Origin of the sequence: Leminorella grimontii (assembly GCF_039789245.1) — a bacterium.
Lineage (GTDB): Bacteria > Pseudomonadota > Gammaproteobacteria > Enterobacterales > Enterobacteriaceae > Leminorella > Leminorella grimontii.
On the sequence record NZ_CP146357.1, the window covers coordinates 830864 to 888534 of the forward strand.

Genomic DNA, 57671 nt, shown 5'->3' on the forward strand with positions numbered 1-57671 from the left:
AACAGCTCTTGGGCCGTGAGCGCCTTAGGCTCATTGGCCAACGCGCCGCCAGCCCATGTGCAAAACAGCAGGCTCAGTAGTAGAAGGGTTTTATTTCCCATCACGCCAATCTCCCTCTCAGCAAAAAAAACGGCCCCATCAAGGGGCCGCTCGGTTACAGGCTAGTCGTTAATCCCCTGACTGCGCAGGTAGTCTTCATAGTTGCCGGTAAAGTCGATGACCTTCTGTGGCGTGATTTCAATGATGCGGGTCGCCAGCGAACTCACGAACTCCCGGTCGTGGGAGACGAAAATCAGCGTGCCTTTATACAGGTCCAGCGCCATGTTCAGCGACTCGATGGACTCCATGTCCAGGTGGTTGGTCGGTTCGTCCATCACCAGAATGTTGGGCTTGGTCATCATCAGCTTGCCGAACAGCATGCGGCCCTTTTCGCCGCCGGAGAGCACGGTCACCGACTTCTTGATGTCGTCCTGCGAGAACAGCAGGCGGCCAAGGATGCTGCGCACCGACTGCTCGTCGTCGCTCGGCTGCATCCACAGGCTCATCCAGTCAAACACCGTCATGTCGATTTCAAAGTCGGTGGCGTGGTCCTGCGCGTAGTAGCCGAGGCTGGCGTTTTCGGACCACTTAAGCCGACCGGTGTCTGGCGCAAGCTCGCCCATCAGGGTTTTCAGCAGCGTGGTTTTACCCACGCCGTTGGTGCCCAGCACCGCGACCTTTTCGCCGACTTCCAGCATCAGGTTCAGGTTTTTAAACAGCGGCGGATTGCCGTCGTAGCCCTTGGACAGGTTCTCCACTTCCAAGGCGTTACGGAACAGCTTCTTGTCCTGCTCAAAGCGGATAAACGGGTTCTGGCGGCTGGAGGCCTTGACCTCCGCCAGCTCGATTTTCTCTATCTGACGGGCGCGGGACGTAGCCTGGCGCGACTTGGAGGCGTTGGCGCTAAAGCGGCTGACGAACGACTGCAGCTCGCTTATCTGCGCCTTCTTCTTGGCGTTGTCCGCCAGCAGGCGCTCGCGGGCCTGGGTCGATGCCGTCATGTAGTCGTCGTAGTTGCCCGGATAAACGCGCAGCTCGCCGTAGTCCAGATCCGCCATGTGGGTACACACCATGTTCAGGAAGTGGCGGTCGTGCGAGATGATGATCATGGTGCTGTTGCGATCGTTTAGCGTCTGCTCCAGCCAGCGGATGGTGTCGATATCCAGGTTGTTGGTCGGTTCGTCGAGCAGCAGGATGTCCGGATCGGCGAACAGCGCCTGCGCCAGCAGCACCCGCAGCTTCCAGCCGGGAGCGACTTCGCTCATCGGGCCGTAGTGCTGCTCAACGGGAATGCCGACGCCCAACAGCAGCTCACCGGCGCGGGATTCGGCGCTGTAGCCGTCCATCTCGCCGTACTGAACCTCAAGGTCGGCCACCTTCATGCCGTCTTCTTCGCTCATGTCCGGCAGCGCGTAGATGCGGTCGCGCTCGGCCTTCACCGCCCACAGCTCCTCGTGGCCCATGATCACCGTGTCGAGAACGCTGTACTGTTCAAAGGCGAACTGGTCCTGCTTCAGCTTGCCCAGGCGCTCGTTCGGGTCGAGGAACACGTTGCCAGCGGTAGGCGCAAGGTCGCCGCCGAGGATCTTCATAAAGGTGGACTTGCCGCTGCCGTTTGCGCCGATAAGGCCGTAGCGGTTGCCGCCGCCAAATTTGACGGAAATGTTTTCAAACAGCGGCTTGGAGCCGAACTGCATCGTGACGTTATTACTGATTAACAAGGCGAATACTCATTTGGTTAAAAAAAACGTGAAGTTGCGCATATTATGCCACAGTTTAGCGCAGTTTAGGTATTGCCGCGTTGGGGGATGCCCGCGTGAGGCGAGGGGAAGATAAGGGGATAAAACGTCAACGCGGCGGGCTTTCTCGCTTCCCGCCGCGCCGAACGCGTAGGCTATTGAACTTCTCGGGCTATGATTCATTTAGCGATGGAGATTAGCGTGCGCCTTCAACGGCCTCTTTAGCCATCTTGGTGATGGCGTCAAAGTCGCCCTTGGCAATGACGTCCGTCGGCACGAACCAGGAGCCGCCGACGCAGAGCACGTTTTTAAGGCTCAGGTAGTCGCGATAGTTTTTAAGGCTGATGCCGCCGGTCGGGCAGAACTTGGCGTCCGGCATCGGGCCTGCAAAGGCTTTAAGCGCCGCCACGCCGCCGTTGATTTCCGCCGGGAAGAACTTAAAGCACTTAAGCCCGGCTTCGGCGCCGGTCATCAGCTCGCCGATGGTCGCGACGCCGGGGATCACCGGAACCGTACCCTCAACCGCCGCTTTTAGCAGCCCGGGCGTCAGCCCCGGCGTAATGATAAATTCCACGCCCAGTTCGGCCACCTTTTTATACTGCTCGACGGTCGTTACCGTGCCTGCTCCCACGACGGCCTCAGGCACTTCCGCCATGATTTTCCTGATGGCGTCGATAGCGCAGGCGGTGCGCAGCGTGACTTCCAGCGTCTTAACTCCGCCGGCCACCAGCGCCTTGGCGAGCGGCACGGCGTCCTTGATGTCGTTAATAACGATAACCGGCACGACCGGGCCGAGCGTCAGGATCTGTTCTGCGGTTTTTTTCCAGCTTTTCATAGTTCCACCTCTTTGATGCTAATGAATAATTCGGTTTTTATCCGGGCCGCAGAAGCGGCGGCCCGGAGATGCCCGTATTAAAGACGCGTTAAAGAAACGCGTTGATGGCCAGGCAGCCGATCAGGCCGCACACGGAGATAATGGTTTCCAGCACCGACCAGGACTTCAGCGTTTCGACCACCGTCAGGTTGAAGTACTCCTTGATCATCCAGAAGCCGGGGTCGTTAACGTGCGAGAAGAACACGCTGCCGGAGCCCACCGCCAGCACCATCAGTTCGGGGCTGACGCCGGTCGCCTGAATCAGTGGGTAGACGATGCCGCCGGTGGTCAGCGCCGTTACCGTCGCGGAGCCCAGCGCCAGACGGAGGATCACCGCGATGATCCACGCCAGCAGGATCGGCGAGAAGGAGAATGCGTGCATTTGGCTTGCGATGTAGTCCTTCACGCCGCTGTCGATAAGCACCTGCTTGAACGCGCCGCCCGCGCCGATAATCAGCAGCATCATGGCGATAAGCTTGGCGGAAGACTCAATGCTGGAGGTGATTTCGGCCACGGTCTTGCCGCGCTTGTAGCCAAAGGTGTAAAGCGCGACGATGGCGGCAATCAGCGTGGCGATAACCGGGTCGCCGAAGAACTCGGCGTAGGGCAGCACGGCGTGGCCCTTGACCAGCGACATCTCCAGAACGGCACGCAGCGCCATCAGGATAACCGGTATCAGCGCGGTAAAGACGCTGACGCCAAAGCCCGGCATTTCGTCTTCGCTGAACTCGCGGTTGGCGAAGCCCATGTGGATTTCCGGGTTCATTCTGCGAATGTAGGGCATGCGCGCAAACAGAATGCCCGAGATGATAATGGCCGGAACGGCGATGATCACGCCGTAAATCAGCGTCCTGCCCATGTCGGCGTTAAAGATATTGGCGATCGCCGTCGGGCCAGGGTGGGGCGGCAGGAAGCAGTGGGTGACGGAGATGGCGGCCGCCATCGGGATGCCGACGTACAGCAGCGAAATCCGCAGCCTCAAGGCCAGCGTGATCACCAGCGGCATCAGCAGAATAATGCCGACTTCAAAGAACAGGGCAAAGCCGACGATAAAGCCGGTCGCCGCGACCGCTATCTGAATGTTCTTCTCGCCGAATTTATCGACCAGCGTCATGGCGATGCGCTGCGCGCCGCCGCTGTCGCCCAGAAGCTTGCCCAGCATGGCGCCGAAGCCCATGATAAGCGCCAGATTGCTTAACGTACCGCCTACGCCGTGCTTGATGGAGTCCAACACGCCAAGAACGGACATGCCCTGAATCAGGCCGACGAACAGAGCGACTAAAATCAGCGCGACGAAGCAGTGAACCTTCAGCCGCAGCATTAAAAACAGTAGTAGAGCGACGCCTAAGGCAACGTATAAGAGGGGCATAAACCTTCTCCCTGAGTAATATTTTAATTAGTGAATGTCTGCATATTGGCTAATGCGTTGCATTCTTTTTATTTCCGCGGTTTTCGAGCCGCCGGCGGGCGGCGGCCGAAACCTGTCGGGTAGAGTACGTAGGACAAAGATGGATTAGCGGCCCATCCAACCGCCGTCCACGACGATAGCGTGGCCGCTGATATAGTCGGAGGCCTTCGAGGCCAGGAACACCGCGGCGCCGCCGAGATCTTCCGGATCCCCCCAGCGGCCGGCCGGAATGCGCTCCATAATCTGACGATTGCGGACTTCGTCGTTCATCAGCGCGGTGTTCATTTCTGTCGCGATATAGCCCGGCGCGATGCAGTTAACGTTCACGCCCTTGGACGCCCATTCGTTGGACAGCGACTTGGAGAAGCCCATCACGGCCGACTTGGCCGCCGTATAGGCCGGAATAGTGAACCCGCCCTGGAAGGCGAGCAGCGAGGCGATGTTGATGATTTTACCGTAGCCGTTTTCGATCATGTGGCGACCGAAGGCCTGGCACATAAAGAAGACTGCGTTCAGGTTGATGTCCAGCACCAGATCCCAATCCGCCTTCGGGAAATCGGCGGAAGGATGGCGGCGCTGGATGCCGGCGTTGTTGACCAGAATATCGATCTTTTTGTATTTCCCCAGAATGGCGCTAACCAGCTGGTCGTATTTATCGAATTCGGCCAGGTTGAAAATAAAGGTTTCACAGCCAACGCCGTAGGCCATAATGTCTTTTTCCGTCTGCTCGTTGCGATCGACGTCGACAATAATAATGTTAGCGCCGGCGTTTGCCAGGCTTTCGGCAAAGGATTTTCCCAATCCGCGCGATCCGCCCGTCACGATGGCGTTTTTCCCCGACAGGTCGAAAACGTTGTTTTTCATCTAAAGGTCCTCTTGTTTGATTCTTTGTTATTAACGCTGGTTGTTAGCGCCTGTTATTAACGGCAATCGTTAACGCTCTTGATTAACAGAACTGGTACATCACCTTGATGACGTTGCCGCCGTTCAGGCAGATGTCGAATCCTTCCTTGGCCTTTTCCGGCGGATAGACGGTGATTAAGCGCTCGTAGGGGAAGCCCGCCTGGATCAGCTTGATGGCGGTTTCAAAGTCGCGCTTGACGTAGACGCGGGTGCCGACGATGGTCAGCTCTTTGAACTCGATGTCCAGCAGCGCCACTTCCGCCGGCTTTTTGTAGGAGCCGACAATTTCGATGGTGCCCTGAACCCTGACCAGCTTGGTCAGCACCGCAGCGACGGTCGGATGGGCGGCGCAGTCGAACACCACGTCGGCGCCGGTGCCGCCGGTGAGCTCAAGCACTTTGTCCACCACGCCGGTCTCCGCCGGGTTGATGGCGATAAAGCCGGCCTCTTTGGCAAGGCCCAGGCGGAACGGATTGGTTTCGACCACGATCACCTGCTTGGCGCCGCAGGTGGCGGCGACGCTGGCGACGCAAAAACCGATGGTGCCCGCGCCAAAGACCACGACGCTGTCGCCCGCCTGCATCTTGGCGCGGCTGACGGCGTGAACGCCCACCGCCAGCGGCTCAACGAAGGCGCCGATGGTCATCGGCATGTTGTCGGGCAGGACGTGAACCACGTCGGCGGGCACCTTGACGTACTCGGCCATGCCGCCGTCGGTATCGATGCCGTAAAGCTTAAGGGTGGCGCAAACGTGGCTGTTGCCGCTTTCGCAGGCGTAGCAGCGGCCGCAGGAGATCAGCGGGCGAACGGTGACCTTCGTGCCCTTGGGGAAGTGGCCGTTGCCTTCCTCAATCACGCCGGAAAACTCGTGGCCGGGCACCAAAGGCGCCTTGGCGCGGGGGTGAGCGCCGACGTAGATATTCAGGTCAGAGCCGCAGATGCCCGCGTAGTGAACCTTGATTAATACTTCGTGCGCTTTTATTTCCGGCACCGGGACGTTGTCCAGCGATACGTTATTGCTGCCGTGGTAGACAATGGCTTTCATAGGATCTCCTTGTTATTTTTCAGTCTGCTAGTGCCGCCTTTAGGGTGTAGAAAGCCCGACTGCGCATTAATTGGCAGCCCGTATTTATTTAAAAGACGACGTATTTTTACTTAATTAACCTGATATAAATTCTCTTTTCCCGACAGCGCGCGAACGATTTCTTCCGCCGCCATTATTAACGTTTTATCGGCGGCTTCTTTGGTAAACGCGCCGGTGTGGGGTGTCATGATGACGTTGTCGAGCTTGAAAAAGCGCTCGTCTAAAAAGGGCTCTGAGATAAAGGCGTCCAGACCGGCTCCGCCGAGATAGCCGTTTTTTAATGCGTCGTAAAGCGCGTCGTCATGAATAAGTTCGCCGCGTGCGGTATTAATAATAAACGCGCCCTGTTTCATTTTGGCGATGCTGTCGCGGTTAATCATGCGATAGGTGTCTTTATTTGCCGGCAGGTGTAGCGAAATAAAGTCGGCCTCGCGGTAAATGTCGTCCAGCGACATCGTGTATTCCACGCCGTGGTTTTCAATCAGCTCGGTAGACGGATACAGGTCGTAGGCCAGAACGCGCATGCCGAAGGAGCGGCAGCGCACCGCCAGGCTGCGGCCGATAGCGCCAGTGCCCAGGATGCCGATGGTTTTGCCATAAAGCTCAATGCCGGAAACGCGCTGCCAGGATTTTTCTCTGACGCTTTTGTCCATCAGGTGAATGCGTCTCGACAGGCCGGTAATAAAAGAGAACGCCAGCTCGCAGACCGACAGGCTGTTGGCGCCAGGGGTAATGGTGACCCGGACGTTGTTTTCTTTCGCCGTGCTTAAGTCGACCTTGTCATAGCCGACGCCGTTTCTGGCGATAATCTTTAGCGTGGGCGACGCCGCGGCGATAACGTCGGCGTTGATCTCATCAAGCCCTGCCAGCATGGCGCTGACGCCCTTTACCATCGGCACCAGCTCGGCGGCCTTCATCGGTTTTTGCGGCGTCACCATCTTGAGCTCGTGCCCGGCGTCGGTCAGTATTTTCTGCGCCTGATGACAGGTAGAAAACGCGCGTGAAGTAGTCAGTACAACGGCCATAGTTGAAAAAGCTCCTTTAAATAGAATGGTATTTCTCGCGCTGGAAGTCGGCGATGTCTTTAAATTGTTCTTGCAGATTCCAGTAGGTCTTTAGGTAGATGCCGTAAAGCCGGTCGTAGGCGTGCTTGTGGCTTCCGTTCGGCGTATAGGTTTTCCTGATGCCTATTAGATCGCTGGCCTTGTCGATGCTCGAAAGCTCGCCCAGCGCGTAAAGCCCCATGATGGCCGCGCCGTAGGCGGCCCCTTCGTCGACGTCCGGCACGTGGATTTCGCGCCCGATGACGTCGGCCAGGATTTGTAGCCAGACCGGCGAATGGGTAAAGCTGCCGCTGACGCGGATCTCTTCCACCTTGCCGGTTAGCTCCTCGAGCGACTCCAGCACGCTGCGCATGCGGTAGCAGATGCCCTCCAGCGTGGCGCGGATAATGTGGCGCTTGTCGTGGTTGAGCGTCAGGCCGAGCATGGTGCCGCGCGCGTTGGCATTCCAGTAGGGCGCGCGCTCGCCGGTGAAAAAGGGCAGCACGATAAGGCCGTCCGACCCGGCGGACACCTTTTCCGCGTAGGACGTCAGCAGGGCGTAGGGGTTAAGCCCCAGCTTGTCGGCCACGCGCTGCTCGGTTTCGGCGAACTTGTCTCTGGCCCAGCGGAAGGAGACGCCGCCGTTGTTGATGGCGCCGCCCAGCATCCAGCGGTCGTCGGTGACGTTATAGCACCAGGTGCGGCGCTTGGCGTCGGTGCGCGGCTCCTTGGACGCCATGCGGATAGCGCCGCTGGTGCCGATGGTGATGTTGATCTGGCCGGGGCGGATAGCGCCGACGCCGATGTTGGCCATCATGCCGTCACCCGCGCCGATCACTACCGGCACCGGGTGGGGCAGCCCGAGGCGGGCGGCGGCGGCGTCCGTCAGGTTCTCATAGTGGGTGGTGGAAACCACCTTCACCATCCGCTCTTCGCCGATGCCGAGCAGCGCTAAGATCTCTTTGTCCCACTCCAGGGTTTGAATGTTGTAGCAGCCGCTGCCGCTCGCAATAGAGCGGTCAACGACGCGAACGCCGGTCAGGTGGTGGAACACGAAGTCCTTGATGGTGCCGAATCGGGCGGATCTGGCGAACGTGTCGGGGTGGGTTTTCTTCAGCCAGTAAATCTTCAGCAGAGAGTACATCGGGTGAATGGGGCAGCCGGTCCGGTGGTAGAGGCGCTCGACGTCGATCTGCGATTTAACCTCGTCCAGATAAATCTGGCTGCGGGAGTCGCCCCAGGTCATCAGCCTGGTCAGCGGCGTTCCCTCTTCCGCCAGAGCGAGAAAGCTGTGAAGCACCGAGCTGATGGCCAGCCCGCGAACGTTTTTGGCGTCATCGCCAAGCTGGGCGACGGTTCTTTTAATCACGGCGACGGTGGACAGCAGGATGGAGTTTGCGTCCTGCTCGGCGACCCCGGTCTGATCGGTGAACAGCGGATATTCTTCGGTCGCGATGGCGTGAGCGGTTGACTGTCCGGATTGGTAGGCCACTGAACGCACTCCGGTAGTGCCAATGTCGATGCCTATAATAATATTTCTACCCATATTGTATGGACTCTTTATGTTATAAACGTAAATTGACTTACCAAAAATTTGAATTGATACTACCAAATAAACATTCCAAAACTGTGTTTTGAGTCACATAATGAATCTTGTAAAATTATATCGTTATATATCAATTGATTGAAAACTGGATTTATGGTTTCAGCGGGTTTGACTAAGTTGAGAGAAGTTAACGGGAGAAGTTAATTTTTGAGTTAATTGGTAGGGACAATGTTGGTAATTGCTCGTGGAGAGACAAAGCCGAGGGAGAGCAGAAGAGGATTCAGACGGAGGAGGATAGCGGATGAACGCCCCGCCATAGGCCTGCGGCGGGGCGACGTTTGATAAAAGCCTAAGCCTTGCGCCCGACGAACATGGCGATGTCGGTAGTAAACGTGCCGTCGTCGGCAATGGCGAAGTGGCGCTTTACGTCGGCGGAGGCCTCCTGCTGGTAGGCGCGGATGGCCTCGACGTAGACCTGCGGCGTTCTCATCCGCTCGGTCCAGCTCTTGAACTCCAGCGTCAGGCGGTCGGTGGTTATCTCTTCCAGCACCAGGCCCGCGTCGTTGATAAAGCGGCTCCATTCGCCGAGGCCGTAGTCCCTGACGTGGGAGCGATCGCGCAGCGCTTCGACGGTTTGCAGGTAGATGTCCAGCACCGGGTGGCCGGGGGAGACGACGTCCATGAACACCACGCGGCCGCCGGGTTTGAGCACGCGGTGAATGTCGCACAGCGCCAGCCCGACGTTCTGCCAGTGGTGGGCGGAGTAGCGGCTGATGACTGCGTCAAAGCTTGCCGCCTCAAACGGCAGCGACTCGGCGATGCCGCTCTGGGTTTGCACGTTTGACAGGCCCCTGTCCGCCGCGCCCTTTTGCACTGCGTTGAGCATGTCCTGACTGAGATCGTAGGCGGTGACGCTCTGAGCGAAGGGCGCCGCGGCAAAGCTGGCGTGGCCCGCGCCGCAGCCGACGTCGAGCACGCGTCCGTACTGCCCCTGCTGCATAAGGCGAGAAAGCTTCTGTAAGTCGGCTCCTTGAGCGTGAACGGCGCTGGTCAAATAGGCGCCGGCCTGTTCGCCGAACTGGCGTTCGACCAGCCGGTGATGATCGCGTTTGTCGGACATGGGAAAAGCTCCATTGGGTTGAGTGGTGATAAAGGCGTGAAAAATCAGTATGGGATAAATCGAACGGGTCAGGTAGGACTTTTTGTTACGGGAAGAAAAAACGGCGCGCAGGTTGCCCCACGCGCCGCCGTTATCTTCTTGGCAAAATCAGCAGTCTTCCAGCACCACGTAAGCCGCGTGGACCGGGCCGTGAACGCCGAACACCTTGATAAGCTCAATGTCGGCGGTGGAGCTGGGGCCGCCGATCAGATTGATGCAGGAGGGCATGCGTTCGCCCGCCAGCGCCATTTTGTGCAGCCGCTGGGCCATCTGCGCCACGCGGGGCAGGATGCTGCTCTTGCGCAGCACGAAAACCGAGGTTTCCGGCAGCAGGCTGACGGAGCGGCCGCGCTCGGGCGCGGAGAACAGCACCACGCCGCCGGACTCGGTCAGCCCTGCTTCGGCGTAGACGATGCCGATCTTAGCCTTTTCCGCCATGTGAATATTCTCAGCGCCGTTGGCCGGATCCCACTCGTAGGCCTGATAGCTCTCTTTGAGCGCGTCGGTAATGCCGAGCTCTTTTAAGCGCGCGTCGCCGCTAACGACCACCGGCGCGCCGCCGTACTCGTCGCACAGGGCTACCAGGTCGCCGATGAGCCCGTCGGGGCGGCTCAGTACGCACTTCACCTTCTGCGTGCTGGCGAACTCCATAAAGGCCTGGCACAGTTCGTCCTGACTTTTGTCCGTCAGGCGGGTTTGCGCGTAGTCGTTGACCGGCGCGGCGTCTGCCAGAGGTTCCCGGCGCACGTCGCGGCCAAGCTGGCGGGCGATTTCACTAAGAAACGATGAGCGGTTTTGTTCATTCATGAGCATGATTATTTATTCCCCGTTACCTGTTCTTCTGGGCCTGATGACGTTTGAACCAGCTGCGGAAGCCTTCGCCGTCCGGCGCCGGCAGGTCGCGAGCCTCAGTCCAGTCGTTGAGGACGTTGACGCTAAACGGTATTTTACCGTCCTTGATCATCCAGTTCGCCATTTTGGCGCCCATCGTCATGCCGACCTTCCACAGGGCGGGGTGGGCGTTGGCGTAGTTGAACAGGCGCGTGAAGCGCTGTTCGCCCTTCGGCGTCAGGCCGGTTTCGGCCATCACGCGGCGGTGCTTGACGATAAGCTGCGCCAGCGGGATTTTCACCGGGCAAACCTGGTTACAGGCGTTGCACAGCGAGCAGGCATAGGGCAGATCGTGGAAGTCTTCATAGCCGCCCAGCAGCGGGGAAATCACCGCGCCGATAGGGCCAGGATAGATGGAGCCGTAGCCGTGGCCGCCGATTTGACGATAGGCCGGGCAGGTGTTCAGGCAGGCGCCGCAGCGGATGCAGCGCAGCACGTCTTTGAACTCAGAGCCTAAGATCTTGGAGCGGCCGTTGTCGACAATCACCAGATGGAACTCTTCCGGGCCGTCGACGTGGTTTTCTTCCCGTGGGCCGGTCAGCCAGGTGTTGTAGCTGGTCAGGCGGGTGCCCACCGCGCTGCGGCACAGCAGGGTAATCAGCACGTCCACTTCTTCGAAGGTCGGCGCGATGCGCTCCATGCCCATCACCGCGATGTGGGTCTTCGGCAGGGTGGTCGCCATGCGCAGGTTGCCCTCGTTGGTGACCAGACACAGGCTGCCGGTTTCCGCGACGGCGAAGTTACAGCCGCTGATGCCGATGTCGGCTTCGAGGAAGTCTTTGCGGATGCGTTCGCGGATGAACAGGGTCATCGCTTCCGGCGTTTCCGGGCCGTCGTAACCCAGCTTTTCGTTCAGCACCTTGCGGATTTGATAGCGATCCTTGTGAATGGCCGGCACCACGATGTGCGACGGCGGATCGTTATCGACCTGAAGGATGTATTCGCCGAGGTCGGTTTCGACCACTTCGATGCCTTCGGCCTGCAGGACGTGGTTGAGGCCGATTTCTTCGGTCACCATCGACTTGGACTTCACCACTTTTTTGGCCTGCTTTTCGCGCGCTACGTTGCGGATGTAGTCGGTGGCTTCTTCTTTGGTGCGGGCAAAGTAAACGTGGCCGCCGTTCTGGGTAACCTTCTCGGACAGCTGATACAGGTAGGCGTCCAGGTTTTCGAGCACGTGGTTGCGAATTTGCTCGGCGCGGTCGCGCCATTCGTCCCAGTGGCCCAGTTCGTTCACCATGATCTGACGGTTAGCGCCGATGCGCTCTTGAGCCATCGCGACCGCGTTACGCATGATGGAGTCTTCCATCTCTGCCTTGATGCGAGGCTTGAATTCGACGTTGCTGGTTTTCATCGACATTGTCTCGGTCCCCTTAGCGGCTCATTAATACTTCAGCGATGTGCATGACTTTTACCGGACGCTTCTCTCGCGTCAGGCGGCCGCTGATGTTGATTAGGCAGCTGGTGTCGGCGCCGATAACGAAGTCGGGCTCAACGTCCATGATGTGCTCAACCTTTTCTTTTACCATCTCGCCGGAGATTTCCGACATCTTGACGGAGAAGGTGCCGCCGAAGCCGCAGCAGGTTTCCTGATTGACGATGGGCAGAAGCTCCAGGCCTTCAACGTTGTTCAAAAGCGTAATCGGTTCGTCTTTGACGCCGAGCTTGCGAAACAGGCTGCAGGAAGGGTGATATACCGCACGGCCCTGCAGGCGAGCGCCGACGTTGACCACGCCCAGCTTGTGGACGATAAAGCTGGTCAAGTCCTGCATGCGGTCCGCTACCGCCTGCGCTCTGGCGGCCCACTCCGGCTCGTCGGCCAGATAGGTCGGGTAGCTTTTAATCGCGTAGGTGCAGGAGCCTGCCGGTGAAACGATCGGATAGTCGTTGATTTCCATCGCGGCGATAAGCGACTTCATGGCCGGCTTGGCGTCGTTGACGTAGCCGCTGTTGAGCGCCGGTTGGCCGCAGCAGCCCTGGCGTTCAGGGAAAAAGACCTCACAGCCCAGCTGTTCGAGCAGCAAAACGCTGTCGCGGGCCATATTGGCCTTAATGGTGTCACCTATACAGGTCACGTAGAAATTGACTTTCATAAAGCATTGCTCCACAGGCAAAGAATAATCAGCGATTAACGATTGTATTTAATAGAAAATAAACAAAGGGCTGGTTATCCGCGTTCTTTTCGTTGGTCTGAACCGGCCCCGGAAGGGGGCCGGCTAGTTATCAGGCGCTAAATACTACCATTGGTCTAACGTGTTGTATGTGATTTGTATTACAAATGGAATAAATAAAATATCGCGCCAATCTTGATGCCAAGAATAATAATATAAATTGCGCAATACTTGAGCGCGCCGGACATAATAGCGCTGCCCTGACCGTCCATCTTGGTGGCCGAAACGGCGATGGCGATACTCTGTGGAGAGATCATCTTGCCGCCGGTCGCACCGGAGGTGTTGGCCGCGGCCAGCATCACAGGATCGACGTTCAGCTGCGCAGCGGCGCTGGTTTGCAGCTTGCCGAACAGGATGTTGGAGTTGGTGTCGCTGCCGGTGACGAAGGTGCCCAGCGCGCCGATAACCGGAGCAATGAACAGATAGCCGTTGCCGGTGACGCTGACCAGCGTGTTGGCGATGGCGCCAATCATGCCGCTGGTGTCCATCACGGTCGCCATCGCGACGATGGCGGCGATAGCGATAACCGAGTTTTTAAGCTGAATCACGGTCGCGCGCAGAATCGACAGCATGGTGCCAATGCCGGCGCCCTGAATTGCGCCGCCGATAAAGGTGGCGATAATGATCAATACGCCCGGCGTGCTTAACCATTCAATCTTAAGCTTCAGCACGTTGGTGTCGCTGAGCGCAAAGGGGAACACGCTGGAAATCTGCCCAACGGCGTTTTTCACCGCAGGGAACAGCGGCGAGCACAGCAGGATGAAGATAAAGATCAGCAGATAGATGGCGCTGGCGCGAAACAGCTGAACGCCGGTGTATTTGACGGCTTCCCGTTGCTCGCCTTGAGTTTGCTCGCTCTTCGGCGTTTTATGGCGCTTGGCGAGGAAAACGGTCACCAGCAGGCTCACCAGGCTACCGGCGAAGGCGGGCAGCTCTGCGCCCAGATAGGTGGCGACGATGTACTGAGGAATAAGGGTGCTGACGCCGCACATCAAGGTGATGAAGAACACCCCTTTAATAGAGCGGATGCCGCCGCCGCCGATGGCGACAATCACGAACGGCAGCAGGATGTTGAACAGCGCCAGCTGCATAACGATGGTGCTGCCCAGCTCAAGCACCGGCAGGCCGGTCTGCTCGGCCAGGATGGACACCGGAATGCCCACTGCGCCGAACGCCGTCGGCACGGAGTTGGCGACCAGCGAGGCGACGGCGGCCTTTAGCGGGTTGAAGCCCAGCGCCGCCAGAATGCCGATAGGGATAGCAACGGCGGTGCCGTAGCCCGCGGCGGCCTCAAGAAACCCGCCGAAGCACCAGGTGATAAGCAGGATCTGAATGCGCTTGTCGTCGCTGATGTTGGCCAGCACGTTTTTAATGACTTCCATGCTGCCGGTTTTCAGCATCAGGTTATAGCTGTAAATGGCGGCCAGGATCACAATGACAATCGGCCACAGCCCTTTGGATGCGCCGTAAAGGGTCGCCATGGATAGGCTTTGCACCGGCGTACTCCAGAATATGCCGGCGATGGCGAGCGTGATGGCAAGAGAAATGAGAACCGCATAGTGAATGGGGGTTTTTAATTTTAATATCATCACAATCATTGCGATGAGTGGAATGATTCCCAGAAAAAAGGAAAGATACTCGGACATATTTCAACCTTTATAGTATTGGTATTAACGTATTCTGGCGCCGGATTCTAGTTGTTATTATTTTGTAATTCAGTGAGCTGAATCGTGTTACCAGCAAAAATACCGATAAATGATTATTGTGTGATGATTTTCAATATATTGATTTCAAAGGTAATAAATTTTCTTGTTCGGGGTTTTTGATGATAAAAGTGGAAAAAATGCACCATATAGCAGTGATTTGTCGGGACTACGAGCAAAGCAAACGATTTTATTGTCATACATTAGGCTTTGAGCTGCTGTTTGAGTGCTATCGACAGGAGAGGGACTCGTGGAAGGCCGACCTTGCCCTGGGCGGCGTTTACACTATTGAACTGTTTTCTTTTCCCTCGCCGCCGCCGCGCGTAACTTCGCCAGAAGCCTGCGGATTAAGGCATTTAGCGTTTAGCGTCAAGGACCTCGACGAGGCGATAGCAACGCTTGTGGAAGAGGGCGTTGAGTGCGAAGCGGTGCGAATCGATCCTTATACCGGTCGGCGTTTTACCTTTTTTCGCGATCCGGACCAATTGCCGATAGAACTTTATGAAAGCGACAGTTAGCCGGATGCGGGTATAATCCCTTCAGAGAAATAGGGTAAATGTCAGGTAAAAATTTTGTGTGAGTCCTGTGATGGCGCGTAACGATACTGCAAACACTGAGAACGTATTAAAACAATTGGCGCACGCATTAGCGAGTGACGTCAGGCTGCTGGTGGCCTTTAGCGGCGGCGTTGACTCCACGGTGCTGCTGCACGGGCTGGCGGCGCTTAAGGCTTCGCTACGCCCGGACTTTAGCCTTAGAGCAGTGTACGTTCACCACGGCCTGAGCCAAAACGCCGACGCGTGGGCCGATCACTGCCGGACTCAGTGCGAGCGCTGGAACGTGCCGCTGGAGGTGGTGCGCGTCAGCGTAGATGGCGCAGGCGCCGGCATTGAGGCGGCGGCGCGCGATGCCCGCTACCGTGCGTTTGCCGAGCGCCTTGCAGAAGGGGAAACGCTGGTCACCGCGCAGCATCTGGACGACCAGTGCGAAACCTTTCTGTTAGCGCTAAAGCGCGGCAGCGGCCCGGCGGGGCTTTCGGCCATGCCGGAAAGAATGCCTTTCGGCAAAGGAACGCAGGCGCGCCCGCTGCTTAACGTCTCTCGTTGCGACATCGAGGGCTACGCGGCGGAAAACGCCCTGACATGGGTAGATGACGAAAGCAATCAGGACGCGCGCTACGACCGCAATTTCCTGCGGCTCAACGTGCTGCCGCAGATAGACGCGCGTTGGCCCCACTTTACGCGAGCCGTCGCCCGCAGCGCCGAGCTGTGCGCCGAGCAGGAAAGCCTGCTCGACGAGCTGTTAGCACCGACGCTTACCCGGCTGTGCGACGCCGACGGCGCGCTGGACGTCGACGGGCTGCGCACCGTTTCCGCTGCCCAGCGCCGCGCTCTGCTCCGCCGCTGGTTTAGCCTTTGCGGGGCGCAGATGCCTTCCCGCGAGCAGCTCGAGACGCTATGGCTTGAAGTGGCGCAAAGCCAGGAGGACGCCCAGCCACAGCTTACGCTTTCAACCCATCAGGTCCGCCGCTATCGCCATAGACTGTACCTGCTGCCGCCGATGAACGACGTCTCGAACGCCGTGCTTGAATGGGACGGGCAGTCACGGCTGCGGCTTCCTGACGGGCTGGGCGCTCTGCTCCCTGCAACAGAGGGGCTGGCCTTGAGAATGCCCCACGCCGACGAACGGCTAACCGTTCGCTTTTGCGCGCCGGGCGGCCTGAATCTGGAAATCGTCGGACGCCCACACTCCCGCCCGCTCAAAAAGCTGTGGCAAGAGCTCGGCGTTCCCCCTTGGCTGCGCCAGCGCACGCCGCTGCTGTTTTATAACGACACCCCGATCGCCGCCGTCGGCGTTTTTATCACACGGGACGGCGAAGCAAAGCAGGGCGATGCGGTTTGGCATGTTCAATACGATAACGATTTGCGCAGGGTGTCCGCGCCAGATTGATGACAAACACTAAAAGTAATTTTTTAACGATTTGCCGATTTGTGGAGTTAAACGGCGGGAGAGTGTTACTCGCTGCGCTCGCCCTACGGGTCAACACTTCGTGTTGCTCAACGCCTAAAGGCGTTGTCCGTTGGGGGCGACTTGGCGTAAGCCAACGACAAACCGGCAAAGCCGGTTTGAACAGCGCTTGCGCTGGCACTGATGGGTGAAGCCCGAAGGGCTTCATAACGGCCCGTAGGAGGGCTAGGCCCGCCGCACTCCCAATGCTAATACAGACGCTTTTCCGACCGAGCATGGTGGTCATATAGGCACGTTGTATTTTCGGTCGGAATATTCACTAAAGCCAATTTGGCAGGTTTGGAATTTGCCCCTTTTTATTTGACTGAAAGTAATAACACTCACTGGAGCCCCATCAATGAAAAAATCCCTAACCCTACTTTGCAGCGCTCTCCTGATTAACTTCTCCGTCCACGCCGCCGGAGACGCCGAAGCCGGTAAAAACAAGTCGGCCAAGTGCGTTGCCTGCCACGGAATGAACGGCAAGATAACCATACCGACCTACCCTAATCTGGCCGGTCAAAACCAGATCTATCTGGAGCACTCCATGCAGGCTTACAAGAAGGGCGAGCGCACCGGCGGCTTGGCCAACGTGATGGCCGCTTACGTTCAGGCGCTTTCAGATCAGGACATCGCCGACCTTGCGGCCTATTATGCGGGCATGGGGGAGAAAGAGTGATCGACAGACTTATCGGAGAGGAGGCGATATGAGCTGGGATGTCATGCTGATAAGAACAGAGACGAACGCTGAGCCACTGGAAGACATTGTTGACACAATTCCTTTCGACAGGCGAGAAGCTATTGAACGTTTAAAGACGATGATGCCAGCATTAAATACGGAAAATGAAGCCTGCCTCCTGCTCGAAAACGATCTTGCGATTGAGTTCTATATGGGGGAAGAGGATAAGTGCCTGACTATAACGCTTATGGTTCATGGACAATACGAACCAAATGAACTGGTGGCGGCGCTTTGTGAAGCGTTTTCCTGTAGAGCTTATGATATAGGCGCTTGCGAATTTATGGATTTGAGCAAGATAAGTTCATTTGGAGCCTGGAATGAATGGAGAAACGATATCGTAAAAGGCTACTAGTGAATCGAAGATGCGCGGGCAGATTGCCTGCCCGCGGTGGCGTGAGTTAATCCGCCAGACTGATTTCGATTTTGCCAAGGGTGGGGTGGCTAAAATAGGCTATGTTGTCGAGCCTCAGCTCGCGCTGCTCTCCATTGGCCTCAACAATCAGGTACTCCACTTTCTTTTTCAGCTGCAGGTCGCAGGCCTTAGCCTCCAGTTTTTCACCGCCTCTGAGCTTGATTTCAAGAACCAGATGGTGCTGACAGGCGAGCTCTAAATTATCATAGTCATCACAATTTATGGGTTGGTACTCTTTTTCAGTCATCACCATAATCACTCACCAGTAAATTGGCGGCAGCGTATGCCGCACTTTCCCTTACGTCAGACGGCAGTGCAGCGTTGGCCGCAATGTCGTCTAATGTTTTTAGCACACAACTTCGCGCATCGGCAACGTATCCGAGTTCGCCGCTGGCGATTTGCGCATACTTCCGTCGAACGGGTTCACTGTACTTCTGCATTGATACCTCCTTTGCCGTGAACCGCCTTTACGCAAAAACTCTGCTCAACCGGCGTCAAAAAGGCCGCACGCCGTCGAGAGTGCGTTGACTATAGCATAGCCGTTATTTTTTATATCAGCTACTTGCCGCCGTTTGGGAAAAAAAGTTTCTTTAGCTGATTATGGCGCATTGAAGATATATCAAACGGCTGTGTTTATCCGCAGGATTGGTTACACTGCACGTCGTTTTTCTTTACGGGACACAGCCAACATGGCTCTGAAAGCAACAATTTATAAAGCCATGCTGAACGTGGCGGATATGGACCGCCAGGTTTATCTCGATACCACGCTGACGCTGGCGCAGCACCCGTCGGAAACGGAGCAGCGCATGATGCTGCGCCTGCTGGCGTGGATCTGTCATGCCAACGAGCGCCTGACGTTTACCAAAGGCCTCTGTGCGGACGACGAGCCGGAGCTGTGGCTGCAAAACGACGTGGGAGATCCCATTGTTTGGATAGAACTGGGGCTGCCGGACGAAAAGCGCCTGCGCAAGGCCAGCCGCCGCGCCGAGAGCGTGATTCTGTACGCCTACGGCGAGCGCGCCGCCAGAGTCTGGTGGCAGCAGAACCAGCAAAAGCTGGCGGAATACGAAAACCTGTCGGTCTTTTTCCTTGATGACGCCCGGCTGGCACAGCTCGTTGCCCTGTGCGAACGCACGATGACCCTACAGGCGACCATTCAGGATGGGACGATTTGGCTTTCCTCCGGCGAGGCTCATTTGGAGCTGGCGTTTGAGGTCTGGAAGTAAGCTATTAGCTTTTAGGCAAACGTTTTAAAAGCTCGGCAAAGCCAAAACGGCGCTTTGGTTTGGCTTTATTACTCGTCTGAAAAGACTCGACGTCAATTTTCTCACGGCCCGTAACGGCGATGCCGAAGTGATTTGGCATCGCGGCCTCTATCCTTTCAAACTTGCCGAGCGCCAGCATCTTCTGATTGACCCGTACGCCGTCGTGATAGTCTTCGTAGAGCTCAACGGGGAGTGGGCGATACGCTTTTGTCGACTTGATAAACCGGGTGAAGAAATAGGGATCCAGGTCGCCGAACTCAAGGCCGAAAACGAGCGGGACTTCTATACATTGCCCTGTTTTTGGGTTGTCAAAAGCGCAGTGATATCCGTGAAAAAAGTATCTCCACTCCCCCATGACGCCTTTGTGCTTACGTCCTGCCTTGAATGGATTGAAGGTTAATAGCGGGTAGTTTTCCTCAATGCGAACATTTAGCTGCTGAGCGAGCACAAAAATCAACTCCGTCGCCAGGTTTCTGTAGTCTCTGGCGCAGGCTTCAAAGAAGTCCTGATGGCGTTCAACTTCCTGTTCCGTTATTAGCTTGGCGACGTTTATTTCCGGCTCAATCATGTGAACGCCTACCCAAAAACCGTCGAGGTCGTTTTTCAGCGCTTGGCCCACGGTTTCTCTTTGCTCTTTAACGGTGTCCTCAAATACCAGCCGCAGCTTTTTTTCTCTGGGGATCTTTTTTATCGCTTCTGCCGTGGGAATGTCGGCTATTGCGCTAATCCTTAGCGTTTCGGTGGTTCTTGCCATATCGGGCATATCCTTTCATCATTTTTGCCGACGGCTATTTTTGCACAGGCGCAGGCCTGAGACGAAAGAAAAACCAAGAACTTTGACGTTTAGAGACGCGCGCCCGAAAATAGCTCACTTTCCGTTGACCCCTAACGGCGAAACGTTTATCTAGTTAACCGTTACGTTTTTTCTCTGTCGGTTCGCCATCGGCCGAGGCTTACCGAAAAGGATGCGATATGCTGCTAAAGACCGTCTACGTTACCGCGCGGGACCGCGTGCGTCTGAAATCCATAGGGCAAGTGCTGTTTAACTACGGCCTGCAGGATCTTATTCGCATTCTCGGCCTCAATACGCTGTTTGGCCGCCGCCCCGTCAGCGACACCGTACCGGAGAACCAGCCGCAGCGGCTGCGTCAGGCGCTGGAGGCGCTGGGGCCGACGTTCGTCAAGCTCGGACAGATCCTCGCGACGCGCGCCGACCTGTTCGACGAGAGCTGGACCAGCGAGCTTGAAAAGCTGCATAGCAACGTGACCGTCGTTCCCTGGGAGCAAATATGCCACCGCATCAGCGACGCCCTCGGCGCGCAGCCGGAAGAGGTGTTTGCCGAGTTTGACCGCACGCCGCTGGCGTCGGCATCGATGGCGCAGGTCTATCGCGCTCGCCTGCACAGCGGCGAAGAGGTGGTGGTAAAAGTGTTGAAGCCGGGGCTTAAAGAGACGATTGACGCCGACCTTCGGCTGCTGGCCTGGCTGGCCGAGGTGATTGAGCAGCAAAGCCCCGATCTGGCTCGTTTCCATCCACGCCAGCTGGTTCGACAGCTGGCGACGGCCATGCACAACGAACTTGATTTGACGCAGGAAGCGAAAAACACCCAGCGCTTTGGCGAAAACTTCCGCGACCGCCCGGACATCGTCATCCCTCGCCTGTGGCCGGAATATTCGACCGAACACCTGATCGTGCAAAGCTACATTCCGGGAACGCCGCCGCAGAGCCAGCGTCAGCTCGCCGAGGCGGGGTTTGACGGGCCGACGCTGGCCCGCAAGGGCGCGCTGGCCTTTATGCAGATGGTGTTTCTCGACCGGCTTTACCACGCCGATCCTCACGCAGGCAACCTGATGGCGGTGGGGGACAACCAGGTCGCTTTTATCGATTTCGGCATGGCGGGGCAGATTTCCGAGCGGCGCTGCAATCAGCTGTTGCTGATGATGCAGGCGCTGGCGGAGCGGGAGTCCGAAGGGCTGGTCAATACGCTCATTCGCTGGAGCGAAGACGCTGGGCCGGACAGCGCGACGCTTGAGCTGGCGGTGCAGGATTTCTATCAGCGCGTCGGCCCCGGTGAACTCCCGCTGGGGCATGCGCTGATGACGATCCTTGCGGTCGCGCGCGAATATCAGCTCAGCCTGCCATCGGATCTGGTGCTGCTGTTTAAGGCGCTGATCACCGCCGACGGTGTTTTGCGCCGCATCGACCCAAATATCGACATCATCGGCACCCTGACGCCGTTTTTGCAGGAGGCGATGCTCAAGCACTACGGCGCGGGTGCGTCGGGCCGCAGGCTCAAGCGTCTGGGCATTGAGATGGTCGAGCTTTGTGAAGAGCTGCCGCAGACCCTAAGCCTGGTGCTTCGCCGGCTTCAGCACGGCAAGCTGCATGCCGATCTGGAGGTGAAGAACCTAAACGATCTGGGCCGCTCTTTAGAGCGCAGCGCCATGACGCTGGCAGTGGCTATCGTAACGGCGGCGTTTGCGCTCGGCCTTGCGCCCTGGCTTTTGGCGACCAACTTCACGCTGTTTGGCATACCGCTGTTCCCGCTGCTGTGCCTGGGGGCGGTAGGGGCCGGCATCTTCCTGCTGACGCTGAGGCTTCGGCCGTAGCCGCGTCTGTGGAGGCTGTAACAAAATTTGTCTCAGAGGCGCTTGAGACGCTCGTTTTATGACCTTTCGCAAAAAAGTATGAACTTCTTTATTAAATTGCATACTTTTGGTTGAGCGCGGCGGGTGGGGTGCTATACCATTTGCCCACGCTTCTCAACCGCGCCGGTGAGAAGCACTTGAGTCGATAACCCGCAAAACAGGTGCCCGCCGTGACGCTACAACTTGATGAAGTCTTTTCTAAAACGCTGCTGGACGACGTAAAACGCTATTGGAATACGCGCGCCGACGGCTATAGCCAGGTTAACGAAGCCGAGCTTAAGGGGAGCAAGCGCGCCCTGTGGCAAAGCGCTATTTTAAGAAACGCACCGGACTGCGCGTGCCTAAACGTGCTGGACGTAGGAACCGGTCCCGGCTTTTTTGCCGTGACGCTTGCCATGGCGGGGCATCGGGTAACGGCGGTCGACGTGACGCCGGGCATGCTGGAGAAGGCAAAGGCCAACGCCCGCGAGCACGACGTTGACGTTAACTTCGTGACGTCCGACGTCCACCGTCTGCCGTTTGCCGACGACACCTTCGACCTCCTCGTGACCCGCAACGTTACCTGGAACCTCAAATACCCCAAGTTAGCCTACCAGGAGTGGCGTCGCGTGCTGAAGCCGGGCGGCCGCCTGATTAACTTCGACGCCAACTGGTATCTACACCTGTTTGACGAGCGCTATCGCCGGGGATACCTGCAGGATCGCCAAAATGCGCAGGCTTCCAACATCGACGATCACTACGCCAACACCGACACGGTCGCAATGGAAAATATCGCCCGCGAGCTGCCGTTAAGCCGCGAGATGCGCCCTGGATGGGACAGCGAAGCGCTGTTGGACTGCGGTTTCCACCGGCTGCTGGTCGACACCCGCATAGCCGAAGGGCTGTGGGATGAAGAGGAAAAGATTAACTACGCGTCTACGCCGATGTTTATGATCGTGGCTGAAAAGTAGGCGCTTTGAGTTTGGCTGAACGCTAAGAGGAGAATAACGATGAAAATACGTCCGCTTAACGTCGTCACGGCGCTGTTTTTACTGCTGGCCTGTGCCTTCGGCGCGCAGGCCGCACCGGACGCTAACCGGCTGGTTTACGCCAGCACCAAAGACATTCGCGACATTAACCCGCACCTGTACTCCGGCGAGATGGCCGCGCAAAACATGGTGTTCGAGCCTCTGGTGGTGAATACCGAAAGCGGCGTGAAGCCGTTTTTGGCCGAGAGCTGGGAGATTTCCCCCGACGGCAAAACCTACACCTTTACCCTGCGCAAGGACGTGACGTTTAGCGACGGCGAGCCCTTCAACGCGCAGGCGGTGAAGCTGAACATCGACGCCGTGCTGGACAACTATCAGCGCCACGCCTGGCTGGAGCTGGTGCAGCAGATTGAAAAGGTCAGCGTGCTCGACCCCTATCGCGTCGAGATAAAGCTAAAAAATCCCTACTACCCGACGCTGGTGGAGCTGGGGTTAACCCGGCCATTCCGCTTCATTTCGCCAAAGTCGTTTATCGACGGTAAAACCAAAAGCGGCGTGAAAAGCTATGCCGGAACCGGGCCTTGGGTGCTGGCGGAGCACAAGGTCAATCAGTACGCGCTGTTTACCGCCAACCCCAACTACTGGGGCGCGAAGCCTAAGCTTTCCGCCGTGCTGTGGAAGGTCATCCCCGATCGTCAGTCCATGCTGATGGCGCTGCAAAAAGGCGACGTTCAGCTGATTTTCGGCGCGGACGGCGACATGTTGGATATGGACAGCTTTGAGGCTCTGCAGGCATCCGGCCAGTATAAGACCCTGATGAGTCCGCCCGTCGCCTCCAGAGCGCTGGTGCTCAACAGCAGCCGCCCTATCACCGGGGATAAGGCCGTGCGCCGCGCGTTGCAGTACGCGGTGGACAAGCAGGCGATCGCCTCCGGCATTATGGACGATACGGAAAGCGTGGCGGATACCCTGATGTCGCGCAGCGTACCCTACTGCAACATCGACCTGCCGACCTACCGTTTTGACTTGGAAAAAGCCAACGCGCTGTTGGATCAGGCCGGCTGGCGGCTGTCCGCCGGGAAAACGGTGCGTGAAAAAGCGGGCAAGCCGCTGGAGCTGATGCTTTCTTACAACCGAAACAACGCCGCCGAACGGGAGATTGCCGAGCTGATTCAGGACGACTTTAAAAAGATAGGCGTGAAGCTCGACATTCTGGGGGAAGAAAAGCAGGCGTTTTTAGACCGGCAGAAGTCCGGCGACTTCGATTTACAGTACTCCCTGTCGTGGGGAACGCCCTACGACCCGGCGTCGTTCGTTTCGTCGTTTCGCATTCCCGCCCACGCCGACTATCAGGGGCAAAAGGGGCTGGCCAACAAGCCGCAGATTGACGACGCTATCGGCCGACTGCTGCTGACGCCGAACGAGCAGGAAAGGCAGTCGCTTTATGCCTGGCTGTTTACCACGCTGGCGGATGAAGGCGTCTATATTCCGTTGACCTACTCCAGAACCAAGGCGATTTTCTCGCCTAAGATTAAGGGCGTGACCTTCAACCCTTCACAGTATGAAATTCCGTTTGAAAAAATGCACTTTTAGCGGGCGATAAGAGCGAGCGGAGAGGCACGGCGATCCGATGCGATTCTATCTGATAAGGCGGCTTATCATGACGGTTCCACTGGCCGTCATGATTTCGTTTTTAGCCTTCGTGTTAATGAGCCTTGCGCCGTCAGATCCGGCGGAAGTGGCGCTGCGGGTTAATGCGGTGGTGCCGACCGACCAGGCCATCGCGCTTATGCGCCACGAGCTCGGGTTGGATAAACCCTTCCTGCTGCGCTATTTGAGCTGGCTGTGGAACGCGCTGCACCTGGATTTTGGCACTTCGTTCGTCACCCGAACGCCGGTGCTGCACGAGTTTCTTAATGCGCTCCCGGCAACGCTGTGGCTGGCGGGCGTCGCTCTGCTGATGATCGTGACGCTGTCGCTGGCTTTGGGCGTCGGCTGCGCGCTGGCCGAAGGTTCCTGGTTGGATAAGGCCGTGCGCAGCCTGGTATTTTTGGCGGTGGCCGTGCCTAACTATTGGATAGGGTTGCTGCTTATCTGGTGGCTGTCGGTGAAAATGGACTGGTTTCCCGTTGGCGGCATGTCGGAGGCCAAGTCGGTCGTTCTACCCGCGCTCACCCTGACGCTGGGCTATATCGGCACCTACTTTCGCCTGATCCGCGGCGGCATGGTGGGCAACCTGCATCAGAACTATGCGCTTTACGCCAGAGCGCGGGGGCTTTCTCCTCGCGTTATCGTGTTTAAGCACGTGCTGGTCAATTCGCTGCATTCGTCGCTGACGGCTATCGGTATGAGTATTCCCAAGCTGATTGCCGGAACGGTGGTGATTGAGAACGTCTTTGCCTGGCCGGGAATAGGGCGGCTGTGCGTCACTGCCATTTTTAACCGCGATTACCCCGTTATTCAGGCCTACGTGCTGCTTATGGCGGCGCTGTTCCTGCTGTTCAACTTTCTGGTCGACGTGCTGCAAATCAAGCTGGACCCAAGGCTTTTGGGGAGAAGGGGACGATGACTCACCTTTTCTGGCGCAAGCTTAAAAACGATCGTTTGGCGATGCTGTGCCTGCTGCTGCTGGCTCTTATCGTTGTCGTCGGCGTTTTAGCCCCCGCGCTGGCGCCGCACGATCCGACGCTGACCTCTATTCGCAATAAGTATCAGGCCATGAGCCTGACGTATCCGCTGGGAACCGATAATCTGGGCCGCTGCCTGTTCTCTCGCCTGCTGTTCGGCATTCGCACCACCGTGTTTTACTCGCTGCTCGCCATGGCGTTCACTATTTTTCTCGGCGGCGCGCTCGGCCTGATCGCCGGTTATTTTCAGGGGCGGGTAGACGGCGTTCTGATGCGTGCCTGCGACGTCGTGCTGTCGTTTCCCGGCGAAGTGATGATTTTTGCGCTGGTGGGCGTGATGGGACCGGGGATGAACAACGTCCTGCTTGCCGTCGTGCTGGTGAAGTGGGCGTGGTACGCGCGCACGATCCGTGGCGTAGTGCTTCAGCACGGTCATAAAAACTACGTGAGCTTCGCACGGGTTATTGCCGCTCCTGCGGGCCACGTGATGCGCAGGCACCTGCTGCCGGTCGCCGCCGCGGACGTCGCCATACTCGCCTCGTCGGACATCGGCAGCGTGGTGCTGCTGCTTTCGGCGCTTTCGTTTCTCGGCCTTGGCGCTCAGCCGCCGCTGCCGGAGTGGGGAAACATGCTGAGCGAGGCGAAGGGCGTGATGTTAACGCACCCCGAACAGATGCTGCCGGCGGGCTTGGCCATTGCGATAACGGTCGCGGCGTTTAACGTCGTCGGCGACTTCCTGCGCGACGCCTTCGATCCGGTCTATCACATCAGGAATGAGGAGTAGCGGTATGGGGACGGAACCTTTGCTTCACGTTGCGTCGCTGTCCGTGACGGAGAGCCAAAGCGGGCGTCGTTTGGTGAACGACGTCGGGCTGACGCTTGCCGCCCACGGCTGTACGGCCATCGTCGGCGAAAGCGGCAGCGGAAAGACGCTGCTGTGTAAAAGCCTGCTCGGCCTGCTGCCGCCCGGGCTGCGCGCCGAGGGAGAGGTAACCTTTAACGGGCGCAGCCTGCTTTTGCTGAGAGAATCCGAGTGGAGAGACCTGCGGGGAAGCGAAATCGGCCTTATCGTACAGGACGCCGCGAGCGCCTTCGATCCTCTGTATACGGTGGGAAATCAGTTTGAAGAAACGCTCTCACAGCGGGGCATCAAGAACGGCGGCGTGAGGCTTGCCCTAATGAGGGAAATGCTCGGCAAGCTTCAGCTTCGCGATCCCGACGCCGTCTTGAAAAAGTACCCGCATCAGCTTTCCGGCGGCATGCTGCAGCGGGTCATGATTGCGCTGACGCTAGCGTGCGAACCCAGGCTTATCGTTGCCGATGAGCCGACAACCTCCCTTGACGGCATTACCCAGTACGACGTTATCCAGCAGTTCATTCGCCTGCGTACTGAAAGCAGGTCCGCCATGATTTTTGTTTCCCACGATCTGGCGCTGGTGCGCGAGCTGGCCCAGCGCGTCGTGGTGATGAAGGAGGGGCGCGTCGTCGAGCAAGGGGAAACGGCGCGGCTGTTTGCGTCGCCGTCTCACGACTATACCCGAAGCCTGATAGAAACGCGTCGACGCCTAAGCCGACCGCTTAACCGACTGTTGGGGAGAGTGGCCGATGCTTCTTAAGGTAGACGGCGTTGAAAAGTCCTATCCGCGCGAGGGCAATCGCCTCTTTTCGCGCCAAAGGCGCAGCGTTATTCGCAGCGTCTCCTTTACGATAGAAGAAGGGGAGTGCGTCGGATTGATTGGCGAAAGCGGTGGGGGGAAAAGTACGTTGGCCAGGCTTATCTGTGGGCTGGAAGCGCCGGACAGCGGCCAAATCCTGCTGGACGAGCGCCCCGTGTTGTTTGATAAATACCGAAAAAATCGAATCAGCGCCGTTTTTCAGGACTATGCCTCTTCCATTAACCCGGTGATGACGGTTTTTCAGGCGCTGTCGGAACCGATTTTGCTTCAGGAGCGTAGCGGCAAAGGGGCGCTAGCGCAGCGGGTAAGCGAACTGCTGTCGCTGGTGGGGCTGCCGGACTCGCTTTGCGAGCGCTACGTTCATCAGCTTTCCGGCGGTCAGGCGCAGCGGGTGTGCATCGGTCGTGCAATCGCGAACAATCCCAGGCTGCTGGTTTTAGACGAGGCGATAAGTTCGTTGGACGTCTCTTCTCAAGTGCAAATTTTGGACCTGTTAGCCGAGCTAAGGTCCAGATTTAACCTCTCCTACCTTTTTATCACCCACGACGTTCAGGCCGTTGCCTATCTGTGCAATCGAGCGCTGTTTTTTCGCGAAGGGAAGATCGTCGAGCGGTGCGACGTTGACGAAATAGCGTCGGTAAGTCATCCGTATGCCAGAAGGCTCATTGGCTCAGTGATGGCTTTTCCTTAGGCAAAGCGTACTGTTCTTACCCATATATTTGCCGTTTGCAATTTACTTCTTTGCTATTCTCGATTTTTTATATCTTAACCTATGGTTTTTATTATTTTTTCAACTTATTACACCCTGAATTATTTGTAATCTTTTGTTATCTTAATTTTGTTTATAATCTCTTCGTTTTGTTACTTTATTTTTATGCCTAAATTACATTTTTAATGTTTTTATACACCATGTTTATATATTTTGTTGATTTGTTTAAAAATTATGTTTTTGTTGTGTGATTGCGTTGTTTTTAATATACTTTAAAAATACACATTTGATTTTTTCATGTTTCGGTTGTTTTATAAACAACACGTTAATGCATTTGTTTTTTAAAGTTAAGTTTATTGAAGATGCTCTTTTTCATCAGAGATCGGGTTCCCTATGGGAAAGGTGATGTGAAGTGATTGATGGCGATATTTTTTATTGCCCACTTTTTCGTTTAATGGATGCAAATTAGGAAATCAGTACCGTTAGGTATTTGATTAAATAATGCATTATAGGGAAGTATGCCGTTCGCCGCTGGCGTTAGATATACGTTGAACTGGGAGAAGGACTATGTCAGAAGGCTCGACCTCGTTTTTTGATAAACGAAAAATTCGCCAAATGAGGCAGCCGGAATGCCCATTTTGCAATACCAATCAGGCTGTTAGAAAGCACGGGCTGGGGAATTCCGGCCTGCAGCGTTATCTATGTAAAGACTGTCGCCGCACTTTTCAGCATCGCTACTACTATCATGCAAACTATCCGGATATTAGCGAGCAGATAGATACGCTGATAGGCGAGAGGTGGAGCGTGAGAAAAATAAGCTATCACCTTAAAGTCAGTGAAGAGACGGTCTATCGTCGTATAAGGTTACAATTAAACAATGGGGCTAACGATAAATAGTCATTCTTTATTTTATGTTTAAAAAACGTTCTTGGTTTGATTTTATACGGCATTAATTTTCCGCTAAAGATTCTATTAAGAATAGTTTTTATTTGTGACTGTTATATTGTTATTGGAATTACCGTTATACCCTCAATGATAATACCTTGAGATATAAGGCAATGCGTTTATTTTTATGAGCGCAATATGTTCCAATTTTCTTACGGTAAATAAGCTGAATGCATCGTAAAAATCCGACCGGGTTAAAGAGCCCGGCCGGATGCGTCTACGCTATTTTATTGATATAGTTACCGTTTATCATGCTCGCGGTCGTACCATTCAAAATAGGCCAATGCGCCCTCACGCCCGGATTCTTCCAGCATTTTTTTCACATCGTCCTTCATGTTGTAGTACATGGTGCTGACCCCCTTACAGTCAATGTGCACCGTCCGCGCCCAGTCGTCGCCATTGAGGTGAATGCTGCTTTGGAAGGCGTTGTAGCAGTTTAACAGCGCAATCAGGTAGTCAAGCACGCTGTCGACCTTACGCTTTCCTGGGGTGGGCAGCGAGTTAATTGTTCCTTCGCTTAGGCGAAAGCCCAGCGTTTCGCTATTCACACGTTGGCCAGGGCGGTTAGTGTAAGGCTTCGCCGCCAGATCGAAATCGAACATTCGGATAGGATAGTTGCACAGCATGCCGCCATCGACGCAGAGATCGCCATCCAGATTAGGCTTCGCGATAAGGATAAACGGAATGGACAGCGAGATCCGCGCCGCGTCGGCTACGCGCATGGCTGGCGTCGTCTCATGGGAATAGATCTCAGTTTGCCGCGTTGACGGATTGGCGCCGGTCAGGTACACATCGCGATACTTCCTGTTTTTTGCCTTACCCGCTCCGCTCTGTACCGCATCGTGAAGCTCTTTAAAGGTCAGATCCTTATGGAAGCCGGCTTCAACGATGAGATTTTCTATCCACTTAAGGAAAGTATCCCCTTTTGCCAGACCGTATTGGCTAAACAGGCGCGAAAACAGGTCGAGTTCTCCGGCAGACGAGCCGATGTCGAGGAAGCTCATAAAGTCGATTTCATACAGGATTTTGTTCAGCTGCGTGTTGGTGTAGCCCAGGCCAACCAGAGTGGATGCAATAGCGCCGGCAGAGGAGCCGCCCACCTTCTCTATGTTGTCCATGATGCCTTTTTGGGTCAGTACGTCGACGGCGCCAACGTAGCAGATGCCCTTCATACCGCCGCCTTCAAATACCAAATTTTTAAATGGGTAAGTCATGGTGTTCTCCTAATTAATATGCTGATTAATATCGCTTTCCTGAAAGAAAGGCGACAAACGCCAACGGCCTTTAATTAAGGCGCTGGAAAATTGAAAGACCAAAAGCCCCGAACGCTCAGGGTGTTGATGAGCGGTGACGCTCTGCCTCTGGGGAGAGGCGAAAAACGTGGCCTCGATGCGGCCAATAATGAAATGAAGCCTGAAGCGCCGTCAGCGTTTAGGCGTTGCGAAACCAGTCCAGATAGGTCTGCATTCCTTTACGGCCGGAGGCGATAAGCGCCTCTTTCTGTTTAGTGGTGATATTGAACTGCAGAGTTTCAATGCCCAAAGCGTCAACGTGCGCGGTGCGTGCCCAGTCGTCGCCTTCCAGATGGACGTTGTCCTGAAAGCTGAGGTAGCTGTTGACAATGGCCGCCGCATAGTCAAACAGGTTGTTGATAGGCTGCTTTTGAATCTCTGGTTCGTAGTAGATATCTCCCGGACTTAGGCGGATACCCAGCGTCGCTTTGTTAGTGCTTGTCTCTATGTAACGCTTATAGGGTTCAAGCGTCAGATCGTAATCAAAGACGCGTACCGGGTAGTTGCACAGCACGCCGCCGTCGACGCAGAGATCGCCGTCATCGTTAGGTTTGGCGGCGAAGGCGAGGGGGCACGACATAGAGATGCGCACCGCGTCGATAATGCGCATATCCGGCGTCGTTTCATGGGAATAGATTTCCGATACGCCGGTGTTCAGGTTGGTTCCCGTCAGATAAATTCGGCGGCAGTGCCTGTCGAGATGGTCATAATGGCCATGAGTGATAATGTCATCCAATATTCCAAACGTCAGGTCCTTCTTAAAGCCAATTTCCCAAAAGCGATCCTCTAACCAGCGGCAGAAGGCGTCGCCTTTCGCCAGGCCGTATTGGCTGAACAGGCGCTGAAAGAGGTTAGGCTGTTCGGTCAGCGAACCCAGATCGAAAAAGTCCATGAAGTCCATTTCGGTCAGGATGGCTTTTAACCGTGCGTTCTTATAACCCAGGCCGACCAGAACGGCGGCAATGGCGCCTGCTGACGAGCCGGCCACGTTTTTGACGTTGTCCAGAATTCCCTCTTCTTCCAGTACCTCAAGCGCGCCAACGTAGGCGATGCCCTTTACGCCGCCGCCTTCAAACACCAGATTTTCAAATGGATATTTCATATGTTTCTCCCTTTTTAATGTTTTTGATTAATAACGTTTTGCTGATGGTCGAGCGCTACATTTCCGCTTCCCTCAGCCAGGAAGCGAAAAAATAAAGGTCAAAAAAAAAGCCCTGCGGTTGCAGGGCGTTAAGCGATAGCAGAGCAATTAATTTAATTCGTGGTCACAAAGCTTGCCTTGGTGGCGAGTCGTTGCGGACGCAATAATTCGACGTTATGGATGTCACTATATTCAATAATCAGATTGCGTCAACTTAAAGTTGTGAAATTATTTTCTTTTGGTTGTTATTTTTGTCATGAAGAAGGATTTGGCGTCAGGTTTAAGGCCTAAGGAAGCTAATGTTATTTGTTTAATCATTTGATTTTATGTGTTTTATATTTATTGGGGATAAGGAGAGGATAACGATAAAAAAATTGTTGATGATGCTAATTAATGCTAGTTCATGATAAAAACGGCGCTTAACGGCGCGCTAAAGTCAACAATGAGTGGTTTAACAACCTAAGTGGGTTTTTGGCGGATGCGCAGGTACGCTATCTCTCAATATTTAGTGAAAAGAAGTTGTGCGTTCACTTCACAGATTGTTTTTTCATTTACTGATACCGTTGTCTCTCTCGATACGGTGTGGGTATCGTTTTGCGGACAATAACGAGAGCCAGATGAAGCCATTCAGTTTTTTTAAACGCCTGCCCCTGCGGGTGCAAATTATTATTTTGGTCGTTGCGGTGCTTGCATTGCCGCTAGTGGCGGCGAACGTTCAGATTTCGAAAGACATTGACGATCGTCTGCACGATCAGGCGGGCGACAAGGCGGAAATGGTGGCGGACGCTATTGCCTCATCGCCGCTGGTGGCGGAGGGGCTGGCCCGTCTGACCCCCGAGGCCCGGCAGGAAATTCAGGACTATTCGCAGTCGATTCAGAAGGTGACCGGCGTTGAGTTTATCGTCGTTATCGATATGAAGGCTATCCGCGTCTCCCACCCCGATACCGCTAAAATAGGCAAGCCGATGGTGGGCGGCGATGAAGGGCGCGTGCTCAACGGCGAGAGCTACATCTCCTCCGCCAAAGGATCTTTGGGGCTTTCCCAGCGGGCCTTCAAGCCTATCTTTGACCATCAGGGGCGCCAGGTGGGCGCGGTGGTGGTCGGCATTATGTCCTACAGCATCGATCAGGCGGTAGAGCGGGTGAATCAGCCCATTATGTCGGCGCTGACGCTGGCGCTGCTTATCGGCATCGTGCTGGCGGTGGTGCTGTCCAACAGCATCAAGAAAATTCTGTTCGGCCTGGAACCGCTGGAAATCGCTCGCCAGCTGGGCGAGCGCAACGCGGTGCTTGCGTCGGTGCGGGAGGGCATTATCGCCATCGATCGCGACGCCCGCCTGGCGGTGGTAAATAATGAAGCCAGGCGAATTTTAGGCATGGCGGGCATTGTGCAAAACCTGATTGGCGAGAAGGTGGACGAATGCATCCCGCATACTCGCCTGTCGGACGTACTGAACTCCGGCGAGCCGGAGTACGATCGCGAGCAGGATCTCAACGGCATCACCATCCTGACCAACCGCGTGCCGCTATACGTCAACGGCGAAGTGGTGGGGGCGATTGCGACGTTCCGCGATATGTCGGAAGTCAGCAAGCTGGCGGAAGAGCTGACCGGCGTTAACCGCTACGTTGAGGCGCTGCGCTCCTCCGCCCACGAGTTCCTCAACAAGCTGCACGTGATCAACGGCCTGGCGCGCAGCGACAATCGGCTGGCGCTGGTAGAGTACCTGTCCGACATCATCAACGAGAATCAGGGCGAGCAGGCGTTTATTAACGATGCGGTCCGCGATCCCATCCTGTCGGCCTTCCTGACCGGCAAGTTCAGCCGCGCTAAAGAGATGGGCGTAGACCTGCTGCTGGATATTGACGATGTCCTGCCGGAAATTCAGCGGGCAGGCGTCAGCCACGCGCTGGTGACGCTGTTAGGAAACCTGTTGGATAACGCCTTCGACGCCGTGCAGGCCTCGGAGACAAAAGAGGTCAATCTTCATTTGGCGCAGCGGGGCGACGAATGGAATATTGAAGTGAGCGACAGCGGGCCGGGCATGGCCGCCGAGCAGATCCCCCGGCTTTTTCAGCGCGGCTTTTCCACCAAGGGCGAAAATCGGGGGATTGGGCTGTTTTTAGCCAGCGCCGCGCTGGACAAGCTTAACGGCACGATGGACGTTTCCAGCCGGGAAGGGTGCGGCATGACGTTCTTTATCCGCATCCCGGCACAGGTGATTAACGGAGGTAGCGATGATTAACGTACTGGTGGTAGAAGACGATCCGATGGTGGCGGAGCTGAACAAAGGCTACCTGAAGATGATTGACGGCTTTGAGCTGGCGGGCGTTATCAACAGCGGCGCCGACGCGCTGGCGTTTATGGAACATCACCGCGTTTCGCTGCTGCTGTTGGACGTATTTATGCCGGGGCTGGACGGCCTTAGCCTGCTAAAGGAAGTGAGAACGCGCTATCCCAGCGTGGACGTCATCATGGTAACTGCCGCTCGGGGCGGTGACGACATACAGACCGCCCTGCGCCTGGGCGCCATTGACTATATCGTTAAACCCTTCGTCTTTGAGCGCTTTCAGTCTGCGTTGGTGAACTACCGCGAACGGGTCAAGCTGCTGGCTGACGAAGCAGAGCTTAGCCAGGCGGCGATAGACGGGCGGATCTTCGCCAAGGAGACACGAAGCCATAAGGCGCCGAAGGGCATCGAGCAGGAGACTCTGTCGCGCATTAAGACTATCGTCAGCGGGCAGCCCAAGCCGTTTGACGTTCAGGAGCTGGTGCCCGTGGTTAAGCTGTCGCGCATATCGCTAAAGAAGTATCTCGACTATATGGTTGAGATAGGGGAGCTTTACAGCGAACTCGCCTATCGAGGACAGGGAAGGCCGGTGACGCTTTATCGTCGGATTCGCTAGCGTTCTTAAGCCGTGTGATCGGCGTAACGTTGTTGCGCCGATTTTGTTTTTATTACGTGATAGCGATCGCGCCTTTTGCGGCTTACTTGCCGCTAATTTGCGAAGTGTATCACATATTTGATTTTTAAAATCAACCGGTTACATAAGTTTCATAATGCTTAGATAAGTTTCAGATGAGAGACGGCTATGCGGCCTTCGCACCAGAATGGCTCCGACTAAACAAAGGAGTCTGACTATGCAAAGCGACGTTCAAATTAACGCCGGAACCGAAAAACCCAAGTTCTGGCAAATAAAAATAGGGCCACTGCCGCTTCCTCTGTATCTTATCCTCGCTGCCATCGTACTGGCGGCGTCCGTGTTTGGAAAACTGCCTGCCGACATGCTGGGCGGCATCGCCGTGATGATGGTTATCGGCATGCTGCTGGGCGATATCGGTATGCGGGTGCCCATCCTTAAGGACATCGGCGGACCGGCCATTCTGTCTATCTTCATTCCGTCCATTCTGGTGTTTTATAACTTCTTGAACCCCGCCGCCGTGGCGGCCATCAAGTCGTTTACCAAGACTTCAAACTTCCTCTATTTCTACATCGCCTGTCTGGTTTCGGGCAGTATCCTCGGTATGGTGCGCGCCGTGCTGGTGCAGGGCTTCCTGCGCATGTTCGTTCCGCTCGTCGTGGGTACGATCGCCAGCTGCATCGCCGGCGTGGCCGTCGGTTCACTGACCGGCCTTGGCGCTTACCACTCGTTCTTCTTCGTGGTCATTCCTATTCTGTCCGGCGGCATCGGCGAGGGCATTCTGCCGCTGTCGGTGGCCTACTCGGAAATCCTAAGCCAGTCGCCGGACAAGTTCATCGGCATGCTGGTGCCTGCGGCGATGCTGGGCAACCTGTTCGCCATTATGTCTGCGGGATACCTGCGCCATCTGGGCGTGAAGAAGCCGCACCTGACCGGCAACGGGACGCTGGTTCGCTCCGGCGACATTGACCTCAGCGCCAAAAATGAAAACCAGCCGATCGACTTCGGCCTGATGGGCGCGGGCCTGATTATCGCCTGCTGCTTCTACCTGTTCGGCATGCTGGCCAACCATTTCATTCCTATCCCTGCGCCGATCATCATGATCCTGTCCGCCGCGCTGGTGAAGACGCTGGGCATTATGCCTCGTCAAATGGAGCTGGGCGCTTATCAGCTTTATCGCTTCGTCGCGCAGAACCTGACCTGGGCCCTGCTGGTCGGCGTCGGCGTGCTGTATACCCCGTGGAACGAAGTGGTGGCCGCTATTACTCCGGCCTACATCGCCACCGTTGCGGCTACGGTATTAGCAATGATCGCCAGCGGCTTCTTCATCGGTCGTTTCCTTAACATGTATCCGATTGAAGCGGCGATGGTGACCGGCTGTCACAGCGGCCTGGGCGGAACCGGCGACGTCGCCATCCTGTCTGCGGGCAACCGCATGGAGCTGATGCCTTTCGCTCAAATCGCAACCCGACTGGGCGGCGCCTGCGTCGTCGTACTGGCCGCTATCCTGATGCGCGTTATCAGCTAACCGAACGGGAGATTTCACCATGACAATCAAGAAAGGGCATGCGGGAACGCTGGAGTCCAACGACATCATGATTTCCGTTGAAGAAAAAGCGCCGGGCTTTGGCGTCCAGATTGAACTGACCAGCATCGTTGAGGCCCAGTTTGGCAACGCTATTCGCCGCACGCTGGCGGAAGAGGCGGTAAAGGCAGGCTTCGCCGATATCTATATTAAAGCGGTAGACAAAGGCGCGCTGGACTGCACGGTCCGCGCCCGCATGGAAACCGCCATTGAGCGCGCCGCAGGCGTAGCTGCGTTACATATGCAACAGGGGGAACGCTGATTATGGATCTGCTCAGAACGCTTCTTTTCTTACCGGGCAACAATCCGGGCATGCTGCAAAACGGCGGCGTTTTCGGCGCTGACGCGGTGATCCTCGATCTGGAAGACGCCGTATCGCCGCAGGAAAAGGACGCGGCCCGCCGGCTGGTCAGCCACGCGCTGCGTAAGGTGAACTACGGCAGCAGCCGTAAAACGGTGCGCATCAACCCGCTGGACTGCGGCGGAGACCGCGACATCGCCGCTATCGTTCCCTGTGAACCCGACGCGCTGGTGCTGCCGAAAATAGACAACGTCGACATGCTGCGAGACGTCGTGGCGCTGATTGAGCGCGCCGAGCGGCCGGGGCAGAAGCCGGTGAGGATTATTCCCCTGTTGGAAACTCCGCTGAGCGTCATTTATGCCTACGACATCGCTACCGCTGACTCGCGCGTGTGGGCTATCTCCTTCGGCGCGGAGGACTACACCGCCGCGCTGGGGGCGGTGCGCTCTCGCACCGGCGAAGAGATCCTGTCGGCGAGAACCACCATCGTTAACGCAGCGGCCGCGGCCAGCATCGACTCTATCGACACGCCGTTTACCGACGCGCAGGACGAAAGCGGCCTTGAGCAGGACTCCCTCTTTGCCCGGCGGCTGGGCTTCAAGGGCAAGCTTGCCATCAACCCGCGCCAGATAGACGGCATTCACCAGGCCTTCAGCCCAACGAGTGCGGATATCCACTGGGCGCGACGGGTGGTCGACGCGCTGGAACAGGCCAAGAAGCAAGGCGCCGGAGTTATCGCCCTTGACGGCAAAATGATCGATGCGCCGATCGTACTGCGCGCCGAGCGCACGCTGGCGCTTGCGGCCTATCTCAATCTTTCGCTGGAGGAAACGGTATGAAGAACCTGGTTAATCGCGAGCTGCCCGAGGCCATCGCGGCCATCGGCACGCTTGCGCCCTACGCCGGGGCGTTCGCTCAAACGCCTGCGATGCAGCGCTACGCGCCGAAGGTCAAGCGCCAGCTTCCCGGAAGCCGCAAGCTTCGAGACGGCCTTGAAGCGGTGTTTGACGAGCTGCCCATTACCGACGGCATGACGCTGTCGTTTCATCACCACTTTCGCAACGGCGATAGCCTGGTCAATCAGGTGCTGGAGATTGCCGCCCGACGCGGGCTCAAGGGGCTTCGGATAGCGCTCAGCTCGGTCTTCCCGGTGCACGCGCCGATGGTGGAGCACTTTAGAAACGGTACGGTAGTCTATCTTGATACCGACTACATGTCCGGCCCGGTGGCGACGGCGGTATCGCAGGGCGTTCTGGCCAACCCGGTGATGCTAAGAAGCCACGGCGGGCGCGCCCGCGCTATCGAATGTGGCGACCTGCGCGTAGACGTGGCGTTTATCGCTGCGCCGACGGCGGACGAATACGGCAACCTCAACGGCACCGAAGGGCCAACCGCCTGCGGCTCGCTGGGCTACGCTTTCCCCGACGCTGAATACGCCGATCGTGTGGTGGCGGTCACCGACACGCTGGTGCCCTATCCGCTGAAGGCGATTTCCATTCCTCAGACTCGGGTAGACTACGTGGTGACGCTGCCATCAGTTGGCGATCCGAAGGGCATTGTTTCCGGCACTACGCAGGTGACGAAGGATCCGGTACAGCTAAAAATCGCCTCGTTGGCGGCCAAGGTGATTGAAGCCTCAGGGCTGTTGAAAAACGGCTTCTCGTTCCAGACCGGCGCGGGCGGCGCGTCGCTGGCGGTGGCGCACTACCTGCGTAAAATCATGCGGGAAAGGTCCATCGTCGGCAGCTTCGCACTGGGCGGCATTACCGGCTATTTGGTGTCAATGCTGGAAGAGGGGCTATTTGAGCGGCTTATCGACGTGCAGGGCTTCGATCTGGAGGCGGTGCGCTCTTTAAAAGAGAACCCGAACCACTTGGAAGTGAGCGCCGGCATGTACGCCAGCCCGTTTAACTCCGGCTGCGTGGTCAACCAGCTGGACTGCGTGGTGCTGGGCGCGACCGAGATGGACACCCGCTTTAACGTCAACGTGGTTACCGGCTCCAACGGCTACATCATGGGCGGCTCCGGCGGCCACAGCGACGCCGCGGCGGGCGCCAAGCTCACCATCGTCACGGCCAACCTGATCCGCGGCCGACTGCCGATCCTGCGCGATGAAATCGTCACCATCACCACGCCGGGCGAAACGGTCGACGTGCTGGTCACCGAGTACGGCATCGCCGTCAACCCCCTTAGGCAGGATTTGATCGAACGCCTGAGCGGACGAGGGCTACCGCTGAAAACCATCGAAGAGATGAAGCGCCTGGCCGAGGACATCGCAGGCGTCCCCGAACCCATCGCCCTCACCGACGACGTGGTCGCGGTGGTTGAATACCGCGACGGCACGATCATCGACGTGGTGTATAAGCCGGTAGGTAAGTGAACGACAGGGCAGAGCAATGATTTTTAGATTTTTTATAAGGCATGGTTGTCGACCTTGAATAATTTAAAGGAGTTAAACGGCGGGAGGGGTTTCCGTTGGGGTCGACTTGGCGTAAGCCAACGAAGCGCCCCTAGGGAACCCAGGCCCGCCGCACTCCCAAGCTAAATACAAGCGCCCTTCCGACCGAGCACAATGGTCATATAGGCACGTTGTATTTACGGTCGGAATATCCACCAATGCCGATTTAGAATAAATCCCCCGGAGGCCCCATGAGCGACCAATACCATTTCAATCCTCTCTCCCAGCCGTCGCCCATAGCCCTCAAAGAACTCGAACTACTGCTCAACGCCAACGGCCTACGGCTGGAAGCCGGACTCTCTCAGTTTATTGAAGCGCGCTTCCAAGGCAAACTCGTGGGCTGCGCCGGGCTTGACGGCAACGTCATCAAGTGCGTGGCGATCGACCAATGCCATCGCGGCGGGGCGCTCAGCCTTCGGCTCTTAACCGAGGCGATGAATCTGGCCTATCGCCAGGGCGTCGATCGCCTGTTTCTCTACACCAAGCCCGACAACGCGCCGCTGTTCGAAGGCGCAGGGTTTACGCCGCTGGTCACCGTCCCCGAACGGGTCACGCTGATGGAAAGCGATCCCTGCGGGCTTGCAAACTACTGCGACGAACTGGCCAAACTTCGCCGACCGGGTAAAATTATCGGCAGCATCGTGATGAACGCGAATCCCTTTACGCTGGGGCACCTCTATCTGGTGTCGCGCGCGCTGGAACGCTGCGACTGGCTGCATCTGTTTGTGGTAAAGCAGGACGCCTCGCGCTTTGCCTACGCCGATCGCCTCAGGCTTATCCGCGCCGGCATTCAAGGGCTTGAGCGGATAACCCTCCACCCCGGCTCCGATTACACCATTTCCAAAGCCACCTTTCCCTCCTATTTTCTTAAAGAGCAGGGGCTGGTGGACGAGTGCGCCACCGCGCTGGACCTGCTGCTGTTTCGCCAGTCGATAGCGCCCGCGTTGGGCATCAGCGTGCGGTTTGTCGGCACTGAACCTTTTGATCCCGTAACGGCCAAATACAACCGTGATATGGAATACTGGCTTTCTCAGGTAGAATCATTCTCGCCCGACGTTCGGGTAGTGGAACTGCCGCGCGTAGAGGTTGACGGTGCGCCGGTGTCCGCTTCGAGGGTAAGAAAACTGCTGGACGAAGGCAATATGGACGCCGTGGCGCGACTGGTGCCGCAGGCGACGTTTGACTTCTTGCTTAATCAACAGGTTAATCAACGAGGCTAAGTAATGACGGAACGAAAGGTAACTCTGGAAGACGTGTTGGACTGCCGCGAGAAGCGGGCCGAGAGACAAAAAGAGACGCTGTCGCGCTTTGGCGCGCCCGTGGTTTCAATAACGCTGGTTTGGCCCGGTGAAGTGAAAGATACCGAGGCGTCTCGCTACGCAATGGAGCAGGCGACGCGGTCACTGGACGACGTTCTTGACGCGCTGAGCATATCTCCCAACCTGCGGCGGTGTGATTTTCTCGTCACCGGAGCGGAGGCCATCTATAGCGTGAATATGGATGCTACGGCGCTTAAGCGGCTGTGCGTCGGGCTTGAAGAGGCGCATCCGCTCGGAAGACTGTGGGATATCGACGTTATCGGCGCCGACGGTCGGCCCATCTCGCGTACTGAGGTCGGCCTTTCTCCGCGCAGCTGCCTGGTGTGTGATGAGCCAGCCCACGTCTGCGCGCGCTCTCGCGCCCACGACGTCAGCGAACTGTTAAGCGCCATTCACCGGAGCATTGATGAATTCAAGCAGTCTCTCGAAGCTGAAGAGTGATATTGCCGAGGAGGCCAGCGCTCCCTTAAGCGACAAAACGCTGGCCCTCTGGGGAGAGGCGCTTGGGCGTCTCTCCTACCGCGCGATGATGGAAGAAGTTCTACTCACGCCCAAGCCCGGGCTGGTTGACAGGCAAAACAGCGGCTCGCATCGCGATATGGATAGCCGTTCGTTCGCGCGCAGCGCCCGAGCGGTGGCCGATGGCCTGCCCGAGTTCGTTTATCTGGGCTATGCGCAGGGGAACGTTCCCGCAGCGCAGGCGCTTCCTTCCTTAAGGGCGCCCGGCATGGCCTGCGAAAGGGCGATGTATCGCGCGACCGGCGGAGTGAACACTCACAAGGGGGCGGTATTCGCCTTCGGCCTTTTGTGCGCGGCGGCGGGCAGGCTGCTCGCTCGCGGCGTACCGATAGAGGCGCAAGCGCTTTGCCAAGAAGTAGCGGACGTTTGTCGAGGCATGGTGATGCGAGAGCTGGCGTCGGTAAAAGAGGCCAGAACGGCCGGGGAGCGCTTCTATCTGAGCTACGGCTTCACCGGCGCGCGGGGAGAGGCCGAATCGGGCTTTGCCACTGCGCTGGACTACGGACTTCCTGCCTATCGTGAAAGCCTGCGTCAAGGATGGAGCAGCGAACGTTCGTTGCATCAGGCGCTGCTGACGCTCATGGCGCACAACGACGACACCAACCTGGTATCGCGCGGCGGCGTTGAAGGGCTGCGCTTTGCCAGAAACGAAGCGAGGGCGCTGCTAAACGACGGCGGCATGGCGCACCCGCAGGCGAAAGCGCGGCTTGCCGCGCTGGACGACGCCTTCATTGCTAAAAACCTGAGCCCCGGCGGCAGCGCGGACCTGCTGGCGGTCACCTGGTTTTTGGCGCATCTTCCCAAATCGGTTAGTTAGTCGTTACTACTCAGTCACCACCGTCATCTGCTGTCTGGCGTTCTGTATGAATTAGAACGTTTCCGACCGTTTTGCCTTTTTAGTCTGTGGGGGACGATTAGGACGCAGACGGAAATATCCCTCTTCACAACGTCCGTTACGATTTCAATGACGATATTCTGCCGACCGGTACGAAGTATTTTTTTGAGGTTGTGAGGACGCATTTTTTATTTTTAGGTTTTTTTTCATTATTGATATATATCATTTTATAGATTTCTGCTTGTCGGTTCGTACACGCTTTGGAAATAAAAGTCGATGACAACCTACGCTTTTGCTTGTTCGCCGTTGGTTGACCGGTTGGGTAGTCATTGAGGCGTTGTTTCTGCCAGTTTTATGGGTTAAGGTGCTAGCTATTTATATTTTTATGTGATTTTAAATCGTGATGATTTATTTTATCAGGATTGGTTTTGTCTTTTTTGATTAAATTATTGAGACCTAAGTATAAAAATAGAACCCAAGAGGTAGTTGATTAATTGATTGAATTTATTGTATTTTATTTTAATTGACGATCGGGTTTATTAAAAAATATGAAAATACAATAAATAACGTTAATTATGACAGGCGCTGAAATAAAAGATAAGATACCCCTATAGGAGTATCGTGATTTTATATTTAAATGAAGCGGTGAACTTTAATGGTGATTATTGTTACGCCGCTAACTGTAATTAAGGAAACTAGCCGTTTGGATAATTCATTATGTGTTTTTTTATATAACGATATCCGGGTAATTTCCTAAAGCTGGCTGTGTATTTATATATATAACGAGGCGCTAAGCCTTATTAGAAAAGCGTTGATTATTAACATAGAAGGTTATTTTTACTATGGCTATCAGGAAGTCTAAGCTCTTTTGGGGCATTGTTCTGGGAATTGTGATAGGTGCGTTCGGATTTGGCGGCAGTTCTTATATGCTGCACAAAACGTCAGAAACCAGCTTCTGCCTCTCCTGCCACACCATGCAGGCGCCGTACGAGGAGTATCAGGGCTCTGTCCACTTCAAAAATCAGAAAGGCATTCGCGCGGAGTGTTCCGACTGTCATATTCCTCAAGCGCCTCTCGACTTCTTCATCGCCAAGATGAAGGCCAGCAAAGACGTCTACCACCAGTTCGTCAGTAAAAAAATCGACACGCCGGAGCTTTATGAAGAGCATCGTCTGGCGATGGCCCAGACCGTTTGGGACCAGCTAAAGGCGAACGACTCCGCCACCTGCCGCTCCTGCCACACCTTTGACGCTATGGATCTTGCCTCGCAAAGTCAGGACGCGCAGAAGATGCATAACCTCGGCATTAAAGAGAAGCAGACCTGCATCGACTGCCATAAGGGCGTCGCCCACTTCCCGCCGGAAATCAAAATGGACGACAAGGCGCTGGACGAAGTGATGAGCGCCGCCAAGCAGACCGCTGCCGACGCAAAAGTGGTCTATCCGGTGACGCCCGTCAAAATGGGCGACCTGGCGACCGTGTATCCGGCTACCGCGCTGAAGGTGACGAAGGCTGAGGGGGCGACGTGCGAAGTCGAGCTGGCGGGCTCTCAAATGAAGGGCGCAGAGCAGGTTATCTATCTGGAAAAAGGCCAGCGCCTGATCCTCGCAAGCTTAAGCGAAGCAGGGCAGGCGGCGCTTAAGGTGCAGGGCGACTACGTTAAGGACGACTACGACAACGAGTGGCGCCCGGTCAGCCTGGCGGGGACGATTACCGAGCCGGTATTGGCCGACAGAAAGGCGCTGTGGGACTATGCGGAAAATCTGGATACCGTTTACTGCTCCGGCTGCCACGCCAAGATTTCATCCAAACACTATACCGTCAACGCCTGGCCTGCCGTAGCCAAAGGTATGGGGGACCGGACGGACATTACGCCACAGAATCTGGACATTTTGACCCGATACTTCCAGTACAACGCGAAGGACATGAAGCAGTAATTTTTAATAATAAAAAGAGGACGACCTATGAACGTAACACGTCGAGGTTTTATTAAAGGTGCAGGAGTCACGGCTGGGGCTATGGCGATATCCTCAGCAATTCCACTTCCCGCATGGGCCGAAGCCCCTGCGGGGACCGTACTGACCGCAGGCCGCTGGGGCGCGATGTACGTTGAGGTGAAGGACGGAAAAGTGGTTTCTTCCAAAGGCGCGTTGGCCAAGACCGTGCCGAACAGCCTGCAAACCACCGCCGCCGATCAGCTTTATACCAAAGCGCGCGTTAAGTACCCGATGGTGCGCAAGGGCTTTCTGGCGAACCCAACCGCGCCGGACGGCAAGCGCGGCAGCGACGAGTTTGTCCGCGTCTCTTGGGATGAAGCCTATAAGCTCATTCACGAACAGCACATGCGCATCCGTAAGGCGTATGGCCCCTCTTCCGTATTCGCCGGTTCCTACGGCTGGCGCTCCAGCGGCGTGCTTCACAAGGCGCAAACGCTGCTTCAGCGCTATATGAGCCTGGCTGGCGGCTATTCAGGCCACATGGGCGACTACTCCACGGGCGCGGCGCAGGTCATCATGCCGCACGTGGTGGGCTCCGTTGAGGTTTATGAGCAGCAGACCACCTACCCGATGATTATGGATCACTCTCAGGTTGTAGTGCTGTGGGGCGCAAACCCGCTCAACACGCTGAAAATTGCGTGGACCAGCACCGACGAGCAGGGCATTGAGTTCTTTAACCAGCTCAAGAGTTCCGGCAAGAAGGTGATCGCCATCGATCCGATGCGTTCGGAAACCGTTGAGTTCTTCGGCGACAACGCGCAGTGGATCGCGCCGAACATGGGGACCGACGTAGCGATGATGTTGGGCATTGCCCACACGCTGGTCACCAAGTCGATGCACGACAAGGCGTTTCTGGAGAAATACACCACCGGCTACGACAAGTTCGAAGAGTACCTGCTGGGCAAAACCGATAAGACGCCGAAGACGGCGGCCTGGGCGGCTGAGATCTGCGGCGTGCCGGCCGAGCAGCTCGAACTGTTGGCGGATATTTTTAGCAAGAACCGCACCATGATCATGGCCGGCTGGGGCATTCAGCGCCAGCAGTACGGCGAGCAGAAGCACTGGATGCTGGTGACGCTGGCGGCGATGCTTGGCCAGATTGGTACGGAAGGCGGCGGCTTCGGCTTCTCCTACCACTACTCCAACGGCGGCAACCCGACCCGCGTCGGCGGCGTTCTGCCGGCGATTTCGTCCTCCGTTTCCGGGCTCTCTTCCGCCGGTAACGACTGGGCGGCTTCTGAAGCGGTCGCCAGCTTCCCGCTGGCGCGCATCGTCGAAGCGTTGGAAAAGCCGGGTTCTAAAATTCAGCACAACGGCCATGAAATCACCTTCCCCGACATCAAGATGATTTGGTGGGCCGGCGGTGCGAACTTTACCCACCATCAGGACACCAACCGCCTGATCAAGGCCTGGCAAAAGCCGGAGATGATCGTCATTTCCGAATGCTACTGGACGGCGGCGGCCAAGCATGCGGACATCGTGCTGCCCATCACTACCTCGTTTGAGCGTAACGACCTGACCATGACCGGCGACTACAGCAATCAGCACCTGGTGCCGATGAAGCAGGTCGTTCCTCCAATGTACGAGTCGCGCAACGACTTTGACGTGTTTGCCGACATGTCCGAACTGCTTAAGCCGGGCGGCCGTAAGGTGTATACCGAAGGCAAAGAGGAGATGGACTGGCTGAAAGAGTTCTATGACGCGGCGCAGAAAGGCGCGCGCGCGCAGCGCGTGGCGATGCCGATGTTCAATCAGTTCTGGCAGGAAAACAAGCTGATTGAAATGCGTAAGAGCGACAAGAACGATAAGTTCGTGCGCTACGCCGAGTTCCGAGCCGATCCGGTAATGAACCCGCTGGGCACGCCGAGCGGCAAGATTGAAATCTACTCCAAGACCATCGAAGGCTTCGGCTATAAGGATTGCCCTGCGCATCCGACCTGGCTTGAGCCTAAAGAGTGGAAAGGATCGGCGAAAGAAGGGCAGCTGCAGCTGCTGACCGCGCACGCGGCTCACCGTCTGCACAGCCAGCTTAACTACGCCAAGCTGCGTGAGCTATACGCCGTGGCCGATCGTGAGCCGATTACGATCCACCCGGAAGACGCCAAGGCGCGCGGTATCGCTAACGGCGACCTGGTGCGCGCGTATAACGAGCGCGGCCAGGTGCTGGTGGGCGCAGTAGTTACCGACGGCATCAAGCAGGGCGTCGTCTGCATTCACGAAGGCGGATGGCCGGATCTGGACCCGGCGACCGGGATTTGTAAGAACGGCGGCGCAAACGTGCTGACCGACGATATCCCGTCCTCTCAGCTGGCCAACGGCTGCTCTGGCAACACCGCGCTGGTTTCTATAGAGAAATATACCGGCCCGGCGCTGCCGCTGACGGCCTTCGATCCTCCTAAAGGGGAACCGGCCGCAGCCTGATCCTGTTCTATAAAACGTTGAATAAGGCCCCTGATTTCAGGGGCCTTTTTTTGTCCGTGCGTAAAGGCTTTATTTTGTTCAAAACAATAATTGTACGGATAGCTGATAAATAACCTATCGGTTTTATTTTCATTAAAATCCAAAGCGTTTATTTGTTGTATTTTTGTTGATCTAATGGGGTTTATTTACTTCCTTATTTATATTAAATAAGTTGTTTTGTTGAAATGATTTAGTTTATCGAAGATTGATGTGCGTGATTATTTGTCGGCTTTGATTATTAATTATTTCTTTAAACACCCTTTCTTAAGCTATTTTCATTTTAGTTTATTGACCTAAATGTTTGTGCCATCCGGTTAACAATAGGAATTTTATTCTGAATAATTCGTTTTTATCCAGAATAAATTTGATACTCAAATCTTTTTTATCTTCTTTTTTATTGACCATAAAGTTTTAATCAATTGATTTATATGAATTATATTTCAATGGATTACTCTTTATAAATGTGTGTCGTTTCTTTAGTGACTGTGACAAGTGTATGAATTAAATAGTTAAGTTTTTTGACCGATCGAACATGTTGTTTTTGATAGATAAACTCTATTGTTTTTTACCAGTTGATCGATTGCGTCGATCGTGTAATTATTATCTCACAACACGCTTTTGGCTTTTTATGGATTCTCATAAGCGTTGTTATATAACCATCTAATTTCTCTGTTTGTGTTGCTTTTGGCCCTAAGGAGTGGGCGAAATATGAGAAATCATCTGCTGTCTAATGGAAGTGATATTAATGGAAGGTCAAGCAGGCTACGTTTGACCCTAATGACAACATTTGTTTTATCTGTACTTTATTCTTCCCAAAGTTTTGCAATAGATCGCGGCACCGTTTACGTGGGGGAAACGGTCGGCGATGGATACAGCGTGACGACAACCGGTTCGCCCGTTCCAACCTTCGCGGGTCACCACTTTGGCATTTATGTGAATAGCAACAACCCCGCCTCTGTAACGACGGTAGGTAATAACTTTACGGTTAAAACCTCTGGCGACGAAGCGGACGGCATTCGAACCAATCCGTCAAATAATACGGCCGCCGGCACAATCAGGGTTGGCGACAATCTGTCGATTACTACCGGTGGGCTGTCGTCTGACGCGGTCAATATGAACGGCGGCACCATTCTTTATATCGGCAATAACGCTACGTTGGTCACGGAATTTGCCGGCACCATCCCCTTCCTGAAAGAAGGCGCTCACGGCCTGAGAACCAACCTTACTAGCCAGATCCACGTCGGCGACGGGCTCAGCGTTGAGACGATGGGGCTGCGGTCATACGGTATCTATACGTCGGGCACCGACTCTCAGGTAACCATCGGCAACGGCAGCACGATCAAAACTCACGGCAACAACGCCAACGCGGCCCACGTATCGGGAACCCGGGCGACTCTGGATGTGAAAGACGGATTTGCGTGGGAGACCTCTGGCGACACGGCGTACGGCATCAACTTCTCGGCGACGAACGGTTCCGTCACGTTAGGCAGCAACGGCACGATTGATACCGCAGGTTCAGGCGCCTACGGCGTTTCTATCACTTCCAGCGCGGGCGTTATCGCGTTAGGGAATTCCAATACCATCACCACCGGCGGCGATACCGCTCACGGCATCTATGCTCGCTCTCGCGATGCATCGGTCACGTTTGGCGATGCAACCGCCGTTGTGACGGGCGGCGACGGTGCTCACGGCATTTTCGTTACGGGAACGCAGAGCAGCTCGCTGACCTACAGTACGGATATTGTCATCGGCAACGGCAGCAGCGTTAAGACAACGGGCGCGGCGTCTTACGGCGTTCACGTTTTTGCGCCGGAAAGCAGCGTCACTATGGGCGAAAATGCGGTCGTTGAAACCGAAGGCGACGGCTCTCACGCGCTGTATGCCCACGGAGCGGCTAATGCGACCAATAACGCCATCGTCGTTGATAAAAACGCGACGATAAAAACGCTTGGCGAAGGCGCTCATGCAGCGTACGTCGATTGGGCATCCAGCGCTATTGAGTTTAAAGACGGTGCAAACGTTACCGCTCAGGGCGTTGACAGCTATGCGCTGTACGCGTCCGAAGGGCAGATTACCTCTACCGTTCCCGGAAAATTCACCGTTCTCGGCAACATGCTGTCGGAAAACGGCGGGGTGATTAACCTCAGTATGACCGACGGCTCGTCGTTTACCGGCACCACCGCGTTGGGCGCTACGCCGGGAACGCTCGATCTGAACATCGACGGCGCGCAAAGCGTTTGGAACATGACGGGCGACTCGGTGATTTCCAGCCTGACGCTCGGCGGTGCGACGCTTTCGTACGAGTCAGCCGTAGCAGGAGGTACGTTTACGCCTAAAACGCTCACCGTTATGGGGGACTACACGAGCAATAACGGCGTGCTGGTGCTCAATACCGTGCTGGGCGCGGACGATTCGTTAACCGACAAGCTTATCGTGACCGGCGACGTAGCGGCGGGAACCACCAAGGTGTCCATCGTGAACGTCGGCGGAACGGGCGACCAGACGATTGAAGGCATTGAGATCGTCGAAGTCGGCGGGCAGTCTATCGGTGACTTCGTCAAGCAGTCGCGCATCGTGGCCGGCGCTTATGACTACGACGTGGTGAAGGGCGCGTCGAACGAGAACTGGTATCTGACCAGCAAGATCCCGCTCGTTGAGCCAGAACCTGAACCGGATCCCGATCTAGAACCGGAAGGTCCTACACCTGGCGGAGAGAACCAGTACCGTCCGGAATTCGGCAGCTATCTGGCCAACAACTACGCGGCCAATACGATGTTCCTGACGCGCCTGCACGATCGGCTGGGTGAAACGCAGTATACCGACGTTTTGACCGGCGAGCAGAAGGTCACCAGCATGTGGATGCGCAACGTCGGCGGGCATACGCGCTTTAGGGACAGCAGCAGCCAGCTCAAAACCAAGAGCAACCGCTACGTGCTTCAGCTGGGCGGCGATCTGGCGCAGTGGAGCACCGACGGCCTTGACCGCTGGCACCTTGGCGCGATGGCGGGCTACGGCAACAACCGCAGCAAGACCGTCTCCAGCGTGACTTCCCACTACTCTCGCGGACAGGTGACGGGCTACAGCGCGGGGCTTTACGGCACCTGGTATGCCAACGAAGCGGACAAGACCGGCGCCTATCTGGATTCCTGGGTGCTCTATAACTGGTTCGACAACAAGGTGATGGGCGAAGACCGGGCGACCGAGAAGTATAAGTCTCGCGGCGTCACGGCGTCGGTTGAAGGCGGCTACAGCTTTAAGGTTGGCGAACAGGGGGTTAACAGCTACTGGATCCAGCCGAAGGCGCAGGTCGTCTGGATGGACGTGCGCGCTAAAGACCACTATGAGCAGCGCGACGCGGCCGGCGGGCGAACCAAGGTCAGCGATGACACCAACGGCAACCTGCTGACGCGCCTTGGCGTTCGTGCCTATATGAAAGGCCACAGCGCACAGGACGAAGGCAAGGACCGCGAGTTCCAGCCGTTTGTTGAGGCCAACTGGATCCACAACACCCAGAACCACAGCGTGAAGATGGCGGGCGTGAAGGACGAAATGCGCGGCGCTAAAAATATCGGCGAAGTGAAGGTCGGCGTGGAAGGGCAGTGGAACAAGCGCCTGAACCTGTGGGGCAACGTGGCCCAGCAGGTGGGGGATGCCGGGTACAGCGATACTTCTGCGATGCTGGGCGTGAAGTATTCGTTCTGATCTGCTTTGTTTGTTGTGTAGTGAAACGGCGCTCTGTTGAGCGCCGTTTCACTGCTGGAAAACCATCTTAATTAGCTTCAGAGGATATTCCGGCCGAAAATATAACTTACTTATATCACCACCGTACTCGGCCGGAAGGTCGCCTGTATTTAGCTTGGGAGCGCGGCGGGCCTGGGTTCCCTACGGGCAGTTATGAAGCCTTCGGCTTCACCCTTTCAGGGCCAGCGCAAGCGCTGTTCAAATCAGCTTACGCTGATTTGTCGTTGGCTTACGCCAAGTCGACCCCCACGGAAACCCCTCCCGCCGATTAACATTGTTATCGACTCAAATCTAATTAAGTTACTTTGTCATCAATCTACAACAGCGCTTCATGTGAGCGCCGTTTTTATATCGTTTACCTCAACAACATAAAGATGCTATAGATGTGTGGTTTTTATTCGCTCGTTTTGCCTATCGGGGCGAATGAAATCACGGTATCTTTCGCATAATAACGTAAGTTTACTATCTGGAGCGACACGCTTTGAATATTGGATTCATTGGCGCGGGAAAGGTTGGCTTTGCCTTAGGGAGCTACTTCACCACCAAGGGAAAATCCGTCGCTGGTTACTACAGCCGCTCGTTTCAAGATGCTCAAGCTGCGGCGCGCTTTACGCAAAGCGAAAGCTTTCATTCGCTGCCTGAGCTTATCGTTGCGTGCGATACGCTGTTTATTACCGTGCCGGACGGCGAGATCGGGGCGGTTTGGCGAGAGGTCGCGCAGCATTCGCTGCAAGACAAGATCGTTTGCCACTGCAGCGGCGCGCTGTCGTCTGAGGTCTTCGACGGCGCTCGGCCGCTTGGCGCTTACGGCTATTCGCTGCATCCTCTGTTGGCCATTAGCGATAAAACGCATTCCGCACAGGCGCTGGCGACGGCTTGCTTCACTCTTGAAGGGAATGAGGCGCGTTTAGGCGAGATGACGCGGCTGGTGGAGTCTTTGGGCAACCGTGTCGCGGTCATCGATGCAGCGAATAAGGCGCGCTACCACGCCGCCTGTGTCACGGTCAGCAATCTGGTTATCGCGTTGGCGAAAGTCGGCAGCGACCTTTTTTCCCAGTGCGGGTTTGATGACGATTTCTCGACCAAGGCGTGGAACTCGCTGTTTTTGGGCAACGCTGAAAACGTCTGCCGCGTCGGCGTGAAGGATGCGCTCACCGGCCCGCTGGAAAGGGGGGACGATGCCACCATTCGCCAGCACCTTGAGGCGCTCGGCGACGGCGAGCTGCGCGAGATTTACCTGCTGCTGTCGAAGCAGCTGTTGGACGTCGCGCGCGAGAAGCATCCGCAGCGAGACTATTCTCACACTGCGTCACACATTGAGGCTGAACTGAAGAAATGAAGAACACGGTTATCACTCTGCAGCAGCAGAAAGAGAAAAAAGAAAAAATCACCATGCTGACCGCTTATGACTACTCGATGGCAAAGTTGATGGACGCCGCGGGCGTTAACGCGCTGCTGGTCGGCGACTCGCTGGGCATGGTGATGTTGGGCTACGAGGACACGCTGTCGGTGACGATGGAGGACATGATCCACCACAGCCGGGCCGTCGCACGGGGCGCGAAAAGCGCGCTGGTGGTGACCGACATGCCCTTTATGTCCTATCAGGTCAGCGTGGAAGAGGCGGTCGCCAATGCGGGCCGCCTGGTGAAAGAGGGAAGGGCGCAGGCCGTGAAGCTTGAGGGCGGCGAAGAGGTTTGCCCGCAGATTGCGGCGATTGTTCGCGCGTCGATCCCGGTGATGGCGCATCTGGGGCTGACGCCGCAGTCCGTCAACGCCTTCGGCGGCTTTAAGGCCCAGGGGCGCAGCGAGCTGGCGGCCAGAAAGATCATCCGCTCCGCTCTGGCGGTCGAAAAGGCGGGTGCGTTCGCGCTGACGCTCGAATGCGTGCCTGAACCGCTGGCGGCGCTGATTTCGTCCCTGTTGACCATCCCGACGATCGGCATCGGTGCCGGTGCGCGCTGCGACGGTCAGGTGCTGGTCTGTCAGGACATGATGGGCCTTTACGACGGCGTCGCGCCCAAGTTCGCCAAGCGGTTTGGCGAGGTCCGGCAGAGCGTGGACGGCGGCATCGCCCAGTATATCGACGAGGTGCGGCGCGGCGTATTCCCCGGGCCTGAGCATACCTTTGAAATAGACGATGCGGTGATGGAAAGCTTAACCGAAGAGTTTGGCGCCTAGCTTGCTTCCGCGATTGATTACCGGCCTTTGGGGCCTCGTTATTTTCTTACTAAAGAGCCATAGACAGCCATGGAATTAACGTTACTGAAAAGCAAAATCCACCGCGCCACGGTGGTCCAGGCCGAGCTGGACTACGTCGGCAGCATCACCGTTGACCAGGACCTGCTGGACGCCGCGGGCATTCTCGAATACGAGAAGGTGCAGATCGTCAATATCAACAACGGCAGCCGGTTTGAGACCTACACCATCTGTGGTGAAAGAGGTAGCGGCATGATTTGCCTCAACGGCGCCGCAGCCCGCCACGTGCAGGTCGGCGATAAGGTGATTATCATGTGCTATGCGCAGTTTACCCCCGAAGAGGCGAAGGCCCATCGACCGACGGTGCTGTTTGTTGATGACGCGAATGCGGTGCAGAGGGTGTCGAGGTATGAGAGGCATGGGCGGTTGGAGGATATGTAGGGGGATTTCTTAGTTTTCATTTTGATCCACTCATCGTATGGTATGGGTGGAATTCTCTTGTTCTATTTTTATATCAGCTTCCATGAAGATAATAGAAGGTAATATAAAATGGAGATGTATTTAATTATTATATTTCTTTAGGTGTTTTGAGTTGGTTGAATATATTTTTATTATTAATTTTAGTGTTGTGTTGGTTGTGTTTTTAATGTGTTGCTTGAGTGTGATTTGTATTTAATTTTTTATTTTAATTAATTACTGGTAGTTAATATGGTATTGTATTTTTACTTTATGATATAGAACTGCTATACTTAAGAAATTAGTAGTTTTGATTTCAATGTTATATTTATAGGGATCTTAATATGAAAACATTTATTGAATGCCAAGGGGAATTAGAACAAATAGTTAATGAATTTTTAGATCATGAATTAATTCTAAACGAGGCGCAAACTCGTTTTCATATTTTAGATAGGGTTGTTATTGACTGTTTGAATTGGTCTAGGGATGTTATACAGGTTGAAAAGTGCGAAGATAGAAAATTTACTGATTATGAATTGGGGATTCCAAGGCAAGTAGTTTGGGAAGCAAAAAGAGAAGGGCAAGTGTTTACTATACCTGCTGGGTTATCATCAAAATTAATTATGGATATTCCTTCTCTATGCGCAGGTGGTAATGAACTTAAATATGCTGTTGAACAAGCCCAAAATTATTGTTCAAGGCGGGGGGCACCAATTGCTGTTGTTTCCAATGGTCATCAATTTATTGCTTTTATTGCCAGTACTCAGAACGGTCAGTCTCCATTAGAAGGTAAAGCACTTGTTTTTACTTCACTTCAGCATTTATATGAGAATTTCTTTACAGCATGGAATATGCTTTCTTTTGAGGGGGTGAAAGAAAAACGACTGATAAGACATTTAGGATCTGATATAGTTGGTATGCCAAGAAAAATGTCTTCACTTTTGATGAAATATCCAAGAGTAAGATATGCTACTGACCTGCAATCATCTCTTCGGCAATTATCCGATATTATAATACAAGATGCTTTAGAAGGGGATGAGATAGAAGAGTTATTTTATAAAAACTGTTATTGTGAAAGTGGTGTGCTATCTAAATATTCTCTTCTCAGTAAAAATTTATTACGTGCTCGCTATGCAGCACTATTTAGTGAGTCCGAAGTCTCTCCGCTAGCTGTCCCTGTAAAACAGGATAAGAATACACAATCAATAGATCCATCTATCTTTGCTGAGTCAATATCAAAACGACCGATTGTATTGATTGGTGATGTTGGTGTAGGTAAAACCTCATTTGTAAAAAACTTGATGTATTCAAGTGCATATGAAGAATTTAAAGATGCAATATACATATATATTGATTTAGGTTCTAAGGCTACTCTATCTACAAATTTAAAGAGTTTCGTATTAAATGAAATAGAAACTCAACTGTTAGAAAAATATAGTACAGATGTAAATGAGAGAAAATTTGTAAAGGGAGTATATGCAAAGGATATTCAGAGATTTTCTAGTGGTATATGGGGAGGATTAAGAGAAAGTAATAGAGAAAAATATGACGAAAAACAAATGGAAATGTTACAAGAAAAAATAACAAATAAGGATACTCATCTCCAGAACTCAATAGCACACTTGGCTAATCTTACTAAAAAACAGATTGTAGTTTGTATTGATAATGCTGATCAGAGAGATTTTGATACTCAACAGGACGCATTTATTATATCCCAAGAGTTAGCTAAAAATTGGAACTCATTGGTTTTTGTTTCTGTCAGACCTCAAACATTTTTTAAGTCGAAAGCATCTGGTGCTTTAACAGCTTATCCACATAAAGTATTCACTATATCCCCCCCTAGAATTGATCTAGTCGTCGAGAAAAGACTTCAATTTGCATTAGAAATGTCTGAAGGAAAAATACCACTAGAAAAAGCAGATTTTGTGAAAATTAATGTTGGGAATTTAACAACGTTTATCCGTGTTCTATTAAATTCGTTAAGAGACAATAAGTCATTAGGTGAATTTCTTGAGAATATTACCGGAGGGAATATTAGGCAAGCATTAAGTTTTATTACGGGATTTATTGGTAGTCCTAATGTGGAAGCAGATAAAATAATTTCAACATATGAAGATACGGGGCGATATATAATTCCTGTTCATGAATTTTCTAAACAGGCATTGTTGGGTGATTATGCCCACTTTGATCCTCGAAGTTCTATTGCTATGAATATTTTTGATATATCTCAACCTGATAATAATGAGCACTTTTTAATACCTATTCTTCTGGCTTTTTTAGCTGAACAAAATGAATCTAAAGATAGGGATGGATTTGAAACTACCTTTTCAATATTAAATGAGCTTCAGTCTTTTGGTTTTATTCCTTCGCAAATAGAAAACTCGTTAAGAAGAACGACAAATAAACGGCTAATTGAAACTTCTCAACGATTTACTTTTGAAGAAGATGAAACGGGATTAATTGGTGAAATGCCTGATAAATTCAGAATTACATCTGTAGGATTGTATCATTTGAAACGTTGGATTAGTGATTTTGCATATCTAGATGCTATGTTGTTTGATACTCCGATATTTGATGAAAATACTTGTGATACGATAAGAAGAAATATTGAGTCATTTCAGATTGAGGATAGATATGAAAGAGCAATTGCCTTCAAGAGCTATTTATTAATTGCATGGCATAAAATGATATCCAAACCTACGTATTTCAATTTTTCTGGAACTCTAGAAAAAGATGATTCTTCTTCTTTTGAGAATGTTAGAAAAGCTATCCAAAGACAGAAAGAATAGTTGATAAATATTGAGGAAACACCACTAAATAATATCATGTCATTAGATGGCGTGATGTTCTTTGGTGGGGCATTACTCGATCTTTTGCGAGCCATCCCCACACTTCAATCAATCCCCATTGCCACCAAGAAAGACGCACGATATCGTCACGCCACGCCCGAGAAATCAGGCGTCGGGATTAGCCTCCTGAAAACCTTAGTGACGATATATAACGCGCTTGCGTTTTTATGTCGCCTGCTCAGCTATGGAAGCGATATACTGTCGCTTCTCTATGGTGGGCTGGATGGGGGCGCTGCAAAGTGCGCCGGTTTTCACTAAGGCCGGTAAGGCTAACCCCGTCCAGTCCGCCACCCGCGAGATTAGCCTCTCCGGTGGTGGTATTTAAATATCACTTAGTGAAGGCATATCCCCATGACTACAGTTCAACCCCACCCATTACTCACCATCCCCCTCACCCCCAACACCGACTTCACCACGCTGGCCGACTACTGCGAGCAGTTCGCCGAAGCCCTAACCGAAAACGACGACCCCGCGCTGCGGCTGGCGCTCGGCGGGCGATTGCTCACCGGCCTCTCTCTGCTGCGGGCGACGCTAAACGACCCGATCCCTGAACATCTGGCCGAGCGCTTTATCGTCGATGAGCCGCCCGCGAATCCACCCCGCTTCGAGCCCGATTCAGAACAGCTGTGCGGCTACTGCCTGACGCTGGCGCAGCTGTTAACCGGCAGGGCGCTGCCGTCATGGGCGGAACAGCCCATGAGCGATCTGCTGTTCGGGCTGGTGGGCTATTTTGCCGCCGAGCTAAAGGCTCCGCGCTGGCTGCGGGTATGCACCGCCGACGGCCTGCTGTTTACCAGCGAGGGCTTATGATGAACCAACAGGACTGGCACGCCGCCGACGTTATCGCCGGGCTAAAAAAGCGCGGCACCTCGCTTGCCGCCGTCTCACGCGACGCGGGGCTGGCGTCTTCCACGCTTGCCAATGCGCTTATGCGCCGCTGGCCCAAGGGCGAACGGCTTATAGCCCAGGCGCTGGGCGTCTCGCCTGAAGTGATTTGGCCTTCCCGTTACCCTAAGCCAGACGTGCGCTAACGTTTATTTCCCGCATCGCCATTGGTAGCGGTGCGGGATATAATCAGGGGTAGGGTATAGATGCGTTATTTCAACGCAGCTTTTAGCCAATCAGGAAGGTTGGTCCGCATCAGGAGGTGGCCACGATGCCCATGTCGTGTGAAAAAATGCAAACGCTTAAAGAGATTATTGAGGGAAAGAGCGATATTTGGTGGCACCAATGGTGGCGCGATAATGCCGCTGCCTTAGATAAAGAATTGGGACGGACGGATTACCTAAAGCTCAAGCACGGTCGTTTGACGGCGGCCGCCGAGTATTTAAAGAAAAATAGCGTTAGCTTTGAATGGTCGCAAAAAGGCCGGCTTGCGGAAACCTACTCGCTGCTTGGCGATAACCTATTAGATGAAAATGGGAAATTAGACTTTAACAAGCTTGATAAACACTGGGGTGGCGCAATAAGCCTGTTTCATGACGGGCAAGTTGATAAGTCTATGGCGCTGTTTGAAGACAGGCTATACCAAATAATCAAATCCCAAGACGAAATAACGTTCGGAGAAATGGCGACCGGAGACATACTCCTTCAGCTTGGGGAAACTGATTTTGCATTAGCCTGCTGGCGAACCATTATAAATATTCAATCAGATGAAAGGTTCAAGGATATATTGCTTGATTTTGATGAATATTATGACGCTCAGGTCTCTTTCTATATAGAGTTTGCCGAAGCGGAATATGAAAAGCGGATGTCCTCTGGCCGCACATGAGGCAGGCGCACAAGCTGCCGTTTAGAAAAACGAAAAAGCCGCAATAAATTAGTAAGCTGCGGCTTTTTACTATCATCTACACACAGCGGCCAACCATCAACGACAGCAGCCCTTCTTACCCATATCGCCGTGCATGCCCATTCCCATGCCGCCCATGCCCATTCCACCCGGCATACCGTGCTCCATCATAGGAATACCGGCCTTAGCCAGCAGGATGTCCATATTAACGCGCTGCTGTTCGATCTCGGCGCGAACGGCGCTGATTTCCTTACTTACCGCCAGCAGCTTCTGCTCGTCCAGCGGGACGGCGGTCAACGCGGCTTTGTATTCGTAGCCCTTGGAGGTGAGTTTTTGGCGCAGCGGCGCGGTGGCGGTGCGGAAGTCGTCGTGGGCCTTTTTCAGCAGCGCCTGCTGTTCCGGCGACAGGTTGCCCATCATGCCTTGGTTGCCGCCCATCATACCCTTGCCAGCGCACATCATTCCGCCATCTTTACCGTGCATACCGTGGCCGCCCGGCATCGGCTGGGCGTCTGAAGACGGCGCGGGCGCTTCGGTCTGGGCCGGCTGTCCGTGCCCCATGGCGGCGTGGTCGTGCGGCGCGGCGGTTACGCCGAACCCAATCGCGGTGAGGGAAAGCAGGGCCGCAATGGCCGTTTTCTTGAGTTTCATTGAAATTCCTTCTCGTTGAGGTGGGAGATATTGATGTGGAAATACTATACCGAGGGTTTATGCTGCGGGCTACTTTCTTTAGATAAAAGCGAAGCTTGCTTTGCTTTGGGAATGACTATTTCTCTCTTATTAAGTCCAGTATGTCGGACATAACAGATTCTTTACCTCTTTTCTTATGCATATAGGCATAGAAATAGAGATCTTTCTTTTTGATAAAGTCGCAGTGGACCTCTTTTAGCGGAAAGCTTTTTGTAATGAGAGGAGCAAAGAACTTGGGGAAAAACATGAGCAGGTCGTTATCAATAATATTCAGGATAAGATTAATAAACGATTCGCTTTTTATCCAAGGCGGGGTGATTCTGGCGTCCAGCACGTCTTCCATTCCCGAGATCAGGTTTGCATTCTCCTGAAAGGCTCTGCTGACGTAGCTTTCCTTAGAAAACTGCTCCAGTGAGATCGTGTCATTTATTCGTGGATGGTCGACACGGCAGATTAACGTCAGATCAAACTTGAACAGCGGCGTGCTGACAATGTTCCTGTCCGCAGGCATCGAGGTGCCTATGTCGATGTCAATTTCCTGAGTGCGCAGCGAGTTTATTCGTTCAT

The 57671-nt window shown here is 54.8% G+C and carries 54 protein-coding genes (2 of these 54 running past the window's edge); 34 read left to right on the forward strand and 20 right to left on the reverse strand.

Annotated features, from left to right (window positions below; all coding sequences use genetic code 11):
- The 13 genes from V8L73_RS03950 to V8L73_RS04010 all read right to left on the reverse strand — a co-directional run.
- On the reverse strand, nt 1-101 hold the 5' portion of the coding sequence (locus tag V8L73_RS03950) for a hypothetical protein (protein ID WP_347254778.1). Its footprint begins 328 nt before the window's first position; only the first 101 of its 429 coding nucleotides appear in the window; its start codon is at nt 99-101; the stop codon falls past the left edge of the window.
- A gap of 60 nt (nt 102-161) precedes the next feature.
- On the reverse strand, nt 162-1760 hold the full coding sequence (locus V8L73_RS03955; RefSeq protein WP_027274229.1) for an ABC-F family ATPase: 1599 nt from the start codon (nt 1758-1760) through the stop codon (nt 162-164).
- A gap of 214 nt (nt 1761-1974) precedes the next feature.
- The gene (locus V8L73_RS03960; protein WP_261831359.1) at nt 1975-2613 is read right to left on the reverse strand and encodes a bifunctional 4-hydroxy-2-oxoglutarate aldolase/2-dehydro-3-deoxy-phosphogluconate aldolase; all 639 of its coding nucleotides are present in this window, start codon (nt 2611-2613) and stop codon (nt 1975-1977) included.
- Nucleotides 2614-2701: 88 nt separating this feature from the next.
- Complete coding sequence (locus V8L73_RS03965) at nt 2702-4021, reverse strand: gluconate:H+ symporter (RefSeq protein WP_347254172.1); 1320 nt, start codon at nt 4019-4021, stop codon at nt 2702-2704.
- 144 nt (nt 4022-4165) lie between these two features.
- Entirely contained in the window at nt 4166-4924 is a 759-nt protein-coding gene (locus V8L73_RS03970; RefSeq protein ID WP_347254173.1) for a glucose 1-dehydrogenase, read from the reverse strand.
- 82 nt (nt 4925-5006) lie between these two features.
- On the reverse strand, nt 5007-6008 hold the full coding sequence (locus V8L73_RS03975) for a zinc-dependent alcohol dehydrogenase (RefSeq protein ID WP_261831357.1): 1002 nt from the start codon (nt 6006-6008) through the stop codon (nt 5007-5009).
- Between the two features lie 110 nt (nt 6009-6118).
- A complete protein-coding gene (locus tag V8L73_RS03980; protein WP_027274224.1) occupies nt 6119-7072 on the reverse strand; it encodes a phosphoglycerate dehydrogenase in 954 nt (317 codons plus the stop codon).
- Between the two features lie 16 nt (nt 7073-7088).
- A complete protein-coding gene (locus tag V8L73_RS03985) occupies nt 7089-8636 on the reverse strand; it encodes a gluconokinase (protein ID WP_347254174.1) in 1548 nt (515 codons plus the stop codon).
- Between the two features lie 349 nt (nt 8637-8985).
- Complete coding sequence (locus tag V8L73_RS03990; protein ID WP_027274222.1) at nt 8986-9756, reverse strand: class I SAM-dependent methyltransferase; 771 nt, start codon at nt 9754-9756, stop codon at nt 8986-8988.
- 147 nt (nt 9757-9903) lie between these two features.
- Nucleotides 9904-10608, reverse strand: a complete 705-nt coding sequence (locus V8L73_RS03995) for a LutC/YkgG family protein (RefSeq protein ID WP_422655610.1) — start codon at nt 10606-10608, stop codon at nt 9904-9906.
- Between the two features lie 16 nt (nt 10609-10624).
- Nucleotides 10625-12046, reverse strand: a complete 1422-nt coding sequence (locus V8L73_RS04000) for a LutB/LldF family L-lactate oxidation iron-sulfur protein (RefSeq protein WP_027274220.1) — start codon at nt 12044-12046, stop codon at nt 10625-10627.
- Between the two features lie 13 nt (nt 12047-12059).
- A complete protein-coding gene (locus tag V8L73_RS04005; RefSeq protein WP_027274219.1) occupies nt 12060-12779 on the reverse strand; it encodes a (Fe-S)-binding protein in 720 nt (239 codons plus the stop codon).
- Nucleotides 12780-12958: 179 nt separating this feature from the next.
- Nucleotides 12959-14503, reverse strand: coding sequence for an L-lactate permease (locus tag V8L73_RS04010; RefSeq protein ID WP_347254175.1), 1545 nt, complete (start codon nt 14501-14503; stop codon nt 12959-12961).
- A 179-nt stretch (nt 14504-14682) separates the two neighbouring features.
- On the opposite strand from V8L73_RS04010, the gene V8L73_RS04015 reads away from it, so the two are divergent.
- The 4 genes from V8L73_RS04015 (at nt 14683) to V8L73_RS04030 (ending at nt 17658) form a co-directional block, all read left to right on the forward strand.
- Nucleotides 14683-15078 (forward strand): VOC family protein, encoded by a 396-nt coding sequence (locus V8L73_RS04015; RefSeq protein WP_347254176.1) that lies wholly within the window; start codon nt 14683-14685, stop codon nt 15076-15078.
- A 70-nt stretch (nt 15079-15148) separates the two neighbouring features.
- Nucleotides 15149-16510, forward strand: coding sequence for a tRNA lysidine(34) synthetase TilS (gene tilS / locus V8L73_RS04020; RefSeq protein ID WP_347254780.1), 1362 nt, complete (start codon nt 15149-15151; stop codon nt 16508-16510).
- Nucleotides 16511-16925: 415 nt separating this feature from the next.
- A complete protein-coding gene (locus tag V8L73_RS04025; protein ID WP_027274215.1) occupies nt 16926-17246 on the forward strand; it encodes a c-type cytochrome in 321 nt (106 codons plus the stop codon).
- A 28-nt stretch (nt 17247-17274) separates the two neighbouring features.
- Nucleotides 17275-17658: a hypothetical protein gene (locus tag V8L73_RS04030; protein ID WP_261831352.1), complete on the forward strand. Its 384-nt coding sequence runs from the start codon at nt 17275-17277 to the stop codon at nt 17656-17658.
- Nucleotides 17659-17704: 46 nt separating this feature from the next.
- Here V8L73_RS04030 and rof read toward each other — a convergent pair whose 3' ends face one another.
- On the reverse strand, nt 17705-17971 hold the full coding sequence (gene rof / locus V8L73_RS04035; RefSeq protein ID WP_071783339.1) for a Rho-binding antiterminator: 267 nt from the start codon (nt 17969-17971) through the stop codon (nt 17705-17707).
- A complete protein-coding gene (locus V8L73_RS04040) occupies nt 17958-18158 on the reverse strand; it encodes a YaeP family protein (RefSeq protein ID WP_027274213.1) in 201 nt (66 codons plus the stop codon). Before V8L73_RS04040 ends, rof begins: the two co-directional genes overlap by 14 nt.
- Before the next feature lie 249 nt (nt 18159-18407).
- Here V8L73_RS04040 and V8L73_RS04045 point away from each other — a divergent pair, with 249 nt between their 5' ends.
- Complete coding sequence (locus V8L73_RS04045; protein WP_027274212.1) at nt 18408-18944, forward strand: YaeQ family protein; 537 nt, start codon at nt 18408-18410, stop codon at nt 18942-18944.
- A gap of 4 nt (nt 18945-18948) precedes the next feature.
- Here V8L73_RS04045 and V8L73_RS04050 read toward each other — a convergent pair whose 3' ends face one another.
- Nucleotides 18949-19737: a DUF6896 domain-containing protein gene (locus V8L73_RS04050; protein WP_347254177.1), complete on the reverse strand. Its 789-nt coding sequence runs from the start codon at nt 19735-19737 to the stop codon at nt 18949-18951.
- Nucleotides 19738-19958: 221 nt separating this feature from the next.
- Between V8L73_RS04050 and V8L73_RS04055 the strand changes: the two genes are divergently transcribed.
- From V8L73_RS04055 to V8L73_RS04090, 8 genes are all read left to right on the forward strand, one after another.
- Nucleotides 19959-21593, forward strand: coding sequence for an ABC1 kinase family protein (locus V8L73_RS04055; protein WP_347254781.1), 1635 nt, complete (start codon nt 19959-19961; stop codon nt 21591-21593).
- A 209-nt stretch (nt 21594-21802) separates the two neighbouring features.
- Nucleotides 21803-22582 carry a class I SAM-dependent methyltransferase gene (locus tag V8L73_RS04060; RefSeq protein WP_027274209.1) on the forward strand — a complete coding sequence of 260 codons (780 nt, stop codon included), beginning with the start codon at nt 21803-21805 and terminating at the stop codon, nt 22580-22582.
- Nucleotides 22583-22627: 45 nt separating this feature from the next.
- Nucleotides 22628-24193 carry a nickel ABC transporter substrate-binding protein gene (gene nikA / locus V8L73_RS04065; protein ID WP_347254782.1) on the forward strand — a complete coding sequence of 522 codons (1566 nt, stop codon included), beginning with the start codon at nt 22628-22630 and terminating at the stop codon, nt 24191-24193.
- A gap of 37 nt (nt 24194-24230) precedes the next feature.
- A complete protein-coding gene (opp1B, locus tag V8L73_RS04070) occupies nt 24231-25169 on the forward strand; it encodes a nickel/cobalt ABC transporter permease (RefSeq protein WP_347254178.1) in 939 nt (312 codons plus the stop codon).
- Nucleotides 25166-26011 (forward strand): nickel/cobalt ABC transporter permease, encoded by an 846-nt coding sequence (gene opp1C, locus V8L73_RS04075; RefSeq protein WP_347254179.1) that lies wholly within the window; start codon nt 25166-25168, stop codon nt 26009-26011. The genes opp1B and opp1C overlap by 4 nt, the downstream gene beginning before the upstream one ends.
- Nucleotides 26012-26015: 4 nt before the next feature.
- On the forward strand, nt 26016-26843 hold the full coding sequence (locus V8L73_RS04080; protein ID WP_027274205.1) for an ABC transporter ATP-binding protein: 828 nt from the start codon (nt 26016-26018) through the stop codon (nt 26841-26843).
- On the forward strand, nt 26833-27594 hold the full coding sequence (locus V8L73_RS04085) for a dipeptide/oligopeptide/nickel ABC transporter ATP-binding protein (RefSeq protein WP_347254180.1): 762 nt from the start codon (nt 26833-26835) through the stop codon (nt 27592-27594). The genes V8L73_RS04080 and V8L73_RS04085 overlap by 11 nt, the downstream gene beginning before the upstream one ends.
- A gap of 585 nt (nt 27595-28179) precedes the next feature.
- Complete coding sequence (locus tag V8L73_RS04090) at nt 28180-28509, forward strand: transposase-like zinc-binding domain-containing protein (RefSeq protein ID WP_051155649.1); 330 nt, start codon at nt 28180-28182, stop codon at nt 28507-28509.
- A 287-nt stretch (nt 28510-28796) separates the two neighbouring features.
- Here V8L73_RS04090 and V8L73_RS04095 read toward each other — a convergent pair whose 3' ends face one another.
- Nucleotides 28797-29771: a patatin-like phospholipase family protein gene (locus V8L73_RS04095; protein WP_347254181.1), complete on the reverse strand. Its 975-nt coding sequence runs from the start codon at nt 29769-29771 to the stop codon at nt 28797-28799.
- A 217-nt stretch (nt 29772-29988) separates the two neighbouring features.
- Entirely contained in the window at nt 29989-30951 is a 963-nt protein-coding gene (locus tag V8L73_RS04100; protein WP_347254182.1) for a patatin-like phospholipase family protein, read from the reverse strand.
- Between the two features lie 656 nt (nt 30952-31607).
- Here V8L73_RS04100 and dcuS point away from each other — a divergent pair.
- From dcuS to V8L73_RS04210, 21 genes are all read left to right on the forward strand, one after another.
- Nucleotides 31608-33233 carry a DcuS/MalK family sensor histidine kinase gene (dcuS, locus tag V8L73_RS04105; RefSeq protein WP_027274200.1) on the forward strand — a complete coding sequence of 542 codons (1626 nt, stop codon included), beginning with the start codon at nt 31608-31610 and terminating at the stop codon, nt 33231-33233.
- On the forward strand, nt 33226-33894 hold the full coding sequence (locus V8L73_RS04110; protein WP_347254183.1) for a response regulator: 669 nt from the start codon (nt 33226-33228) through the stop codon (nt 33892-33894). The genes dcuS and V8L73_RS04110 overlap by 8 nt, the downstream gene beginning before the upstream one ends.
- 235 nt (nt 33895-34129) lie before the next feature.
- The gene (locus tag V8L73_RS04115) at nt 34130-35437 is read left to right on the forward strand and encodes a 2-hydroxycarboxylate transporter family protein (protein WP_211218898.1); all 1308 of its coding nucleotides are present in this window, start codon (nt 34130-34132) and stop codon (nt 35435-35437) included.
- 19 nt (nt 35438-35456) lie between these two features.
- The gene (gene citD / locus V8L73_RS04120; RefSeq protein WP_027274197.1) at nt 35457-35756 is read left to right on the forward strand and encodes a citrate lyase acyl carrier protein; all 300 of its coding nucleotides are present in this window, start codon (nt 35457-35459) and stop codon (nt 35754-35756) included.
- 2 nt (nt 35757-35758) lie between these two features.
- Nucleotides 35759-36634, forward strand: coding sequence for an HpcH/HpaI aldolase/citrate lyase family protein (locus tag V8L73_RS04125; protein WP_347254184.1), 876 nt, complete (start codon nt 35759-35761; stop codon nt 36632-36634).
- Complete coding sequence (gene citF / locus V8L73_RS04130; protein WP_347254185.1) at nt 36631-38175, forward strand: citrate lyase subunit alpha; 1545 nt, start codon at nt 36631-36633, stop codon at nt 38173-38175. The genes V8L73_RS04125 and citF overlap by 4 nt, the downstream gene beginning before the upstream one ends.
- A 269-nt stretch (nt 38176-38444) precedes the next feature.
- Nucleotides 38445-39473, forward strand: a complete 1029-nt coding sequence (citC, locus tag V8L73_RS04135) for a [citrate (pro-3S)-lyase] ligase (protein ID WP_347254186.1) — start codon at nt 38445-38447, stop codon at nt 39471-39473.
- Nucleotides 39474-39476: 3 nt separating this feature from the next.
- On the forward strand, nt 39477-40013 hold the full coding sequence (gene citX, locus V8L73_RS04140) for a citrate lyase holo-[acyl-carrier protein] synthase (protein ID WP_027274194.1): 537 nt from the start codon (nt 39477-39479) through the stop codon (nt 40011-40013).
- The gene (citG, locus tag V8L73_RS04145; protein WP_261831341.1) at nt 39979-40908 is read left to right on the forward strand and encodes a triphosphoribosyl-dephospho-CoA synthase CitG; all 930 of its coding nucleotides are present in this window, start codon (nt 39979-39981) and stop codon (nt 40906-40908) included. The genes citX and citG overlap by 35 nt, the downstream gene beginning before the upstream one ends.
- A gap of 860 nt (nt 40909-41768) precedes the next feature.
- Entirely contained in the window at nt 41769-42863 is a 1095-nt protein-coding gene (locus V8L73_RS04155) for a NapC/NirT family cytochrome c (RefSeq protein WP_347254187.1), read from the forward strand.
- Between the two features lie 27 nt (nt 42864-42890).
- Nucleotides 42891-45344, forward strand: a complete 2454-nt coding sequence (locus tag V8L73_RS04160; protein WP_347254188.1) for a trimethylamine-N-oxide reductase 2 — start codon at nt 42891-42893, stop codon at nt 45342-45344.
- Nucleotides 45345-46160: 816 nt separating this feature from the next.
- Nucleotides 46161-49085 (forward strand): autotransporter outer membrane beta-barrel domain-containing protein, encoded by a 2925-nt coding sequence (locus V8L73_RS04165; protein ID WP_347254189.1) that lies wholly within the window; start codon nt 46161-46163, stop codon nt 49083-49085.
- A gap of 520 nt (nt 49086-49605) precedes the next feature.
- The gene (locus tag V8L73_RS04170) at nt 49606-50463 is read left to right on the forward strand and encodes a Rossmann-like and DUF2520 domain-containing protein (protein ID WP_347254190.1); all 858 of its coding nucleotides are present in this window, start codon (nt 49606-49608) and stop codon (nt 50461-50463) included.
- Entirely contained in the window at nt 50460-51302 is an 843-nt protein-coding gene (panB, locus tag V8L73_RS04175; RefSeq protein WP_347254191.1) for a 3-methyl-2-oxobutanoate hydroxymethyltransferase, read from the forward strand. The genes V8L73_RS04170 and panB overlap by 4 nt, the downstream gene beginning before the upstream one ends.
- A 69-nt stretch (nt 51303-51371) precedes the next feature.
- Nucleotides 51372-51761: an aspartate 1-decarboxylase gene (gene panD, locus V8L73_RS04180; protein WP_347254192.1), complete on the forward strand. Its 390-nt coding sequence runs from the start codon at nt 51372-51374 to the stop codon at nt 51759-51761.
- Nucleotides 51762-52120: 359 nt separating this feature from the next.
- Nucleotides 52121-54565 (forward strand): hypothetical protein, encoded by a 2445-nt coding sequence (locus tag V8L73_RS04185; RefSeq protein ID WP_347254193.1) that lies wholly within the window; start codon nt 52121-52123, stop codon nt 54563-54565.
- Nucleotides 54566-54883, forward strand: a complete 318-nt coding sequence (locus V8L73_RS04190) for a hypothetical protein (protein WP_347254851.1) — start codon at nt 54566-54568, stop codon at nt 54881-54883. It begins immediately after the preceding gene.
- Nucleotides 54849-54950, forward strand: coding sequence for a hypothetical protein (locus tag V8L73_RS04195; protein ID WP_347254783.1), 102 nt, complete (start codon nt 54849-54851; stop codon nt 54948-54950). Before V8L73_RS04190 ends, V8L73_RS04195 begins: the two co-directional genes overlap by 35 nt.
- Nucleotides 54951-54976: 26 nt before the next feature.
- Nucleotides 54977-55435: a hypothetical protein gene (locus V8L73_RS04200; RefSeq protein WP_347254194.1), complete on the forward strand. Its 459-nt coding sequence runs from the start codon at nt 54977-54979 to the stop codon at nt 55433-55435.
- Complete coding sequence (locus tag V8L73_RS04205) at nt 55435-55656, forward strand: helix-turn-helix transcriptional regulator (protein WP_347254784.1); 222 nt, start codon at nt 55435-55437, stop codon at nt 55654-55656. Before V8L73_RS04200 ends, V8L73_RS04205 begins: the two co-directional genes overlap by 1 nt.
- A gap of 146 nt (nt 55657-55802) precedes the next feature.
- Entirely contained in the window at nt 55803-56396 is a 594-nt protein-coding gene (locus V8L73_RS04210; protein ID WP_347254195.1) for a hypothetical protein, read from the forward strand.
- A 96-nt stretch (nt 56397-56492) separates the two neighbouring features.
- On the opposite strand, the gene V8L73_RS04215 is transcribed toward V8L73_RS04210, so the two are convergent.
- Entirely contained in the window at nt 56493-57065 is a 573-nt protein-coding gene (locus V8L73_RS04215) for a periplasmic heavy metal sensor (RefSeq protein WP_347254196.1), read from the reverse strand.
- Nucleotides 57066-57180: 115 nt separating this feature from the next.
- Nucleotides 57181-57671, reverse strand: partial view of a LysR family transcriptional regulator gene (locus tag V8L73_RS04220; RefSeq protein WP_347254197.1) — the 3' portion only. Its footprint extends 409 nt past the window's final position; only the last 491 of its 900 coding nucleotides appear in the window; its start codon lies beyond the right edge, outside the window — the gene reads right to left on this strand; its stop codon occupies nt 57181-57183.

Bases quoted from the DNA above. Each gene is read 5' to 3' on its own strand.
- V8L73_RS03960 (WP_261831359.1), bottom strand. From the start codon at position 2,613: ATGAAAAGCTGGAAAAAAACCGCAGAACAGATCCTGACGCTCGGCCCG.
- V8L73_RS03965 (WP_347254172.1), bottom strand. From the start codon at position 4,021: ATGCCCCTCTTATACGTTGCCTTAGGCGTCGCTCTACTACTGTTTTTA.
- V8L73_RS03970 (WP_347254173.1), bottom strand. From the start codon at position 4,924: ATGAAAAACAACGTTTTCGACCTGTCGGGGAAAAACGCCATCGTGACG.
- V8L73_RS03975 (WP_261831357.1), bottom strand. From the start codon at position 6,008: ATGAAAGCCATTGTCTACCACGGCAGCAATAACGTATCGCTGGACAAC.
- V8L73_RS03980 (WP_027274224.1), bottom strand. From the start codon at position 7,072: ATGGCCGTTGTACTGACTACTTCACGCGCGTTTTCTACCTGTCATCAG.
- V8L73_RS03985 (WP_347254174.1), bottom strand. From the start codon at position 8,636: ATGGGTAGAAATATTATTATAGGCATCGACATTGGCACTACCGGAGTG.
- V8L73_RS03990 (WP_027274222.1), bottom strand. From the start codon at position 9,756: ATGTCCGACAAACGCGATCATCACCGGCTGGTCGAACGCCAGTTCGGC.
- V8L73_RS03995 (WP_422655610.1), bottom strand. From the start codon at position 10,608: ATGCTCATGAATGAACAAAACCGCTCATCGTTTCTTAGTGAAATCGCC.
- V8L73_RS04000 (WP_027274220.1), bottom strand. From the start codon at position 12,046: ATGTCGATGAAAACCAGCAACGTCGAATTCAAGCCTCGCATCAAGGCA.
- V8L73_RS04005 (WP_027274219.1), bottom strand. From the start codon at position 12,779: ATGAAAGTCAATTTCTACGTGACCTGTATAGGTGACACCATTAAGGCC.
- V8L73_RS04010 (WP_347254175.1), bottom strand. From the start codon at position 14,503: ATGTCCGAGTATCTTTCCTTTTTTCTGGGAATCATTCCACTCATCGCA.
- V8L73_RS04015 (WP_347254176.1), top strand. From the start codon at position 14,683: ATGATAAAAGTGGAAAAAATGCACCATATAGCAGTGATTTGTCGGGAC.
- tilS (WP_347254780.1), top strand. From the start codon at position 15,149: ATGGCGCGTAACGATACTGCAAACACTGAGAACGTATTAAAACAATTG.
- V8L73_RS04025 (WP_027274215.1), top strand. From the start codon at position 16,926: ATGAAAAAATCCCTAACCCTACTTTGCAGCGCTCTCCTGATTAACTTC.
- V8L73_RS04030 (WP_261831352.1), top strand. From the start codon at position 17,275: ATGAGCTGGGATGTCATGCTGATAAGAACAGAGACGAACGCTGAGCCA.
- rof (WP_071783339.1), bottom strand. From the start codon at position 17,971: ATGGTGATGACTGAAAAAGAGTACCAACCCATAAATTGTGATGACTAT.
- V8L73_RS04040 (WP_027274213.1), bottom strand. From the start codon at position 18,158: ATGCAGAAGTACAGTGAACCCGTTCGACGGAAGTATGCGCAAATCGCC.
- V8L73_RS04045 (WP_027274212.1), top strand. From the start codon at position 18,408: ATGGCTCTGAAAGCAACAATTTATAAAGCCATGCTGAACGTGGCGGAT.
- V8L73_RS04050 (WP_347254177.1), bottom strand. From the start codon at position 19,737: ATGGCAAGAACCACCGAAACGCTAAGGATTAGCGCAATAGCCGACATT.
- opp1B (WP_347254178.1), top strand. From the start codon at position 24,231: ATGCGATTCTATCTGATAAGGCGGCTTATCATGACGGTTCCACTGGCC.
- opp1C (WP_347254179.1), top strand. From the start codon at position 25,166: ATGACTCACCTTTTCTGGCGCAAGCTTAAAAACGATCGTTTGGCGATG.
- V8L73_RS04080 (WP_027274205.1), top strand. From the start codon at position 26,016: ATGGGGACGGAACCTTTGCTTCACGTTGCGTCGCTGTCCGTGACGGAG.
- V8L73_RS04085 (WP_347254180.1), top strand. From the start codon at position 26,833: ATGCTTCTTAAGGTAGACGGCGTTGAAAAGTCCTATCCGCGCGAGGGC.
- V8L73_RS04090 (WP_051155649.1), top strand. From the start codon at position 28,180: ATGTCAGAAGGCTCGACCTCGTTTTTTGATAAACGAAAAATTCGCCAA.
- V8L73_RS04095 (WP_347254181.1), bottom strand. From the start codon at position 29,771: ATGACTTACCCATTTAAAAATTTGGTATTTGAAGGCGGCGGTATGAAG.
- V8L73_RS04100 (WP_347254182.1), bottom strand. From the start codon at position 30,951: ATGAAATATCCATTTGAAAATCTGGTGTTTGAAGGCGGCGGCGTAAAG.
- dcuS (WP_027274200.1), top strand. From the start codon at position 31,608: ATGAAGCCATTCAGTTTTTTTAAACGCCTGCCCCTGCGGGTGCAAATT.
- V8L73_RS04110 (WP_347254183.1), top strand. From the start codon at position 33,226: ATGATTAACGTACTGGTGGTAGAAGACGATCCGATGGTGGCGGAGCTG.
- V8L73_RS04115 (WP_211218898.1), top strand. From the start codon at position 34,130: ATGCAAAGCGACGTTCAAATTAACGCCGGAACCGAAAAACCCAAGTTC.
- citD (WP_027274197.1), top strand. From the start codon at position 35,457: ATGACAATCAAGAAAGGGCATGCGGGAACGCTGGAGTCCAACGACATC.
- V8L73_RS04125 (WP_347254184.1), top strand. From the start codon at position 35,759: ATGGATCTGCTCAGAACGCTTCTTTTCTTACCGGGCAACAATCCGGGC.
- citF (WP_347254185.1), top strand. From the start codon at position 36,631: ATGAAGAACCTGGTTAATCGCGAGCTGCCCGAGGCCATCGCGGCCATC.
- citC (WP_347254186.1), top strand. From the start codon at position 38,445: ATGAGCGACCAATACCATTTCAATCCTCTCTCCCAGCCGTCGCCCATA.
- citX (WP_027274194.1), top strand. From the start codon at position 39,477: ATGACGGAACGAAAGGTAACTCTGGAAGACGTGTTGGACTGCCGCGAG.
- citG (WP_261831341.1), top strand. From the start codon at position 39,979: ATGAATTCAAGCAGTCTCTCGAAGCTGAAGAGTGATATTGCCGAGGAG.
- V8L73_RS04155 (WP_347254187.1), top strand. From the start codon at position 41,769: ATGGCTATCAGGAAGTCTAAGCTCTTTTGGGGCATTGTTCTGGGAATT.
- V8L73_RS04160 (WP_347254188.1), top strand. From the start codon at position 42,891: ATGAACGTAACACGTCGAGGTTTTATTAAAGGTGCAGGAGTCACGGCT.
- V8L73_RS04165 (WP_347254189.1), top strand. From the start codon at position 46,161: ATGACAACATTTGTTTTATCTGTACTTTATTCTTCCCAAAGTTTTGCA.
- panB (WP_347254191.1), top strand. From the start codon at position 50,460: ATGAAGAACACGGTTATCACTCTGCAGCAGCAGAAAGAGAAAAAAGAA.
- panD (WP_347254192.1), top strand. From the start codon at position 51,372: ATGGAATTAACGTTACTGAAAAGCAAAATCCACCGCGCCACGGTGGTC.
- V8L73_RS04185 (WP_347254193.1), top strand. From the start codon at position 52,121: ATGAAAACATTTATTGAATGCCAAGGGGAATTAGAACAAATAGTTAAT.
- V8L73_RS04195 (WP_347254783.1), top strand. From the start codon at position 54,849: ATGGGGGCGCTGCAAAGTGCGCCGGTTTTCACTAAGGCCGGTAAGGCT.
- V8L73_RS04200 (WP_347254194.1), top strand. From the start codon at position 54,977: ATGACTACAGTTCAACCCCACCCATTACTCACCATCCCCCTCACCCCC.
- V8L73_RS04205 (WP_347254784.1), top strand. From the start codon at position 55,435: ATGAACCAACAGGACTGGCACGCCGCCGACGTTATCGCCGGGCTAAAA.
- V8L73_RS04210 (WP_347254195.1), top strand. From the start codon at position 55,803: ATGCAAACGCTTAAAGAGATTATTGAGGGAAAGAGCGATATTTGGTGG.
- V8L73_RS04215 (WP_347254196.1), bottom strand. From the start codon at position 57,065: ATGAAACTCAAGAAAACGGCCATTGCGGCCCTGCTTTCCCTCACCGCG.